This window comes from Clostridium fessum (genome assembly GCF_003024715.1).
Classification (GTDB): domain Bacteria; phylum Bacillota; class Clostridia; order Lachnospirales; family Lachnospiraceae; genus Otoolea; species Otoolea fessa.
Genome location: NZ_PYLO01000007.1, coordinates 115,344 through 158,924 on the forward strand (window position 1 = coordinate 115,344; position 43,581 = coordinate 158,924).

Annotated in this window: 41 protein-coding genes, 2 tRNA genes, 1 rRNA gene, 2 pseudogenes and 1 other annotated feature; of the genes and pseudogenes, 41 read left to right on the forward strand and 5 right to left on the reverse strand. The window is 46.0% G+C overall.

The genetic code is table 11. The annotated features are described in order from the left end of the window. Positions 1 to 38 precede the first annotated feature (38 nt). From C7U56_RS14880 to C7U56_RS14910, 7 genes are all read left to right on the forward strand, one after another. Positions 39 to 2,624 carry a heavy metal translocating P-type ATPase gene (locus C7U56_RS14880; RefSeq protein WP_107001870.1) on the forward strand — a complete coding sequence of 862 codons (2,586 nt, stop codon included), beginning with the start codon at positions 39 to 41 and terminating at the stop codon, positions 2,622 to 2,624. A 16-nt stretch (positions 2,625 to 2,640) separates the two neighbouring features. Next, positions 2,641 to 3,159, forward strand: a complete 519-nt coding sequence (locus C7U56_RS14885; protein WP_107001871.1) for a DUF6921 family protein — start codon at positions 2,641 to 2,643, stop codon at positions 3,157 to 3,159. A 10-nt stretch (positions 3,160 to 3,169) separates the two neighbouring features. Beyond that, entirely contained in the window at positions 3,170 to 3,709 is a 540-nt protein-coding gene (locus tag C7U56_RS14890; protein ID WP_107001872.1) for a pilus assembly protein PilX, read from the forward strand. Beyond that, complete coding sequence (locus tag C7U56_RS14895; protein ID WP_107001873.1) at positions 3,706 to 5,250, forward strand: FAD-binding protein; 1,545 nt, start codon at positions 3,706 to 3,708, stop codon at positions 5,248 to 5,250. The genes C7U56_RS14890 and C7U56_RS14895 overlap by 4 nt, the downstream gene beginning before the upstream one ends. Further along, a complete protein-coding gene (locus C7U56_RS14900) occupies positions 5,247 to 5,957 on the forward strand; it encodes a succinate dehydrogenase/fumarate reductase iron-sulfur subunit (RefSeq protein ID WP_463668916.1) in 711 nt (236 codons plus the stop codon). Before C7U56_RS14895 ends, C7U56_RS14900 begins: the two co-directional genes overlap by 4 nt. Before the next feature lie 135 nt (positions 5,958 to 6,092). Beyond that, positions 6,093 to 6,392, forward strand: a complete 300-nt coding sequence (locus C7U56_RS14905; RefSeq protein WP_005330972.1) for an ArsR/SmtB family transcription factor — start codon at positions 6,093 to 6,095, stop codon at positions 6,390 to 6,392. A gap of 99 nt (positions 6,393 to 6,491) precedes the next feature. Further along, positions 6,492 to 6,851 carry a hypothetical protein gene (locus C7U56_RS14910; protein ID WP_107001875.1) on the forward strand — a complete coding sequence of 120 codons (360 nt, stop codon included), beginning with the start codon at positions 6,492 to 6,494 and terminating at the stop codon, positions 6,849 to 6,851. Positions 6,852 to 7,034: 183 nt separating this feature from the next. Here C7U56_RS14910 and C7U56_RS14915 read toward each other — a convergent pair whose 3' ends face one another. Further along, positions 7,035 to 7,307 carry a DUF6061 family protein gene (locus C7U56_RS14915; RefSeq protein WP_463668917.1) on the reverse strand — a complete coding sequence of 91 codons (273 nt, stop codon included), beginning with the start codon at positions 7,305 to 7,307 and terminating at the stop codon, positions 7,035 to 7,037. Positions 7,308 to 7,583: 276 nt separating this feature from the next. On the opposite strand from C7U56_RS14915, the gene C7U56_RS14920 reads away from it, so the two are divergent. From C7U56_RS14920 to C7U56_RS16085, 3 genes and pseudogenes are all read left to right on the forward strand, one after another. Further along, positions 7,584 to 8,420: a sialate O-acetylesterase gene (locus C7U56_RS14920; RefSeq protein WP_087155189.1), complete on the forward strand. Its 837-nt coding sequence runs from the start codon at positions 7,584 to 7,586 to the stop codon at positions 8,418 to 8,420. A gap of 166 nt (positions 8,421 to 8,586) precedes the next feature. Next, on the forward strand, positions 8,587 to 9,030 hold the full coding sequence (locus C7U56_RS14925) for a GNAT family N-acetyltransferase (protein ID WP_107001877.1): 444 nt from the start codon (positions 8,587 to 8,589) through the stop codon (positions 9,028 to 9,030). A gap of 384 nt (positions 9,031 to 9,414) precedes the next feature. Beyond that, positions 9,415 to 9,609, forward strand: a pseudogene (locus C7U56_RS16085) (VOC family protein); the annotation flags it as partial. 124 nt (positions 9,610 to 9,733) lie between these two features. Here the strand turns inward: C7U56_RS16085 and C7U56_RS14935 are convergent. Continuing rightward, positions 9,734 to 10,087 (reverse strand): cupin domain-containing protein, encoded by a 354-nt coding sequence (locus C7U56_RS14935; protein ID WP_004614173.1) that lies wholly within the window; start codon positions 10,085 to 10,087, stop codon positions 9,734 to 9,736. A gap of 142 nt (positions 10,088 to 10,229) precedes the next feature. Between C7U56_RS14935 and C7U56_RS14940 the strand changes: the two genes are divergently transcribed. The 11 genes and pseudogenes from C7U56_RS14940 (at position 10,230) to C7U56_RS15000 (ending at position 17,840) form a co-directional block, all read left to right on the forward strand. Beyond that, positions 10,230 to 10,562 (forward strand): winged helix-turn-helix transcriptional regulator, encoded by a 333-nt coding sequence (locus tag C7U56_RS14940; RefSeq protein ID WP_008373705.1) that lies wholly within the window; start codon positions 10,230 to 10,232, stop codon positions 10,560 to 10,562. Between the two features lie 96 nt (positions 10,563 to 10,658). Next, on the forward strand, positions 10,659 to 10,982 hold the full coding sequence (locus C7U56_RS14945) for a hypothetical protein (protein ID WP_004613237.1): 324 nt from the start codon (positions 10,659 to 10,661) through the stop codon (positions 10,980 to 10,982). Between the two features lie 70 nt (positions 10,983 to 11,052). Then, on the forward strand, positions 11,053 to 11,814 hold the full coding sequence (locus tag C7U56_RS14950; protein WP_164979758.1) for a class I SAM-dependent methyltransferase: 762 nt from the start codon (positions 11,053 to 11,055) through the stop codon (positions 11,812 to 11,814). Between the two features lie 37 nt (positions 11,815 to 11,851). Next, complete coding sequence (locus tag C7U56_RS14955; RefSeq protein WP_008981870.1) at positions 11,852 to 12,346, forward strand: HD domain-containing protein; 495 nt, start codon at positions 11,852 to 11,854, stop codon at positions 12,344 to 12,346. An 80-nt stretch (positions 12,347 to 12,426) separates the two neighbouring features. Then, positions 12,427 to 12,651 (forward strand): annotated as a pseudogene (locus C7U56_RS14960) (GNAT family N-acetyltransferase); the annotation flags it as partial. A 94-nt stretch (positions 12,652 to 12,745) separates the two neighbouring features. Then, positions 12,746 to 13,183, forward strand: coding sequence for a radical SAM mobile pair system MarR family transcriptional regulator (locus C7U56_RS14965; protein ID WP_009535039.1), 438 nt, complete (start codon positions 12,746 to 12,748; stop codon positions 13,181 to 13,183). After that, positions 13,180 to 13,869 (forward strand): radical SAM mobile pair protein A, encoded by a 690-nt coding sequence (locus C7U56_RS14970; protein ID WP_107001880.1) that lies wholly within the window; start codon positions 13,180 to 13,182, stop codon positions 13,867 to 13,869. Before C7U56_RS14965 ends, C7U56_RS14970 begins: the two co-directional genes overlap by 4 nt. Beyond that, entirely contained in the window at positions 13,857 to 14,765 is a 909-nt protein-coding gene (locus C7U56_RS14975) for a radical SAM mobile pair protein B (protein ID WP_107001881.1), read from the forward strand. The genes C7U56_RS14970 and C7U56_RS14975 overlap by 13 nt, the downstream gene beginning before the upstream one ends. Before the next feature lie 243 nt (positions 14,766 to 15,008). Next, positions 15,009 to 15,554 (forward strand): methylated-DNA--[protein]-cysteine S-methyltransferase, encoded by a 546-nt coding sequence (locus tag C7U56_RS14985; protein WP_107001882.1) that lies wholly within the window; start codon positions 15,009 to 15,011, stop codon positions 15,552 to 15,554. 500 nt (positions 15,555 to 16,054) lie between these two features. Then, positions 16,055 to 16,507, forward strand: coding sequence for a MarR family winged helix-turn-helix transcriptional regulator (locus tag C7U56_RS14995; RefSeq protein ID WP_107001883.1), 453 nt, complete (start codon positions 16,055 to 16,057; stop codon positions 16,505 to 16,507). Then, positions 16,497 to 17,840, forward strand: a complete 1,344-nt coding sequence (locus C7U56_RS15000) for an MATE family efflux transporter (RefSeq protein WP_107001884.1) — start codon at positions 16,497 to 16,499, stop codon at positions 17,838 to 17,840. Before C7U56_RS14995 ends, C7U56_RS15000 begins: the two co-directional genes overlap by 11 nt. 210 nt (positions 17,841 to 18,050) lie before the next feature. Here C7U56_RS15000 and trhA read toward each other — a convergent pair whose 3' ends face one another. Continuing rightward, positions 18,051 to 18,758: a PAQR family membrane homeostasis protein TrhA gene (gene trhA, locus C7U56_RS15005; protein WP_107001885.1), complete on the reverse strand. Its 708-nt coding sequence runs from the start codon at positions 18,756 to 18,758 to the stop codon at positions 18,051 to 18,053. Between the two features lie 314 nt (positions 18,759 to 19,072). On the opposite strand from trhA, the gene C7U56_RS15010 reads away from it, so the two are divergent. The 5 genes from C7U56_RS15010 (at position 19,073) to C7U56_RS15035 (ending at position 26,347) form a co-directional block, all read left to right on the forward strand. Next, a complete protein-coding gene (locus C7U56_RS15010) occupies positions 19,073 to 19,798 on the forward strand; it encodes an RluA family pseudouridine synthase (protein WP_107001886.1) in 726 nt (241 codons plus the stop codon). A 357-nt stretch (positions 19,799 to 20,155) separates the two neighbouring features. Then, positions 20,156 to 21,238 (forward strand): AI-2E family transporter, encoded by a 1,083-nt coding sequence (locus C7U56_RS15020; RefSeq protein ID WP_107001888.1) that lies wholly within the window; start codon positions 20,156 to 20,158, stop codon positions 21,236 to 21,238. A gap of 248 nt (positions 21,239 to 21,486) precedes the next feature. After that, entirely contained in the window at positions 21,487 to 22,968 is a 1,482-nt protein-coding gene (locus C7U56_RS15025) for an alpha/beta fold hydrolase (RefSeq protein WP_107001889.1), read from the forward strand. 164 nt (positions 22,969 to 23,132) lie between these two features. After that, positions 23,133 to 23,352 (forward strand) — a binding site (T-box leader). A gap of 165 nt (positions 23,353 to 23,517) precedes the next feature. Beyond that, positions 23,518 to 24,951 carry a proline--tRNA ligase gene (proS, locus tag C7U56_RS15030; protein WP_022359111.1) on the forward strand — a complete coding sequence of 478 codons (1,434 nt, stop codon included), beginning with the start codon at positions 23,518 to 23,520 and terminating at the stop codon, positions 24,949 to 24,951. A 1-nt stretch (position 24,952) separates the two neighbouring features. Next, the gene (locus C7U56_RS15035) at positions 24,953 to 26,347 is read left to right on the forward strand and encodes a CCA tRNA nucleotidyltransferase (RefSeq protein WP_107001890.1); all 1,395 of its coding nucleotides are present in this window, start codon (positions 24,953 to 24,955) and stop codon (positions 26,345 to 26,347) included. 125 nt (positions 26,348 to 26,472) lie between these two features. Here the strand turns inward: C7U56_RS15035 and C7U56_RS15040 are convergent, their stop codons facing one another. Next, a complete protein-coding gene (locus C7U56_RS15040; protein WP_107001907.1) occupies positions 26,473 to 27,873 on the reverse strand; it encodes an MATE family efflux transporter in 1,401 nt (466 codons plus the stop codon). A gap of 414 nt (positions 27,874 to 28,287) precedes the next feature. Here C7U56_RS15040 and C7U56_RS15050 point away from each other — a divergent pair, with 414 nt between their 5' ends. After that, complete coding sequence (locus C7U56_RS15050) at positions 28,288 to 29,268, forward strand: phosphotransferase (protein ID WP_107001892.1); 981 nt, start codon at positions 28,288 to 28,290, stop codon at positions 29,266 to 29,268. 189 nt (positions 29,269 to 29,457) lie between these two features. Further along, the gene (locus tag C7U56_RS15055; RefSeq protein WP_107001893.1) at positions 29,458 to 31,194 is read left to right on the forward strand and encodes a phospho-sugar mutase; all 1,737 of its coding nucleotides are present in this window, start codon (positions 29,458 to 29,460) and stop codon (positions 31,192 to 31,194) included. 53 nt (positions 31,195 to 31,247) lie between these two features. On the opposite strand, the gene C7U56_RS15060 is transcribed toward C7U56_RS15055, so the two are convergent. After that, complete coding sequence (locus C7U56_RS15060; RefSeq protein ID WP_107001894.1) at positions 31,248 to 32,393, reverse strand: putative ABC transporter permease; 1,146 nt, start codon at positions 32,391 to 32,393, stop codon at positions 31,248 to 31,250. Positions 32,394 to 32,722: 329 nt separating this feature from the next. Between C7U56_RS15060 and C7U56_RS15065 the strand changes: the two genes are divergently transcribed. From C7U56_RS15065 to C7U56_RS15125, 13 genes are all read left to right on the forward strand, one after another. Then, on the forward strand, positions 32,723 to 34,276 hold the full coding sequence (locus tag C7U56_RS15065) for an ABC-F family ATP-binding cassette domain-containing protein (protein WP_107001895.1): 1,554 nt from the start codon (positions 32,723 to 32,725) through the stop codon (positions 34,274 to 34,276). 513 nt (positions 34,277 to 34,789) lie between these two features. Then, on the forward strand, positions 34,790 to 35,791 hold the full coding sequence (mreB, locus tag C7U56_RS15070) for a rod shape-determining protein (RefSeq protein ID WP_022359104.1): 1,002 nt from the start codon (positions 34,790 to 34,792) through the stop codon (positions 35,789 to 35,791). 33 nt (positions 35,792 to 35,824) lie between these two features. Beyond that, positions 35,825 to 38,191 carry an SF1B family DNA helicase RecD2 gene (recD2, locus tag C7U56_RS15075; RefSeq protein WP_107001896.1) on the forward strand — a complete coding sequence of 789 codons (2,367 nt, stop codon included), beginning with the start codon at positions 35,825 to 35,827 and terminating at the stop codon, positions 38,189 to 38,191. Next, positions 38,188 to 38,937 carry a ComF family protein gene (locus C7U56_RS15080; RefSeq protein WP_233430294.1) on the forward strand — a complete coding sequence of 250 codons (750 nt, stop codon included), beginning with the start codon at positions 38,188 to 38,190 and terminating at the stop codon, positions 38,935 to 38,937. The genes recD2 and C7U56_RS15080 overlap by 4 nt, the downstream gene beginning before the upstream one ends. A gap of 186 nt (positions 38,938 to 39,123) precedes the next feature. Continuing rightward, positions 39,124 to 39,966 (forward strand): YcxB family protein, encoded by an 843-nt coding sequence (locus C7U56_RS15085; RefSeq protein WP_107001897.1) that lies wholly within the window; start codon positions 39,124 to 39,126, stop codon positions 39,964 to 39,966. 242 nt (positions 39,967 to 40,208) lie between these two features. Then, positions 40,209 to 40,373 carry a 50S ribosomal protein L33 gene (gene rpmG / locus C7U56_RS15090; RefSeq protein WP_207722866.1) on the forward strand — a complete coding sequence of 55 codons (165 nt, stop codon included), beginning with the start codon at positions 40,209 to 40,211 and terminating at the stop codon, positions 40,371 to 40,373. 58 nt (positions 40,374 to 40,431) lie between these two features. Then, a complete protein-coding gene (secE, locus tag C7U56_RS15095) occupies positions 40,432 to 40,635 on the forward strand; it encodes a preprotein translocase subunit SecE (protein WP_022359100.1) in 204 nt (67 codons plus the stop codon). A 17-nt stretch (positions 40,636 to 40,652) separates the two neighbouring features. Next, positions 40,653 to 41,171: a transcription termination/antitermination protein NusG gene (nusG, locus tag C7U56_RS15100; protein ID WP_022359099.1), complete on the forward strand. Its 519-nt coding sequence runs from the start codon at positions 40,653 to 40,655 to the stop codon at positions 41,169 to 41,171. Between the two features lie 69 nt (positions 41,172 to 41,240). After that, positions 41,241 to 41,666 (forward strand): 50S ribosomal protein L11, encoded by a 426-nt coding sequence (rplK, locus tag C7U56_RS15105; protein WP_022359098.1) that lies wholly within the window; start codon positions 41,241 to 41,243, stop codon positions 41,664 to 41,666. 67 nt (positions 41,667 to 41,733) lie between these two features. Beyond that, complete coding sequence (gene rplA, locus C7U56_RS15110; protein WP_022359097.1) at positions 41,734 to 42,429, forward strand: 50S ribosomal protein L1; 696 nt, start codon at positions 41,734 to 41,736, stop codon at positions 42,427 to 42,429. Between the two features lie 268 nt (positions 42,430 to 42,697). Continuing rightward, a tRNA-Ser gene (locus C7U56_RS15115) sits at positions 42,698 to 42,783 on the forward strand. A 44-nt stretch (positions 42,784 to 42,827) separates the two neighbouring features. Then, positions 42,828 to 42,916, forward strand: a tRNA-Ser gene (locus C7U56_RS15120). Between the two features lie 177 nt (positions 42,917 to 43,093). Then, positions 43,094 to 43,581 (forward strand): 16S ribosomal RNA (locus C7U56_RS15125); the annotation flags it as partial.

Genomic DNA, 43,581 nt, shown 5'->3' on the forward strand with positions numbered 1-43,581 from the left:
AGTAATTGAACAATTAAACAAATTATAAGGAGATTATCATGAAACGCATATTTCTATTAAAAGGGTTGGACTGTCCAAATTGTTCCGCAAAAATTGAAAAAGAAGTCGGAGAGTTGGATGGAGTGCAATCCTCAGTGGTAAATCTGATGAAGCAGACGCTGACAATCAATGTTGCTCCAGCTGCCGCAAATACAATAGCCAGTCAGATTGAAACGATTGTCCACAGCCATGAGCCAGATGTGGAGGTTCAGGAAGAAACAATTATCCCCGTTACAAAGAGTTATTTGTTAAAGGGCTTGGACTGTCCGAACTGCTCCGCAAAAATTGAAAAAGAAGTCGGAGAATTGGATGGAGTACAATCCTCAGTTGTAAATTTGATGAAGCAGACGCTGACAATCAATGTTGCTCCAACTGCCGCAAATACAATAGCCAGTCAGATTGAAACGATTGTCCACAGCCATGAGCCAGATGTGGAGGTTCAGGAAGAAACAATTATCCCCGTTACAAAGAGTTATTTGTTAAAGGGCTTGGACTGTCCGAACTGCTCCGCAAAAATTGAAAAAGAAGTCGGAGAATTGGATGGAGTACAATCTTCAGTTGTAAATTTGATGAAGCAGACGCTGACAATCAATGTTGCTCCAGTTGCCGCAAATACAATAGCCAGTCAGATTGAAACGATTGTCCACAGCCATGAGCCAGATGTAGAAGTTTCCGAAATTGCACAGGAATACTATATACCTGCAAAAAAACAGGATACCAATACATCCTATAACAATGAGGATAAGAAGTTGACAGTTCGTTTAGCGACTGGTGCAGCAATCTATGCCATTGGTATGGCATTGACTGTTTTTGCGAAAGTGCCACTGCCTATCGAATTAGCTTTTCTCATTGTTTCTTATGTTATTCTTGGTGGAGATGTTGTATGGCAGGCTGTGAGGAACATTTCAAAGGGGCGTGTATTTGATGAACATTTTTTGATGAGTGTTTCTACGATTGGGGCTTTTGTCATTGGTGAATATCCAGAAGCAGTTGCTGTTATGCTATTCTATCAGGTAGGTGAATTTTTTCAGTCATTGGCTGTTAAGCGTTCCAGAAAATCTATATCAGACTTAATGGATATACGTCCGGATTGTGCTACAGTCAGAAGGAACGGAGAATTGATTACCATATCTCCTGAAAGTGTTGCCATTGGTGAGATTATTATTGTAAAGCCTGGTGAAAAAATCCCATTAGACGGTGTGGTATTGGATGGAGATTCTATGCTGGATACGAGTGCTTTAACTGGAGAATCGGTTCCGAGAAGCGTTCATAAAGGAGACGAAGCACTTTCCGGTTGTATGAATCAGACGGGTGTTTTAACGATTAAGACAACGAAAGCATTTGGTGAATCTACTGCTTCAAAGATTATTGATCTTGTGGAGAATGCGTCCAGTAGAAAAGCACCAACAGAAAATTTCATTACTACATTTGCACGTTATTACACTCCTGTTGTTGTAATCTTAGCAGCTATTCTGGCAATTCTGCCACCAATCCTTCTTGGTGGAGGTTGGACAGAGTGGATTCGCAGAGGATTTGTTTTCCTTGTGGTATCTTGCCCATGTGCATTGGTCATTTCAATCCCGCTGACTTTCTTCGGAGGTATTGGTGCGGCATCTAAACGAGGTGTTCTTGTAAAAGGAAGTAATTATTTAGAGGCGCTTAATAATGTCAGCATTATTGTGTTCGATAAAACCGGAACACTTACAAAGGGTGTTTTCAATGTGACTGATATTCTGCCTGCAAATGGATTTTCAAAAGAACAGGTTCTGGAGTATGCGGTCCAGGCAGAGAGCTTTTCTAACCATCCTATTGCAAAATCCATTCTCTCTGCTTATGGAAAAGAAATTGACCAATCAGTTATCTCTGATTACAAGGAAATTTCCGGATATGGAATCAGTGCCATGGCAGGAAAGAAGAAAGTTTATGCTGGCAATACGAAACTTATGGATTCAGAGCATGTGGAGTACACAGCCTGTGAAAAAGTTGGTACAAAGGTTTATGTAGCAGTAGATGGTCAATATGCCGGATGTATTTTGATAACAGATGAAGTAAAGCCGGACAGCAAAAAAGCAATTTCTGATTTGAAACATATCGGTGTGGAAAAAACAGTCATGCTTACTGGTGATGATGAAAAAATTGGAAAGGCTGTTGCGGAAGAATTGCAGTTGGATGAATATTATGCACAACTGTTTCCTGATCAAAAAGTGGAAAAGGTTGAGCTTTTAGACAGTAAAAAGAGACAGGGAAGCAAATTAGCTTTTGTTGGTGATGGTATCAATGATGCTCCTGTCCTTGCTCGTGCGGATGTTGGTATCGCAATGGGTGGTCTTGGTTCAGATGCGGCCATTGAAGCTGCGGATGTGGTTCTGATGACAGATGAACCATCTAAGCTGGTGGATGCGATTGATGTGGCAAAAGCGACAAAGCAAATTGTCATGCAGAATATAGTGATTGCCCTTGGAATTAAGAGTGTGTTCCTGATCCTTGGTGCTCTGGGTATAGCTGGAATGTGGGAAGCTGTATTTGGTGATGTAGGCGTTACCATAATTGCCGTCTTGAACGCAATGAGGATTTTGAAAAAATAAGAAACGAGGTGGCAATGTGAAACGGAAATTGATTCTGTTAGCAGTTACAATTGTTTTTCTTGCAGGTTTCGGTGCACTTTTGCACTCACCGCCCTCTATGATTGATGCAGTCACAGGAGCAACACCGAAGTCAAAAAAGGCGGCTCAAGCCTCCGCACAGTTGGAAGGCTCTTATGTTCTCGGTATTAATATGATGTCAGATGGTCTCGACAACGAGAACACCCGGAATAAATTAAAAGAATTGGCACTGGACGATTCGGAAACAAATGAAACAGATCTCATGAAAACGGACATTAGTTTTCGGTTATATGTATCTGAGACGGATTATCCGCTTGTCAGTTATGCTAAGAAACTCTGTGACAGGTTGAAACAGGCCGGTTTCTCCGTAGATCTGAAAGAGTACAGTAACACAATGATGCTATCAAGAGTGGTAAGTGGAAAGTATGATGTATTCCTGGCATCGGATGATTTTATTGACGTTACAACGCTAACACAGATGGACTATATGATCATGGACAGCGAAGAAATGAGGTGAGCGGGAATTTATGAGAAAATGGAATACGATTTTGTCTGTTTTAATGCTTCTCATTTTTATGATTCATGGAATCATGGGCAGCTTTATGCTGAACGGAGTTGGAAGTAGCGCAGGGAAACTTCTTGCATGGATTGGTGTTGGTATTCTTGTTGTGCATACGGTGATTGGTGTCATCCTGACAGTTCAGAGTTTACAGACAGCGAAGCAATCTGAAAAAATGTATCTGAAACAGAACGCCATATTCTGGGCGAGACGAGCCAGTGGGCTGGCAATGCTGATCCTGCTGTTCTTCCATATTGGCTTGTTTGGAAAGGTGCAGAATGGGACATATATTTTGTTCCCTTTTACAACGGTAAAGATGGTAACTCAGCTTTTGTTCGTGGCGGCAATCTTTGTTCATATTTTTATCAATATCCGCCCATTGCTCGTATCGCTGGGAATCATCAGTTATAAAGAACGAAGGGGTGATATTTATTTGATTCTTTCGGTGCTCCTTCTGTTTATAGCGGGCGCAGTTATTTTCTATTATATTGGGTGGCAATATCTATGAGTAAGACAATTATTATTATAGGTGCTGGACTGGCAGGACTTTCAGCGGCTTTGCAGGCAGCGGAAAATGGATGCAATGTAAAACTGGTTTCCTCCCTTCCGTCAGAGCGGGCACAGTCTGTTATGGCGGAGGGCGGTATCAACGCAGCTTTGAATACAAAAGATGAAAACGATAGTCCCGAAGAACATTTTACAGATACAATAAAGGCAGCATGTGGTCTGGCAGATCCAAATGCAGTTTGGGGAATGACACAGGCAGCACCGGAGCTGGTGCACTGGCTGTTAAAACTTGGAGTTCAATTTAACATGAGCGGCTATGATGATGTGGATCTGCGGAATTTTGGCGGGCAGAAAAAGAAAAGGACTGCTTTTGCGCAGAGCGATACCGGGAAGCAGATCATGACAGCTATGATAGACGCTGTTCGCAGGAAAGAAGCATCTGGTATGGTAGAACGGTTCAGCCATCATTCTTTCCTAACACTTCGTCTGTGTGACAATATTTGTTGTGGCTGCGTAATCAGGGATGAATACAGTCAGGAGACTGTGGAATTACCGGGGGATGCGGTTATTGTTGCCACCGGTGGTATGCACGGATTGTTTGGAAATACAACGGGTTCGCTGAGCAATACAGGAGAAGTCACCGCAGAATTGTTCCGGCTTGGTGTTCCTCTGGCAAATGGTGAGATGATCCAGTATCATCCGACAACTGTGAAATGTGGTGGAAAACGCATGCTCATCAGCGAGGCGGCCAGAGGGGAAGGTGGTAGGTTGTTTGCCATGAAAGATGGAAAACAATGGTATTTCATGGAGGAAAAATACCCGGAGCTTGGAAATCTGATGCCACGAGATATTACCGCCAGAGAGATATGGAAGGTCAGCCATGAATCAGAGGTATTTCTTGACATGACGGAAATATCGGACGAGATTATTTCAAATAAGCTATCTGGTCTGGCAGACGATTGTATGACCTATCTGCATAAAGATATACGAAAGGAACCGGTGTCTGTTTTACCGGGAATTCACTATTTTATGGGAGGCATTCTGGTGGATGAGCAGCACAGAACGCCGATTCAGAATCTTTACGCTGCCGGAGAATGCTGTGCCCAATATCATGGTGCCAACCGTCTTGGTGGAAATTCTCTGTTAGGAGCGTTATACGGAGGACGTGTTGCGGCAAAATCAGCATGCGAACAGGCAGATGTAGTAGATCTATCTTGTGCGACACAGATAGATTTTCCACCAGCGTCCCAAATTTCAGAAATAAAGCAATTAAACAAAGTGATGCAGGAGACTATGGGCGTTGTCAGAAATGAGAATACGTTGTTAAATGGGATTCAAACGGTACAAGCGCTGACAGGAAATCTTCCATTGCTTGGCATGGCAGTTCTAAAGAGTGCTCTTGCAAGAAAAGAAAGCCGTGGTGCACACTGGCGGGAGGATTATCCGAAGAGCAATGACGATGATTACCTTAAAACAACGGTAGCCAGATTTGATGGAAAGCAGATACAGATTTCCTTTGTACCTGTTCCAGAAAGGCGGTGATTCACTTGGTATATAAAATAAGAATCAGGCGGCAGGAGAGTCAGAAATCAGACAGTTATTGGCAGGAATTTGAGTATGAAGGAAGCAAAAACAGCTCTGTTGCCACTGTTCTAAAGGAATTGAACAGTAGAACCCCTTTGAAAGATAACTCAGGAAATATAGTTACCCCCATCAGCTGGGAATGTAGCTGTATGGTGCGAAAATGTGGGGCTTGCGCCATGCTGATTAACGAACGTCCGAGGTTGGCATGCTCTACATTTCTACATACGTTAAAAGGTTCTACAATCATCTTGGAACCTTTAAGCAAATTTCCGCTTGTAAGAGATTTGATCGTTGACCGGTCAATTCTGTTTGAAAATTTGAAAAAACTGAACCTTTGGCTTGAAAGTGAAGCTTATATGAATCCGTGGACACATGAACCGAGATACCAGTCGGCACGCTGTCTGATGTGTGGCTGCTGCCTTGAAGTGTGTCCTAACTTCTCTGCAAATGGGACTTTCGCAGGCGCTGTTGCTGCAGTCAACGCATTTCGGATTCTGAATGAAGAACAGGAAAGCACTCATTTGAATGAGATTTCTGCTGAATATAAGAAGAAATATTTTGAGGGATGCGGGAAGTCGTTATCTTGTCATGATATTTGTCCGATTGGTCTGCCTGTGGAAGAACTACTTGTAAGGTCGAATGCAGCGGCTGTTTGGGGCAAATAAAATGGATGATAAAAGCTATAATGAATGTATGAAGAGAATCAAAAACTTGATTCTCTTTTTTAAAATACATACATTGACAAATATCTATGTATATATTATATTGAACATAGACAATGATCAATGTGAGGTGTCAATATGAATGCAATGGATGTGGCTTTGATATGTAAGGCTTTGGGCGATGCGAACCGGCTGGAAATTGTACAGATGCTGTCGGATGGAGAAAAGTGCGGGTGTAAACTTTTGGAAAGATTTGAAATTACCCAGCCAACTTTATCCCATCATATGAAGATATTGGTAGGATGCGGCCTTGTGAATGATCGTAAGGAAGGAAAATGGCATCACTATTCTTTGAATTGTGAGACATTGATGAATTACAAACACTTTATAGAATCCCTTACTTGCCTTGGATGCGGTGACGGGGATTGTTGTAAATAATTAAAGGAGAGCAGATATCATGAAAAAAGAATTAAATTCAGGAATTAGTTTTTTCCAGCGTTACCTGACTGTAACCTGCCAAACATCAATCTGGGGCAGTTGCAGATAATTCTCGCAGCAGCGGGCTTACTTTCTGTATTAGCAACGGTTAGCTATATGTTGTTCCTGTCTGCAAAATGTAAAGACACATTGACAGTTTTGCTGATCTCTATCGTAGTTCTTCTCATGCCGCTTTTTGCTTATGTGGCGATGGGAGCAACATGGCTCTCTACCATACTTCCATCTGCCGGAATTGGTATGCAGAACAATTTCCTTTCTCAGCTTGCAAATTTCAATTATCTGAATATCGGTGGAATGAGTTTCTGGACACCGCATGTTATTTTGATTTCGGCAGGAATTGAATTATTTGTGTTTACATTCTTGGCGATTCATTCCTATTGCAGACATCAGGTAGCATAAAAGAAGTTCAAAATAGAATGAATTGATTATCTGCCGCATGACGGCAAAAGAAAAACCAGACAATTTAGAACGGCGACTTTGATTTTCAGAGCCGCCGTTTCTTTGCGTTTATACAAACCTATGATGAATTTTCCGGAAATATTATAGCTAATAGTTATTTAAACTGTTGTATTTGTTTAAAAATTAAAAAATATCTAATGAGTCTTCCGCATCTACCCACATCTGCAAATTTCCATCAAGATATAATCTTGCATATTCAAGAGGATCATCAATGGCGAGTGCGTTTAATGCACAGTCTGATCCTGATGTGGTTTTTAAGTCCTTTTCAGCTTCCCAACAGTCAATGCGGAGCATATAGCCAACAGAGGTATAAACATCAATACTGTTGCGCTTGGGATTGTATTCTGCAAATATTGTTCTCATCGTATCAAATCTCCTTATCGTTAAATCAATCATTTGTTGCAAAAATCAGAAGCATTTCAATCAGTTCACCATGTCACTTTTATTTTGTGTTATACTGTTTTATAGGATTTTTTTGCCCTTGTATTTGCCCTTATCAGAGTTCGTAAACACTGGTGGGACAATATAACACAAGGGAAACAATAAGGGAAAGTTCACCAGTGATAAATTCAGTGTTTTCAAGGGTTTGCGGAGAATTTAATAACAAAATATAACAGTTATTAAATCTCTTAAAACAGGTGAAATCTCAATCGGAATTTGTGGAGGTGTTGAATGAAAAGTGTATTAATGATTGGACAGTCCAACATGGCTGGACGTGGATTCATAAATGAAGTACCGATGATTTGTAATGAGAGAATCCAGATGTTAAGAAATGGAAAATGGCAAATGATGACAGAACCAATTAACTACGATCGTCCTATATCAGGAGTAAGTCTTGCGGGTTCATTTGCTGCAATGTGGTGCATGGAAAACAAAGAAGAACAAATCGGCTTGATTCCATGTGCGGAAGGTGGCAGTTCCATTGATGACTGGTCTATAGAGAAAATATTATTTAAAAATGCAATTATTCAGGCAAAATTTGCAATGCAAAATAGTAATTTGATTGCTATTCTATGGCATCAAGGAGAAAATGATAGCTATAATGGTAACTACAAAACGTATTATGAAAAATTACATACAATTTTTGAGGCTTTAAAAAATGAACTTAATTTAGACGATGTACCGTTTATTATTGGAGGACTTGGTGACTATTTAGGAAAGATAGGCTTTGGTTTTAATTGTACAGAGTATGACTTGGTGAATAAAGAATTATTACGATATGCCAATGATCATAATCATGTATATTTTGTAACTGCCCAGGGGTTGTCAGCAAATCCAGATGGCATACATTTAAATGCTGTCTCTCAAAGAAAATTTGGGGTTCGTTATTACTATGCCTACAAAAACAAAAAGAATGTGATAACACCTTTGAAAAACGAAGAAAAATTATTAGAGTCATGTATTAATATTCCATATACTCAGAATGAAATGAAATATTTAGCCATGATGGATTTGACAATGGGAAAATGTAGTTATGAAGAGTTCATAACAAAAATGAAAAATCTCTAACTTTCAATCTGACTAATGGAAATAAAATAAAGAAAAGAATTAGAATTTTACAAAGAAGTGTAATTGTATGAATAAAGCGATTGTTGTAATGAGGATTGCTATTCTTACTTCTTTGGAAAAAGATAAGTAATTGACTGGCAAATTCCAATTTGACGGAGTAATATATATGAAAATCCGAGAAGTAAATGAGAATAAAAAGCAGTTTATATCATTATTGTTATTAGCTGATGAACAGGAGAGCATGGTTGATCGCTATCTTGAAAAAGGAACTATGTATGTGCTTGAAGACAATGATGTAAAAGCTGAATGTGTTGTCACCGATGAAGGTAACGAAATACTTGAAATCAAGAATATCGCAGTCGATCCGGAAAATCAGGGAAAGGGCTATGGCAAAGCACTAATTGATTTTCTTGCCAGTAAATATGCAGATGAATATTCTGTTTTGCAAGTTGGAACAGGTGACAGTCCATTGACGATATCATTTTATGAAAAATGTGGGTTTGTTCGTTCTCACAAGATTCCTAATTTCTTTACTGACAATTATGACCACCCAATTTATGAGGGCGGTGTACAACTAATAGATATGGTATATTTGCAAAGACATATATAACTTCAAGCTTTTCGAATGTATGTTTGTGCCTGAGGAATTGGAGAGTGGATAATGAAAAAACCACCTTTATACACTGCGAAGACCACCTTTGTACACTTTTTTAAAATGTGGATAACTTCTTAAAAACCACCTTTATACATTCTTGTAAAATTGGGAAAAAGCTCAAAAAACCACCTTTATACAGTTCTATGAAATGTGAATAATCACCAAAAATAACTTTTATTATTAAAAGACCACCTTTGTACAGTTTCTTAGATAAAAGATAAAGGAATCCAGAAAAACCACCTTTGTACAGTTAAAAACCACCTTTGTACACCTTTCGTACAAGATAGGTAATTGGCTTAAAAACCACCTTTATACACTAAAAAATTACCATCTTGCAAAATGCCTGATTTACCTAAAGAACTTGCTCGCACGGGATATGCACATATCGCATTTAGTGTAGGAAGTAAAGAAAAGGTTGATGCCTTGACCGTAGAGTTGAAAACTGCTGGTTATGAAGTAATCAGCGGTCCCCGGACAACAGGAGATGGCTATTACGAAAGCTGTATTGTTGCAATTGAAGGGAATCAAATTTAGGTTACAGTTTGAACCCGACAATTTCAAGTTCGAAAAATTGAGAAATCGTAAAATTGAAGAAAAAAGGAATGCACAGTTCTTAGCATATCGGGAACTGTGCATTTCTGTAAATAAATACTTTTAATTAGCCGATTACGGCATCTTCTGCTGTAAAATGTTCCAGAGAATTTTCTTTTACCTGAATGCAGATATAAGTAATTCCGGAAATATCGGATGCAAAAAACTGACGCTTTGCAGCAGGAGCGATTTTTAGCCAGTCTCCAGTTGAAAGGCTAATTTCTTCTCCATCAATTATGGCTTTGCCGTTACCTGAAAGAATTCCATAGATTTCTTCATTTTCTTTATGAGAATGAACAAATGGGACATTTGCTCCTGCAGGTAGTTCGTTTAAACTGATTTCTGCACCTGTTAAAGACAACTTTTCATGCAGCTCAATTCGGTTTTCCTTTCCAATAGTTGTTTTTGTGTAATTTGCCATAATAATACCTCCATAGTTAATTTGTAGTTTCTGGTTGATTGGTATTAGTATAGTGTGAGACACATACAAAAACAAGTACGCACCTTTTTGTAACTGTACACTCAAAATTGAATGTGTTACAATAGACTCGGAGGTGAGAATTATGCGAGCAAAAGAAGAATTACCGGAATGCCCAGTTGCAACAGCAGTATCTCTCATCGGAGGAAAATGGAAACTGCTGATTTTGCGTAACTTGAAAGAGCGTCCATGGAGATTCAATGAGCTACAACGAAGTATAGATGGTATTTCACAAAAGGTTTTGACAGATAGTTTAAGACAAATGATGAGTGATGGACTGGCATATCGCCACGATTACCATGAGCAGCCACCGAGAGTTGAATACGGCTTAACTGAACTCGGAACAAAAATGCTTCCAATTGTTAATTCACTTGCTGACTTTGGTAACTACTATAAATCAATTATTGAACAGAATTAAGGACGTTAGTATTTGAAAAGATCGAACAATTCCAGTTTGTATAACAGGAATTTATCAGAAAATGAGGAATAGTTGAAATGGAGGCGCTATAATAACATGAAGATTGAAGGGAACCAGAAAGAACTGGATGCAATGGTAGAATTTCATAAGGGAAACCGTGTCGAGGGACTGAGACTGCAAGAAGAATTTGCAGCGGAATTTCGTAAGGAGTATAAAGACAAAGATCACTGTCCTTGCCTGAAAGCCTGTCGTTATCACGGAAACTGTAAGGAATGTGTAGCAATCCACAGAGCGCATCAGGAACATGTTCCTAATTGTATGCGACCATTGATTAATAAAAAATTGAAATTGATGTCAGAATTAACAGAGCATACCTTGGCAAATGAAATAGAAGCTCCACATGAGATTTTAAGAAAATAGGCAAGTCAAATTCCCGTTTATTGGGAAGTCGCAGAGAACGAAAAATCGGAAGTTTACAGCGAGGTGAAAGATGTTGAATTATGTAGAATATGGAAAAGAAAACAAATATGATGATGATATATTTTTTCAAAAATACAGTCAAATGAGTCGCTCACAGCAGGGACTAGCCGGTGCAGGAGAATGGGAAACATTGAGAAAGCTGCTGCCGGATTTTAAAGATAAGCGTGTGCTTGATTTAGGATGCGGCTATGGATGGCACTGTATTTATGCGATGGAACACGGAGCGTCTTCTGTTGTAGGTGTTGATATTTCTCATAAAATGCTCGAGGTAGCCAAAGAAAAAACACATTTTCCACAGGTTGAATATAAATGCTGTGCTATAGAAGATGTGGAATTCCCAGAGGAGAGTTTTGATGTAATATTAAGTTCACTTGCGTTTCACTATGTAGCAGATTATGAGATTTTAGTAAAAAAGATATATAGAATACTGAAGTCTGGTGGTAAGCTAGTTTTTACGGTTGAACATCCTGTTTTTACTGCCTATGGAACACAAGACTGGTATTATAACGAAAAAGGAGAAATACTGCATTTTCCGGTGGATAATTATTATTATGAGGGCAAACGAACAGCTGTGTTTTTAGGAGAAAAGGTTACAAAATTTCATAGAACACTGACCACATATCTAAATACACTGCTTTCAAATGGTTTTATAATAAATCATATTGTGGAGCCGCAGCCGCCGGAATACATGATGGATATTCCGGGGATGCAGGATGAAATGCGCCGTCCCATGATGCTGATTGTATCGGCGAACAAAAAAGTGGATAGATAGAACTAAAACACCTATAAGGTATAAATGGAGGTAATTTATGTTTAAAGAAAAAATTATTATAGAGATGAAAGAAGTATTCAAAGAAATTCCTTTTGGCATAGAGCATACTCTCAAAGTTTTGAAAAATGCAGAAGATATAATGAAAGGAGAAAATATCGGAGAGGAAGAAAAAGAATTCATCAGTATTATTGCTATACTACATGATATTGGTGCGGTTGAAGCACAAAAAAAATACGGTTCTATTGATGGTGTCTATCAAGAAAAGGAAGGACCAGAAGTAGCGAAAGAAATATTAAAAAAGGTAGGCTATAACAAAAATATTGATAGAATATGCTTTATAATAGGCAACCATCATACTCCATCTAAAATTGATGGACTTGATTTTCAAATACAATGGGAAGCTGATTTGCTTGAAAATTTAACGGTTATGGATAAAGAAAAAGAACAGGAAAAGATAAAAAAGTGTATAGATGAAAACTTTAAAACAAACACAGGAAAAAGGATAGCTTATAATCGCTTTATTTTAGATTAGTAGTAGATTATTACAGTTATGTATTTTATATCGCAAAGAAAAAATAGTAGTTAAGTTTAAGCCTAGGGTTAAATGATGAATATGTTGAGGGCATTTTTGTTTCTGGTGAAATGCAATCGCAGGGTATAGGTAAAATTCTGCTGAATTATGCAAAGGACAAAAGGAGTAAGTTGTACTTGAACGTATACCAAAAGAATGCACGGGCAATATCTTTTTATAAGAGAGAAGGATTTGAGATTCAGCATAGTGGCTTAGATGAGGCTACCGGAGAAAAAGATTATGTAATGACATGGCAACACAAATAGAAATTCCAGTTTACCTCTATTCAAACATACAAGCTCTTGACAATAAAGCTCCTATATAGTATGATTTTATAAACTACTATATAGGAGCTTTTGTATGAAAACAAATGGCGGATTTCTTGTCACCAAAATAAAACAGCTTGGTGACCGGATTTTTGAGAAGATTCTCAGCGAAAAAAATATCGATGCGTTTAATGGAGCCCAGGGACGTATTCTTTATGTGCTGTGGCAGGAGGATGGAATCTCGATCAGGTCACTCTCGGTCAAATGCGGATTAGCGATAACATCTCTTACGACGATGCTGGAAAGAATGGAAAATCAAGGACTGATAAGCCGTGTTCAGTCTGAAACGGACAAAAGGAAAACACTCCTGTTTCTGACTGAGAAAGCACATGCCTTAAAGGGCGAGTACGATTCTGTATCTGATGAGATGGGCAGCATTTACTACAAGGGTTTTTCAGAGGAAGAAATTACCCGGTTTGAGGAATGCCTCGACCGCATCAGAAAGAATCTTGAGGAGTGGCAGAAGTCATGAGTATTTGTATCAAAGATCAGATTCAGAACATGAATCTCGTCATCGGCTGCACAGTGGGGTGTACATATTGCTATGCCCGCAACAACGTGAAACGCTGGCATATGATTGATGACTTCGCTGACTCTGAATTCTTTCCGAGTAAGCTCAAGATGATGGAAAAGAAACGTCCGCAGAACTTTCTTCTTACCGGAATGAGCGATCTCTCCGGATGGAAGCCGGAATGGAGAGACGAGGTATTTGCAAAGATCCGTGAAAATCCACAGCATCAGTTCCTGTTCCTTACCAAGCAACCTGATTTGCTGGATTTTGATACCGATCTGGAAAACGCATGGTTTGGCGTTACGGTGACGAGGAAAGCAGAACTGTGGCGTATCGACGCCCTTCGGAAAAACGTCAGAGCAAAACATTACCATGTTACCTTTGAGCCGTTATTCGACGATCCCGGCACAGTTGACCTTTCCGGAATCAATTGGATCGTTGTCGGCACCATGACCGGAGCTCAGAGCAGGAAGATTCATACGGAGCCGGAATGGGCATGGTCTCTGGCGGACCAGGCACATAAGCTCGGCATTCCGGTGTTTATGAAGGAAGACCTTGTCCCTATCATAGGGGATGAAAATATGATTCAGGAAATGCCGGAAGAATTTAATAAAGTGTTAGAGGTACAGAAATCATGGAAGAAGTAATAAATGGAATCCTCATTCGTGAGGTGGAAACAAAGAACATCATGACTAAGTCTAGTCTGCCGGTAGGCGGTTACTCGGTCAATCCCTATGTGGGCTGTACACATGCCTGCAAGTATTGCTATGCTTCTTTTATGAAGCGCTTTACCGGGCACAAGGAGGAATGGGGCACTTTCCTTGATGTGAAGCATTGGCTGGAAATTAAAAATCCGAAGAAATATGCCGGACAGCGGGTGGTCATCGGTTCTGTGACAGATGGCTACAATCCACAGGAGGAGCAATTCGGGAATACCAGAAAACTTCTGGAGCAGCTGATCGGCAGTGACGCAGATATTCTGATCTGCACAAAGTCGGATCTTGTGGTACGGGATATTGATCTGCTGAAGAAGCTTGGACGTGTAACCGTTTCATGGTCGATCAACACACTAGATGAAAATTTCAAGAACGATATGGACTCTGCTTCGAGCATTGAGCGCCGTATCTCTGCTATGAAGCAGGTATATGAAGCCGGTATCCGTACAGTCTGTTTCGTATCCCCGGTATTCCCCGGTATCACGGATTTTGAAGCAATCTTTGAGCGGGTAAAGGATCAGTGCGATCTGTTCTGGCTTGAAAATCTCAATCTTCGAGGCGGTTTCAAAAAGACAATTATGGATTATATCGCCGGAAAATATCCTGATCTTGTACCACTTTACGACGAGATCTATAACAAGCATAACCGCAGCTACTTTGAAGCACTTGAAGTAAAAGCTGAGAAAATGGCTAAGAAGTATGATTGTGCCTTTGTGGATAATGAAATGCCTTATGGCAGAGTCCCGCAGGGACATCCGGTGATCGTAGATTATTTCTATCATGAGGAAATCCGTGGGACAGAGAATACCGGAAAAAGAAATCGCTAACTTCCAGCTTGGTTATAAGATCGGATTTATCAATGATGCTGAGATATGGTTACTCATGTTAAAATAACGCAATACCTCTGTTATATATATAATGAGGATGAAATAGACGAGTTGATTCTGCTGATACGCGATAGCTTTATTCTGGCTTTTACGGTTCTTAAAGATACACTTGTGAAGAAGCTGGAGGAAGCAGAAAGAGATTGGATGTAAAAAAGCAGTCGATAACCTTGGGGGGAGTCCGCGGTGAAGGATAAAACAGTATATACATGTACATATAAATCAAAGTTAGGCGATATTCTGCTGGCGGCAGACGCGATCGGACTCACGGGTCTGTGGTTTGAGGGGCAGAAGTATTTTGCAAATACACTTCCAGACGGAGCTATTTCACAGGAATCCCCGATTTTAACCGAGGCAAAGAGATGGCTGGATATTTATTTTTCTGGCAAAGAACCGGACTTTATTCCGCCGCTGCATCCGACTGGCTCCGCATTTCGACAGGCGGTGTGGCAGATTTTATTGCAAATTCCGTATGGACAGACGACTACCTATGGGGAGATTGCAAAAAAGCTGGCGAAGATGCAGAATGCGTCCCATATGTCCGCGCAGGCGGTAGGCGGTGCAGTGGGGCATAATGAGATCTCCATCATCATTCCATGTCACCGCGTAGTAGGAACGAATGGAAGCCTGACCGGGTATGCGGGTGGAATTGATAAGAAAGTGGAACTGCTTACGCTGGAACATACCGATATGAGTCGTTTTTTTGCGCCGAAGAAAGGAACGGCGCTTTAGTCATTTAGGTGTAATTTTGACTGTGATATTAATTTTCATTTAATTATATCCGTGTAGTTTCTCATCTTTCGTAAGTTTGTAAAGTATCTCCTGCTTTTTCATATACGTAACAAATAGATTTATAAGTACTGTGTTCATAATATTACCCCCTGCATTATGTTTCCATGGAAACAAGTATACCATCGCCTTGTTTCCTTGTTAACAAATTTGATAATAACGATATAGGATATTTTCATCAGAATATTTTTCTTATTTCAAAGATTGCGAAGTTTCACAGGCAGGCGGGGATGTTATTTACAGAAATCCAGATGGAATACAAATGCCAGGACCGCTCCTGGAAGACGATGATTGTGCGTGCCTATTAGTTAAAAAACCATGGAAATCACTATTCGTACATTGTAACATATCGGTTTGATATCGCGGAGCGAGTAAAGATTGACAATTTCAAAATCCTGTCGTATACTTCTTTCAGTCCCAAATGGGATTGAATGGGGAAGGTTATGGAATATAAAATACAAAAACTTTACGATCAGGTCAACCAGGCGATCATCCGCTGCCGTGGTGTATACTCGATGTGGGCAAAGAATAACAATGTGAGCTATAACCGGATGCTGGTGCTTTACACCATCCGCGAATTCGGATTCTGTACGCAAAAGCAGATCTGTGATTCGTATCTGCTTCCGCGGCAGACGGTGAACCATGTGATTTCAGAGATGAAAAAGGACGGGATTCTTGTAGCGGATCTGGAAAAGAGCACCGGGAAGGAAAAGGCGCTTGTTTTGACGCCGGAGGGCGAACGGTATTCGGAAAAATTATTATATTCGTTAAGCCGGATGGAAGAACGGGCGGCGAAACGTCTGGGAGAGGACAAGATCCGCAGAATGACGGAACTGTTTATGGAGTATGACCAGATTCTGGAAGAGGCACTGGAGGAGACGGACGATGAAGAGTAAGGCGGGAACGGATACAGAATTTTTCCGGACGGAGAAAATTCCGAAGATATTGCTGCAAATCGCACCTCCGGTTATGCTGGCGCAGCTGATTCAGGCGATGTATAACATTGTGGACAGTTTTTTTGTGGGAAAATATTCCGAATCGGCGCTGACGGCGCTTTCGGTCATTTATCCGTTGCAGCTCATCATCATTGCGCTGGCGGTGGGAACCGGCGTGGGCGTGAATACCTACATGGCGCGCCTGTATGCACAGAAAATGCCGGGACAGGCGGAAGAAACAGCGGGAACAGGCACGCTTCTGGCGCTTGGAACCTGGCTTATATTTGCCATTTTCTCGATCTTCTGTATGCGTCCGTATGTCCTGACAAGTGCGAATACCCCGGAAGCGATCGAGAGTGCTGTTATCTACGGACAGATCGTCTGTATCGGCAGCATCGGGGCATTTCTGGAAGGAAACTGGACGAAGGTCCATCAGTCGCGGGGCAATATGCACCGTCCGATGGTCGCCCAGACCGTGGGGGCGCTGACGAATATCGTGCTTGACCCGATCCTGATTTTCGGACTCGGTCCGGTGCCGGAGCTGGGAGTCGCGGGTGCTGCCTATGCGACTGTCTGCGGACAGGTGGCGGCTGCGGTCATCACATCGTTTGGCGGGGTTGGCAGATTGCCAGAGCGCACAAAAATGCCGCTCTATATCAAGCAGATCTACTGGTTTGGCTACGCGTCGATTATTATGCAGGCATTATTTACAGTTTATATCGTGATCTTAAATGCGATCCTTGCCGGATTTTCAGATTCGGCAGTGACGGTGCTGGGGCTTTATTATAAAATGCAGACGTTTTTCTTTATCCCACTGATGGGCTTGCAGACGTGTATCGTTCCGGTGCTCAGCTTTAACTATGCAACCAAGAGCTATGCGAGATGCCGGGAAATTATGCGGGACAGCTATGGATTTTCCTGTGTGTTTATGCTGGTCGGTGTGATCTGCTTCGTTTTCTTTCCGGTGCAGCTGCTCCAGGTTTTTTCAAAGAGCAGTGAGGTCATCGCGATCGGAAAAAATGCATTCCCTATCATCGGGGCAAGTTTTATTCCGGCGGTATTTTCACTGATGACCCCGGTCTTCTTCCAGGCGATCGGAAATGGAAAGATCAGCCTCTTTTTGTCCGTGATGCGCCAGATCTGCTGCCTGATTCCGATTTTCTGGCTGCTGTCGCTGATTGACCTGCGCTTTACCTGGTTTGCATTTCCGATCTCGGAAGTGCTGGTCGGTGTCACGGGAATCGTGCTTTATTACAAGGAAATCAAAAGAGACTTTGATAAAGGAGCAGCATGAGAAAGCACGTAAAAACATAGAAAATAGTTTCGTAGAAAATTTTTAAACGCTTTTAATGAATTGAAAAGGAACCGCCTGGGTCAGTCTATCAGCTGCATCAGGACGGTTCCTTTTTTGAAAGGAGAATGAATGTGACATAAAAAATTGAATGTATGCATTTCGTGTACGTATGAGGCATAATGCCTGTCAGACGAAATGGGTATTTCACCCTTATGCTACAAATGCGTACATCATCACATAATGGCACAGGCTTCCTCCCATGACAAACAGATGGAAAATCTCATGCGAACCGAAATTTTTATGCGTTGCATTGAAAATCGGCAGTTTTAATGCGTAGATAATGCCTCCAGCCGTATAGATGAGTCCGCCGGTCAGCAGCCAGAGAAATGCGCTTTTCGGAAGTGCCAGTACGATCTGACGGAACGCCAGCACGCAGATCCAGCCCATTGCGATGTAAACTAGCGAGGAGAACCACTTCGGGCAGTTGATCCAGAGCGCGTTGACGAGAATCCCGGCAATCGCGATACCCCAGACGAGCGTCAGAAGCCGGTAACCGGCGTTATTTCCAAGAACGATCAGGCAAACCGGTGTGTAAGTTCCGGCAATCAGGATGAAAATCATCATGTGGTCGATCTTACGCAGGATTTTATTAACGTGCTCGGAAATATTAAAGGTGTGGTAGGTCGTGCTGGCGGCATAGAGCAGAATCATGCTGACGATAAACACAGCCAACGCCGCAAGATGGCGCGAATCTGCTTCTCCAGCCGCTTTGTGAAGCAGCGGAACTGCCGCGATCAGCGCGCCGATCATCGCGATAAAATGCGTCAGCGCGCTTCCGGGATCCTTTACGTGGAATTTATGATGCTTTGTTTCAACGAGTTCCGTTGTGTCAGATGTATGTTTTTGACTAGAAATCATAGGATAACCTCCTTTGTCGTAATCTCAATAAAGTAATTGTGAATATGATATGTAGTATTTAAAACTACATAGGATGTTTTTATATACTATACAACTTTTCTGAAAAATATGCAAGAGGGGAATGGGATATGTTATAATATAATGTATGAATAGTAACGAAAGGTTTTCACGTTTCATGTGAGTTGGCAATAAATATATGCAATGGTTTGCATATGAAAATTTTAAAGTTAGAAGAGAAAGAAAAAAGGCTCATAGATGATTTGAGAAGTTAAAATGCTCGGGAATTCATGGATGAAGTAGAGAGGAAATCGGTTATGTTAGATATATTATACGAAGATAAAGATATTTTAGTTGTGGTCAAACCAGCTGGAGTTGAGTCGCAGACATCGAGACGCCTGGAGCCGGATATGGTCAGCGAGATAAAAAATTATCTCCACCGGAAGGTGCAGGAGACGAAAAAGTTATCCACAGGATTATCCCCAAAAGCGTCCACAGCCCCGGTGGATCCGTATGTTGGAATTATCCACCGACTGGACAAGCCGGTGCGCGGTGTGATGGTATATGCCAAGAACCTGAAAGCGGCAGCGCACTTAAGCCGTCAGGTACAGGAGGGAAAACTGGAGAAAATCTATCAGGCACTCGTATGTGGAAAACCTGTGGATAATGTGGGTAAGTACGTGGATTATCTGTTGAAAGACGGGAAAACGAACACCAGCCGGATTGTGGATAAGTCGGTCGCCGGTGCGAAACGGGCAGAGCTGGAATATCAGATATTAGAAAAAAAAGAACAGGAAGACGGCACCGTGCGTTCACTGGTGGAAATTCATCTTCACACAGGACGCCACCATCAGATACGCGTACAGTTTGCCGCGCATGGGACACCGCTCATGGGAGATACCAAGTATGGCGCACCAGCGGCTGCTTCCGTGGGACGTGCCCGTCGGGAACCGCTGGCGCTGTGCGCGGTCCGTTTATCGTTCCTTCACCCGGTGACGGGAAAAAGAATGGAGTTTTCCACCAAACCGCAATTTGTTCTGTGAGCGAACTTTTCTATAAGTCAAGAAAATAAAAGGTCAAGGGTGAATAGAAGGTAAGACGTGTATATTTTTATCCGACCTGACCATACTAGAGTGTGTACAAAGGAAGTACGAATCATAAATGGGCAAAGTCCATGGGTAAGCCCCGGAGCGACTAAAGAGGGCTTACAAAAGAGACCGCAGGAGCCGGGAGAAGCGGGAGCTGACACCGGTTTCCTGTGGTTTTTCGTTGCCATACATCCGGAAAAAAGGGCGTGTAGGTTTAAGGAAAAGACGTTTGTTTGAATGGATGGCTGTAGAAATCATAGAACCATAACGGTGTATGGCATAAAGAAAAAATCGGGAAGGTGGAGCAGACAGATGGCACTCAGCAGAAAACAGAAAAAAGCATTTCTCACAGCAGTAGTCACGGCGGGCGTGTATTTGAGTTTCCGTTACCTGCTGCCGCTTATATTCCCATTTCTGGCAGCGTATCTGATGGCGCTGCTTCTCCAGCCATCGGCAGCATTTCTCGAAAAACGGCTGCGAATCTCCTTCCGCGGGCGCATGATCGGCGTTCCCATCGGTATGATCGGGGGCGTGGAGCTGATTTTGCTGAGCATTTTTCTGGTCGGTCTGCTGGCAGCAGGGGGACGGCGTTTCACGGAGGAGCTGGAACACTTTTTAGAAGAGCTTCCAGGACGGATGGAGGAATTGTCACTGCTCGGACAGCAATTTGAACAGTCGATCGAGCGAGTCCTTCATCTGCCTGCCGGTAAAATCGGGCAGCTCTTTCGCGGAACAGGCTTGCAGGGCGGTGGACAGGTCAAGGAGATCCTGCTGCCGCAGCTCCTTCAGAAATCAGTTCCTGCTGCGGCGGGGATTGTGCGCGCGGTTATTGTGGTTGTTTTATTTTTCATTGCCTCGATTTTGAGTTTACAGGAGATGGACGAACTGCGCCGGAGGCGGTTTGATTCGATGTTTCACCGCGAATTTTTCCTGCTCGGCAGGCGGCTTGCGGTAACAGGAAGCGCATGGCTGAAAACCCAGTCGGTCATTTTCCTGATGACTTCGGCACTTTCGATGACGGGGCTTTTGCTGATTGGAAATCCATATTATATTCTGGGCGGAATCGGAATCGGGGTTCTGGATGCCCTGCCGATCTTCGGCACAGGGACGGCGCTGGTGCCGTGGAGTCTTTTTCTTCTATTCAAGCGGGAGTGGGGACACGCGCTGATTCTCTTCGGGCTGTATCTGCTCTGTTATTTTCTGCGTGAGTTCACGGAGGCGCACCTGATGGGAAAGAAAATGGGGCTGTCGCCGCTTGAAACGCTGGCGGCGATCTATGTGGGCTTGCAGCTGTTCGGTCTGTTTGGATTTCTGCTGGGTCCGATTGGTCTGTTGATTATTAAGGATTTTGTGGAGGAGTATGGGGAAGAGAACGAAGGAGCGGATGCTCATTAAGTAGGCGCTTTTAGAGGAGAAAAGTGGAGTATTGGTGGATGGACGATCTGAAATTGCTTTTGAATGTGGAAATTTAAGGAGATGAAAGGATTTTTTAGAATTGCCGCGAGACAAAAGGATCATATATAATAGATAAGGAATTAAAAACGCATAAAAGTTCTGGAAAACAGCAGAGAAAGAGTTGCTGGAAGATAGCTGGATGTTAAGCTGAAATAAATATGCATATCATTTAATATGGAGGAACAGACGTGAATTTATATACAAAAGAGTCAGGCTCCGGACAGCCGATGGTGCTGCTTCACGGAAATGGAGAGGACAGCTCCTATTTTGTGAACCAGCTATCCTTTTTTGAATCAAAATATCTCGTGATTGCGGTGGACACCCGTGGACATGGCAGATCTCCGCGTGGTTGTGGGACATTTACCTTGGAACGGTTTGCTGATGATTTGAAAGGATTTCTTGACCGCCGGGGACTTAGGCGGATCATTTTGCTGGGGTTCAGCGACGGCGGCAATATTGCGCTGATTTTTGCACTGAAATATCCGGGATATGTCGATCGGCTGATTTTAAATGGAGCGAACTTAAACCCGTTTGGCATGAAGCCGTCCGTGCTGGCGGATGTGGCGCGGGAGTATGTGGGAGTTGTGGGGAAGCTCTGGCTGCAGAAAAGCGGCATCGGGCAGATACGGGGAAAAATGCAGATGGCAGCAGGAAAAATGCGGACAGAAAAGCAATTTTCAAAAGAAAACGAAAAACAGAATGGACAGGAAAGACTGAATAAACAACAGAGAAGAAGCTGTCAGAAAGAAAAAATTCCTGAAAATAAGGAAAATGATCGGAAGGCAAATATACACAAAAAAGAGCTTCTATCCTTAATGTTGTATGAACCCTGGATCCGCCCTGAACTTCTCCACCGCCTGAAAATGCCCGTCCTTGTGGTAGCAGGGAGCGACGACATGATTCGCGAATGTCACACGCGCCAAATCGCACGTTCTCTGCCAAACGCAAGGCTTCGGCTTTTAGAGGGCACCCATTTTATTGCAGCAGAGAACCCGGACGCATTTAACCAATGTGTTGCATCATTCTTGGAACAGACACAGGGCGGCGAGCTGGCGCAGATGAGCCGAGTCTGGGGCAGCCGGAGAGCCGGAAGACTGGAGAAGGAGAAGATCCGTCGGGCGGCGGTGCTGGTACCTTTGATTCAGAAAGGCGGGGAGTACCACGTGGTGTTTGAGGTGCGCGCGGGAAGCTTAAAAACTCAGCCGGGCGAAATCTGTTTTCCGGGCGGTGCCGTTGAGCGGGACGAGACACCGAAGCAGGCGGCGATCCGTGAGGCGATGGAAGAACTCTTAATCAGTCGCCGCCAGATTCGCGTTATCGCGCCGTTGGATGTGCTGGAAGCACCCGGAGCGATGGAGATTTCTCCATTTTTAGGTGCGCTGCAGGGCTACCGCTGGTCATATTCCGAGGCGGAGGTCGATCATACCTTTTCTGTCCCGCTCCGCTGGTTCGCGGAACATGAACCGGAGCGATATGAAACAGAACTTGTGACCGTGCCGGAAGAGACATTCCCGTTTGAAGATGTTCCGGGCGGACGCGATTACCGCTGGCGGCGCGGACATTACGATGTCTACTTCTACCGCCGTGAGGAAGGAATCATCTGGGGGATGACGGCGAAGATTCTGCGGTCACTGGCGGAGATGTACCGGGAGGACATTTTATTAAAATAGGATTCGTAAGATAGGGATAAAAACATTATTTTTTGTTCGGACGCAACCGAGTCAGTGACGACCGAGTAAAAAATGCGAGGCATCGTCAAGACTTGTACAAGGGCGAGTTCCAGCCTTGACAAACCCGACCGATTGGCGTAAAATCATAATACTGTCAAAAAACAAAACAGGCGAAGAGAGGAATCAGTAAACTTTGACACACGTCCAGAGAGAAAGCCGTATGGTGCGAGGCTTTTGTGTCCCTGAAAGTTGAACCGACCCTGGAGCTGTGCATGAAAATGCAACGTATTTCCGGCGTTAACGGAAGTTAAGTGAGCCAGAATCGGAACGAAATTCTGGTTAAGCAGGGTGGTACCGCCGAAGTTAAGCCATTCGGTCCCTTTGATCGCAGCGATCAGCAGGGATCGGATGGCTTTTTTATTTCTACGAAATAAAAAACAACAATGCACACTCGGCGCAGGGGAATATGGCTGCGATGGCAGCCGCGCCTTGGCGCCAAAATCCGGCAAGCCGGATTTCAATAAAATGTTTTTAACAAGGAGAAATGACATGGCAAAGGAAAAGAAAATGGTAGAAGCCATCACATCGATGGATGAAGATTTCGCCCAGTGGTATACGGACATCGTAAAGAAAGCAGAGCTTTCTGATTACTCCAGTGTAAAGGGCTGCATGATTATCAAACCGGCCGGATATGCGATCTGGGAGAATATCCGCAATGAACTGGACAAGCGCTTTAAGGCAACCGGCGTAGAGAACGTATATCTGCCTATGTTTATTCCGGAAAGTCTTCTGGAAAAAGAGAAAGATCACGTAGAAGGTTTCGCACCGGAAGTAGCGTGGGTGACACAGGGCGGTTTAGAGCCGTTACAGGAGAGAATGTGTGTACGTCCGACTTCCGAGACTCTGTTCTGCGATTTTTATGCACATGACGTACATTCTTACCGCGATCTGCCGAGAAACTACAACCAGTGGGCTTCGGTTGTACGTTGGGAAAAGACCACCCGTCCGTTCCTGCGTTCCAGAGAGTTCTTATGGCAGGAAGGTCATACCGCTCATGCAACCGCTGAGGAAGCACAGGAGCGTACCGAGATGATGTTAAATGTATACGCGGATCTGTGCGAGGACTTCCTGGCAATTCCGGTTATCCGCGGACGCAAGACCGATAAGGAGAAATTTGCCGGTGCAGAGGCAACCTACACGATCGAGTCCCTGATGCACGATGGCAAGGCACTGCAGTCCGGCACCAGCCACAACTTCGGCGATGGATTTGCAAAGGCATTTAACATCCAGTATCTGGATAAGGATAATAAATTAAAATACGTTCATCAGACTTCCTGGGGTATGACAACCCGTATGGTAGGCGCGATCATCATGGTTCATGGTGACAATAATGGTCTGGTTCTGCCGCCGAAGGTAGCTCCGACCCAGGTTATGATCGTTCCGATTCAGCAGGCAAAAGAGGGGGTTCTGGACAAGGCATTTGAGGTAAAAGAGGTTCTGTCCAACTTCCGTGTCAAAGTGGATGATTCCGACAAATCTCCGGGATGGAAGTTCAGCGAGTCCGAGATGCGCGGTATTCCGGTACGTGTCGAGATCGGACCGAGAGATATTGCTGAAAATCAGGCAGTTCTGGTTCGCCGTGATACGCATGAGAAGATTACGGTATCTCTGGATGAGATCGCAGCAAAGGTTGGCGAGCTTCTGGAGACGATTCACCACGATATGTTTGAGCGTGCAAAAGCGCACAGAGATTCCCATACTTATGTAGCGACAACACTGGATGAGATGAAGGAGATCGCAGAAAATAAGCCAGGCTTCATCAAGGCAATGTGGTGCGGCAATCAGGAGTGCGAGGATAAACTGAAAGAAGTAGTCGGCGTAACCTCCCGCTGCATCCCGTTCAATCAGGAACATCTGGCTGACACCTGCGTATGCTGCGGCAAGCCGGCAACGAAGATGGTTTACTGGGGTAAGGCATATTAATATGATTCCAAAACGGATAGAAATGCCGGTCCAGGTCGAGGAAATCCTGGGAAAGCTGCGAGAACATGGTTACGAGGCATTTGCAGTCGGCGGCTGTGTCCGCGATGCGATCCTGGGGCGGATTCCCGGTGACTGGGATATCACGACCTCGGCGCACCCGGAGGAGGTGAAGCAGGTGTTCGGTCACACGATCGACACCGGGCTTCAGCACGGTACGGTCACGGTCATGCGTGATCATATCGGATATGAAATAACTACCTACCGGATTGACGGTGAATATGAGGATGGACGCCACCCGAAGGAAGTCGTATTTACTGCCGAACTGCGTGAGGACTTGAGACGGCGTGATTTCACGATCAATGCGATGGCATACAGCCACGAAACGGGAATTGTCGATATTTTCGGCGGGGCGGAGGATCTGGCAGCGCGCCGGATCCGCTGCGTCGGGGATGCGGGAGAACGATTTACGGAAGATGCGCTCCGGATCCTGCGTGCCGTCCGCTTTTCGGCCCAGCTGGGATTTTCGATAGAGAAAAAGACCTGGCAGGCGCTCTGTGAGCTGGCGCCCTCCCTTGTCCATGTGAGCAAGGAACGGGTGCAGGTGGAGTTGACAAAAACACTCCTGTCCGACCGCCCGGAATTTATCTGGAAAACGGAGGCGGCAGGACTGGCACCGTACATTTCAAAGACATTTCCGGAGGTATTTGCGGCGTGGAAAAAGCAGAAAAGCTGTGCAAAGCAGAGTTTGGAAGAGAAAATATGTTCGAAGGATGTGCCAGCTGCTGACAAGGATGCGATCAAAACGGAAACGGCAGCGCAGCAGGGGCACATGTTCGTGAAACATGAATGTGAGACAGACATGGCGGGGGAAATTTCTGCTGCTGCGGCACATCTGCCAGCAGAAAAAGCCTTGCGCTGGTCGTATTTTCTTGCCCCGGCGGGCGAGGAAACTTGTGTCCGGGTTCTGAGAGAACTTAAGATGGACAACGACACGATCGATAAGGCGAAGATTCTGAGCCGTTTTGCATTCACGCAGATGGAACCGGAGGAAAGCGCTGTCCGCCACGCGATGAGTGCGATGGAAGATACGGTCTTTGACTGGCTGCTTCTCCTTCAGGAAGTTCTGATGCCGGAGCGCATGGATGCGGTGGAAATGGTTCGCTCACTTGCAAGGCAGATCCGGGAGCGCGGTGACTGTATCCGTCTTAAAACTCTGGCGGTAACCGGAAAAGACCTGATTCAGGCAGGCATCCAGCCGGGACCGGCGCTTGGAAAAACGCTGCATCTTCTCTTTGAAAAGGTGCTGGAGAATCCGGCTTGGAACGAGAAAGAGCGGCTTCTGGCTGAGGTGGAAGTGTTGAAACAATCGCAGAATGCGGGAACCAGTAAAGCATAAGAAGATTAATAAATAAAAAGAGAAAAGAGGCAAAATCGTTTGGAACCGGCAGGACAAACGATTTTGTCTCTTTTCCTTTTGCTTTTTTAACAACAATATTTTCAATCAGAGGATGATTAAAAGAGTTATCCCAATTTCTTATACTCCCTGAAAAACAGCGCCGCCGTCGTCGCCACCGCAATCGTGTCTGCCACCGGTTCTGCCACGAACACGCCGAATACCGGATTTGAAACGAAATGCGGCAGGATAAAGATCAGCGGAATCAAAAGCAGCACTTTCCGGAGCAATGCCAGAAAGACGGATGTTTTCGCATTTCCAAGGGCAATAAAAGTCTGCTGGCAGGCGAGCTGGACGGCAAAGAGCAGGGAAGCTGCCATATAGATCCGGAGCGCCCAGATGGTATAGCTGGCAAGGTCTGCGTCGCTGGTAAAGATGGAAATAAAAATCTGTGGAACCAGCATACATAAGAGCCAGAGCAAGGTGGAATAGCAGACTGCCGAGCGCAGAAGCAGGTGAAACGCTTTTTTCACACGGTCGATATTTTTTGCTCCATAGTTAAAGCTGATGATCGGCTGCGCGCCCTGTGTGAGCCCCTGCAGCGGCAGCATGGAAAACTGCATGACGCTGGAAAGAATCGTCATCGCGCCGACCGCGGTATCGCCGCCATAGTTCAACAGGCTGGTGTTAAAGCTGATGGACAGTGCACTTTCTGTAAACTGCATGATAAACGGCGCCAGTCCGAGCGCCAGGCATGGCAGGATAAATTTCTTCTGCGGGCGCAGGTTGCGGAGCCGTATCCGCAGGGTACTATGCGTTCCGGTCAGAAAACGCAGAATCCAGATACAGGAAATACCCTGTGAAAGGATGGTTGCAAGTGCTGCGCCGCGCACATCCAGATGCAGTCCGAAGATAAAGATCGGATCGAGGATGATGTTGCAGAGAGCGCCGATGGCAACGGTAATCATGCCGGTTTTGGCATAACCCTGTGCGTTAATAAAGGCATTGAGTCCGAGCGCCATCTGGACGAAGAAAGTGCCGCAGACGTAGATTTTCATGTAGTTCCAGGCGTAGAGAATCGTCTTCTCACTGGCGCCGAACATCAGGAGGATCGGGCGCCCAAAGCCAAGAAACAGGGCGGTCAGGACGAGCGAAATGACGGTCAGCATGAAGGTACAGTTGCCGAGTACCTTTTCAGCGGAATCCTTGTCGCCTTTTCCCATCAGGATCGACGCCTGCGGGGCACCGCCCATGGCGGCGAGCGCGGCAAAAGCGGAAATGCACATGATAATCGGCATTGTGACGCCGACGCCGGTCAGGGCGCTGGGACCGATGTCCGGGATATGGCCGATGTACATGCGGTCAACCATGTTATAGAGAACGTTGATGATCTGTGCGGCAATTGCCGGGAGCGCCAGTTTAAAAAGAAGTGACCCGATCGGCGCACTGCCGAGCTCAGCTTCACGGGATGATGCTGCGCCTGAATGCGGGCGCGTATTTTCATCGTTGGAACGATGAGCGGATTGTATGGACAAAGAGAGCCCTCCTTTTCATTTACAGTCAAATATATTATTTGATTTTTTGCCTGATTGTTGGGACAAATAGCCAGACCGCTTTTTTATCCCAATGTGAATCATTGTAACATACTGTCAAAATGATGGCAATGAACAGAATTTCGTAATCACTCCACATTGGCGATTGTGTATGATAGTTTGTGCGCTGTGTTTCAAATCTGCGATATTTATGCATAAGCATATTTGTAAGCCCCCTCTCATAGGTTAGGAGTAGCAGGCTGGGTGTCTGATGTGCATATTTGCATAATCGTGTGAATGTTGCAATTAACATAGCTGTCAGCAGCTGTGGCCCGGCGTGAAAATGTGCTGTCCACATTCTTTTGGGAAATGGAAAGGCGGGCAGCCGGATAGAGGCAGGAGGGGGAAGCTGTGAACGAGAGAACAACCGAGGTGCTGGAACAGTATGAACTGGAAGTGCAGTCGAAGCGCCGTGGAAGAGGCGCGTGGATCTGCGAGACGAGTCAGGGGTTAAAACTCCTCCGGGAATATAAGGGGACCGTCAAACGTCTTGAATTTGAAGAACAAATCATGAATGTTCTGCAAAATCAGAAAACATGCCGGACCGATCAGTATATGCGGAACCGGGAGGGCGAGCTTTTGTCGGTGGCGGAGGATGGAACGCGGTGTGTTGTGAAGGAATGGTTTTCCGGGCGCGAGTGCAGTGTGCAGAGCGAGGCGGAGGTAGTCCGGGCGGTCGGGCAGATCGCGAAGCTGCACCGGACATTGCGCGGCATTGCGATCGATGAGTCGTGGAATCTGGGGTCAATTCTCACGCGTCCGGCGGTGGCGGAGATGGAGCGCCACAACCGGGAACTTGTCCGTACGCGGAATTATATCCGGAAAAAACGGCGTAAATCGGATTTTGAGAGGGCAGTCAGCGGAAGCTTTGCCATCTTTTATGAGCAGGCGCAGGAAGCAGCAGGCGGGCTGAAAGCGCAGATCGAGCAGGATGGCGAGCCGGAAAACTATTTGTGTCACGGGGATCTGAACCAGCATCATATTTTATTGGTAGAAGAAAATGAGATGGCGGTGATTGAATTTAACCGGATGCACCGGGGCGTCCAGGTCGAAGACCTGTATCATTTTACGCGCAAAATATTGGAAAAGCATGGCTGGGATTTGCGTCTGGGGATGCGGCTGCTGGAGACGTATGATCGTATTCTGCCGTTGAATGCACAGGAGCGGACATACCTCTATTACCTGTTTTTATATCCGGAAAAATACTGGAAACAGTTAAATTTTTATTATAATGCAGGCAAGGCGTGGATTCCAGTCCGCAGCATTGAAAAACTGCAGAAGCTGGAAGAACAGCAGACGGCGCGGAACCTCTTTCTTGAGGCAATCCGATAAGAAATGTTGATTTACATATGCATATAAATTCTTTGGTTAAGCGTATTCGATATATCATGGAGAAACTTTGAAAAACGAAAAAATAAAGACAAAGAATAGTAACCGAAATTCTCTTTATTTTTCAGAATAATTATACTATAATGGAGAAAAAGAAAGTCATCCTAGAAGAAAGCAGGGGGTAAGTGAATCATGAAGGATTACATGACGATTTACAAAGAATGGCTGGAAAATCCATACTTTGACGAGGCAACGAAAGAGGAATTACGCGCCATTGAGGGCGATGAAAATGAGATTAAAGAGCGTTTCTATATGGATTTGGAGTTTGGTACGGCAGGACTGCGCGGCATCATCGGTGCAGGTATTAACCGGATGAATATCTACACCGTCCGCCGTGCGACCCAGGGACTGGCAAATTACATCATCAAGCAGGGCGGCGCGGCAAAAGGCGTGGCGATCGCATTTGACTCCCGTCATATGTCCCCGGAATTTGCCGAGGAAGCAGCGCTGACACTGGCGGCAAATGGCATCAAGGCGTACCGGTTCGAGACGCTGCGCCCGACGCCGGAGCTTTCCTTTGCCGTCCGCGAGCTTGGCTGCATCGCCGGCATCAACATCACCGCCAGCCACAACCCGCCGGAGTACAACGGCTACAAGGTTTACTGGGAGGACGGCGCACAGTTTACACCGCCGCATGACAAGGGCGTGACTGAGGAAGTTATGGCGATCACCGATCTTTCCACCGTTAAGACGATGGGAGCACAAGAGGCAAAGGCAAAAGGACTCTACGAGATCATCGGTGCAGCGATCGACGACAAATATATTGCACAGGTCAAGGCACAGGTAGTCAATCAGGGCGCGATTGACCGCATGCAGGATCAGATCACGATCGTGTATACACCGCTTCACGGCACGGGCAATATCCCGGCACGCCGTGTGATGAAAGAGCTTGGATTTACCCATGTATATGTGGTTCCGCAGCAGGAGCTTCCAGACGGCGATTTCCCGACCGTCAGCTATCCGAACCCGGAGGCAAAGAAAGCATTTGAATTGGGACTGGCTCTGGCAAAAGAGAAAAATGCAGACCTCGTTCTGGCAACCGATCCGGATGCCGATCGTCTGGGCGTGTATGTCAAAGATACCAAGTCCGGCGAATACATTCCGCTGACCGGCAATATGTCTGGCTCCCTGCTCTGCGAGTATGTGCTCAGCCAGAAACAGGCAAACGGCAAGATTCCGGCAGATGGACAGGTTGTTAAATCCATCGTTACGACGAATCTGGTAGATGCAGTTGCGAAGAATTACGGCGCAGAGCTCATCGAGGTTCTGACCGGATTTAAGTGGATCGGCAAACAGGTTCTCAAAAATGAGCAGGAAGGCAAAGGAACCTATCTGTTTGGCATGGAAGAGAGCTATGGCTGCCTGATCGGTACATACGCACGCGATAAAGATGCCATTTCCGCGACTGCAGCACTCTGCGAGGCGGCTGCCTATTACAAGGAAAAAGGCATGACGCTGTGGGATGCGATGGTCGAGATGTACGAGAAATACGGCTATTATAAAGATGAAGTGAAGTCCATCGGCTTAAAGGGCATTGAGGGACTGGCAAAGATTCAGGAGATCATGGAATATTTCCGCGCCCACACACCGTCCGATTTTGCTGGACATAAAGTGCTGGCTGTCCGCGATTACAAGGCAGATACCGTCAAGGATCTGGCAACCGGCGAGGTAAAACCGACCGGACTTCCATCCTCCAATGTTCTCTACTACGAACTGGAAGACAACGCATGGCTCTGCGTCCGCCCGTCTGGAACCGAGCCGAAGATCAAGTTCTACTACGGCGTGAAAGGTACCTCCCTGGAAGACGCGGCAGCGAAATCAGAGAAGGTAGGCGAGTCTGTGATGACGATTGTCAATGGACTGCTGTAGAAAAATAAAAAGAAGATATGAAATAAGTTCCTAAAAGAAATAGGACCATTCGTTCATGCGAAAGGTCCTATTTTTGTGCTATTTTGTTCTTTTAATTCTTTCAACGCCGCTGCAAATTTCGACGAAACCGCAGTAGGATTTCCTCTTAGCAGCCCGCGGCGGTAGAAGGCATGGAGCTTTTTAGCCGGGCGCAGGGACTGGCGGCGGTGTTTGAGTTCTTCTAACCGGGTGCTCAGGCGGGTGAGGCGGTTGTCGAAGGCGATGCGGGCATCGACTTCGGTGCGGACTTCGGCAATGCGCTCGTTGACGCGCTGTTTGGCAGCTTCGATGCGTTCTGCGTTTCCTGCTTTGGCAGCTTCGATGCGGGAGGTGGTTTCTTCTCGAACATCGGACAGGCGTTTTTCGGCGAGTGCCTTGGTCTCAGCCAGGCGCTCTTTGTGTTCGGTGGCAGCCGCCTGCAGTTGTCTGGCAGTCTCGGCGCGTGCGGTTGCCAGGCGTTCTTCGGCGTCACTGCGGATGGCGGCAAGTCTGCGGGCGGCTTCTGCCTGGGCGGCTGCCAGTTTTTCGGCTGTTTCTTCACGGGTCAGAGCGCCGCGCTCAATGGCTTCCTCACGCAGCAGCTCGATCTTGGACTGTAGCTCTTCGATATCGGCTTTGAGCTTCGTCATAGCTTCCAGCGTATGACCCAGAGCCAGGGCTGCCTTGATGGATTCGTAAGCATCGGCGGTGAAAAGAACGCTGATGACGAAATCGCAGATGAGCAGGATAACCGGAGGAACCGCAAGCACAGTGCGGGCGATCGGATCATGGATGACATCGGTCATAAGGATCGTCAGAAATCCCCATGCGATCGAGGAACTCAGGCAGATATAGCCGTGCAGCTGGAACGGCTGGCTGCTGTAATCCCAGTAGCGGACCTTGAATAGGCGTTCCATGACGGCGCCGGTGACATATTCAAGCGCCGTGGCGGCGATAAAACCGGAAATATAGACGAGGGGCAGGCTGTCCCGCACCGGCAGGGACACCCAGAGCATCATCACCGCGCCGGAACCGTAGAGCGGCAGCATCGGAAGCCTCAGAAATCCGCGGTTGACGAGCCGTTTCTGTTTCAGGGAAACATAAGTCGATTCGAAAATCCACCCTAAAAAGCAGTATACATAGAAAAAAGCTAGCCATTGGTACCAGGTATAGGTATACATAAAACCTCCTTTAGAAAATCAAGTCATTTTCTCATTGGTTGAAAAACGTATCTAAAATGAAGTTGTTTCTTATCTTACTATATAAATCTAGAAAAGTTCAAGGCATCTGGGTGAAAAAAGATAATTCCAAAATCTCCGCTTGCCACAAAAGCATGCTTCGTGTACAATAAATCGAAGTCGGCTTTGCCACAGACAGCAGGCAGACGTACAGAAAGCAAATCTTATATGGAGTGGAGTTGTTTTCCAGGATAAAATTTGCAGAAAAACAAAGAACAATTCAACAAATACAAACAATTTACAATAAAAAGAAAAATAGGAGAGGTACACACGTGAGTATACTGAATGTAGAACATTTAAGCCACGGTTTTGGTGACCGGGCGATTTTTCAGGATGTTTCGTTCCGCCTGTTAAAGGGTGAGCACATCGGTCTGATCGGTGCGAATGGCGAGGGTAAATCGACGTTTATGAATATTATTACCGGGCATATGCAGCCGGACGAGGGAAAAGTAGAGTGGTCAAAGCGGGTGCGCGTCGGCTATCTGGATCAGCACACGGTGCTGGAAAAAGGCATGACGATCCGCGAGGTTTTGAAGAGCGCATTTTCCTTCCTGTTTGAGCTGGAAGTGCAGATGAATGAAATCTGCGACCATCTGGGCGAGGCATCGGAGGATGAGATGAACGTGATGATGGAAGAGCTGGGAACGATCCAGGATCTTCTGATGAACCACGATTTTTATTCCATCGATGCGAAGGTGGAGGAAGTCGGACGTGCGCTGGGGCTGACCGATATCGGTCTGGACCGCGATGTAACGGATTTGAGCGGCGGACAGAGAACGAAGGTACTGCTCGGGAAATTGCTTCTGGAAAAGCCAGATATCTTGTTGTTGGACGAGCCGACGAACTATCTGGATGTGCAGCACATCGAGTGGCTGAAACGGTATTTGCAGGAATATGAAAATGCGTTCATCCTGATTTCACACGATGTTCCGTTCTTAAATAGCGTAGTAAATATCATTTATCATATGGAAAATCAGCGGCTTGACCGCTATGTGGGCGATTACGACAAGTTTCTCGAGGTGCACGAGGCGAAGAAAGCGCAGCTCGAGGCAGCGTATAAGCGTCAGCAGCAGGAGATCGCGCAGCTGCAGGATTTTGTGGCACGCAATAAAGCGCGTGTTTCCACGCGAAATATGGCGATGTCCCGCCAGAAAAAGCTGGATAAAATGGATGTGATCGAACTGGCGAAGGAAAAACCGAAGCCAGAGTTCAACTTCCTGGAGGCGAGAGCCTCCGGAAAATGTATTTTTGAGACGGAGGATCTGGTGATCGGTTACGACGAGCCCCTGTCCCGTCCGCTGAACCTCTATATGGAGCGCGGCGAGAAGATTGCGATGGTCGGTGCCAACGGAATTGGAAAGACGACGCTTTTAAAGAGTATTTTAGGTTTGATTCCAGCAGTGTCCGGCAAGGTGACGCTGGGCGATTATCTCTCCATCGGCTATTTCGAACAGGAGATGGCGCCGGGCAATACGACGACCTGCATCGATGAGATCTGGAAAGAATTTCCGTCCTACACCCAGTACCAGGTGCGTTCCGCACTGGCAAAATGCGGTCTGACGACCCAGCACATCGAGAGCCAGGTGCGCGTGCTCAGCGGTGGCGAGCAGGCAAAAGTGCGCCTGTGTAAGCTGATCAACCGCGAGACGAACCTTCTGCTTCTCGACGAGCCGACGAACCATCTGGACGTTGAGGCGAAGGAGGAGTTAAAGCGTGCGCTGGCGGCGTACAAAGGAAATATCCTTCTGATCTGCCATGAACCGGATTTCTATGAGGGATTCGCAACGAATGTCTGGGACTGCAGTGAGTGGAGTCTGAAAATATAAGAAAAAATGTTTTTGAGCGTACCCCAACATTCAGTATAGAGCCCTTTTTTTAGGTGTCTGGCGCTGACAAAAAACAGGAACGCCATCGGCTGAGAGTCCGACGGCGTTCCTGTTTTTCTTAAATTGGGAATGGTAGGTATATATAAAAAAGAAATTGGCTTAGGGGGGCCGGACGATTTGTATCGTCCGGTATGAGTATGAAAAAGCTTTTTTATTTCAAGTAACACTTGAAACAAAGGCCTGTTACCCTTTCGGATAACATACTTGTATTATAGGAGAAACTTGTGACTAAAATATGTCCCTTTCATAAAAAAAATATAAAGTCCATAAAAAAATAAAAACCTCTTTCAAAAGAATCGAAAGTTGTATATAATAGTAAGTGGTATAGTCCGCTCTAAAACAATGCGCGGGCTGGATGCAGCGAAAAAAGCTGAAATAAAGAAGATAAAATACAATGAAACTCATAGATTTATGTACTCAAGAGTGCATATTCAGAGCAGGAGGAAAACAACTATGTTGATGTCCAATGATATTGGTATCGATCTGGGTACAGCCAGCATCCTTGTATATATCAAGGGAAAAGGCGTCGTACTGAAAGAGCCGTCCGTAGTGGCGATCGATCGGGATACGAATAAGATCATGGCGATCGGCGAGGAAGCCCGCCTGATGATCGGCAGAACCCCTGGCAATATCGTAGCGGTCCGTCCGTTGCGCCAGGGGGTTATTTCAGATTATACAGTGACAGAGAAGATGATGAAATATTTCATCAACAAGGCAGTCGGCAAGAAGACACTCCGCAAGCCGCGTATCAGCGTCTGCATCCCGAGCGGTGCGACCGAGGTAGAGCGCAAGGCGGTTGAGGATGCGACTTACCAGGCTGGCGCACGCGAGGTTTCGATCATCGAGGAGCCGGTAGCAGCTGCGATCGGCGCTGGTATCGATATTTCCAAGGCGTGCGGCAACATGATCGTAGATATTGGTGGTGGTACGGCAGATATCGCCGTTATTTCTCTGGGCGGTACCGTAGTCAGCACTTCTATTAAAGTGGCTGGTGATGACTTCGACGAGGCACTGGTCCGTTACATGAGAAAGAAACACAATCTTTTGATCGGTGAGAGAACCGCTGAGGAGATCAAGATAAATATCGGTGCGGCATACCGCCGTCCGGAGGTAATCACGATGGAAGTGCGCGGACGAAATCTGGTTACCGGACTTCCGAAGACGATCGTTGTCACATCCGACGAGACGCTGGAAGCGCTGCGCGAGCCGGCACTCCAGATCGTAGATGCCGTTCACAACGTACTCGAGCGGACGCCGCCGGAATTGGCAGCCGACATTTTTGACCGTGGTATCGTACTGACAGGCGGCGGCGCACTGTTAAGCGGTCTGGATGCCCTGATCGAGGAGAAAACTGGCATTTCCACGATGATCGCAGAGGATCCGCTGACCGCAGTTGCGATCGGAACTGGTAAGTTTATCGAGTTCGCACACGGTGAGAAGAAAAACTACGATTAAAGAGAACCGCCGGAAGGCGGATAGCATAAAAATATGGCAGCAGTTAAAGGATATATTGAAAAAATAAAATACCGCAATGAGGACAATGGCTATACGGTTCTCTCTATCAGCGGCTTGGACGACGGGGAGGAATATGTGCTGGTTGGCACTTTTTCCTACATCGCAGAGGGCGAGATGATCGAGGCGAGCGGGCGTATGACCGAGCATCCGATTTACGGGGAACAGATGGCGGTGGAAAGCTATGAGCTGAAAGCGCCTGAGGATACTGTTTCCATGGAACGATATTTAGGCTCCGGCGCCATCAAAGGCGTCGGGGCTGCTTTAGCTTCCAGGATTGTTAAAAAATTTAAGGCGGATACATTCCGCATCATGGAAGAAGAGCCGGAACGCCTCGCGGAGGTCAAGGGAATCAGTGAAAAAATGGCGATGTCCATCGGTGAACAGGTCGAGGAAAAGCGCGATATGCGCCAGGCGATGATGTTTCTGCAAAATTATGGCATTTCCATCAATCTGGCGGTTAAAATCTACCAGGAATACGGTCCGGCAATGTACACGATTCTCCAGAACAATCCGTATAAGCTGGCGGACGATATTCCGGGCGTCGGTTTTAAGATGGCAGACGAGATCGCGGCGAAGATAGGAATCGTGGCAGATTCGGATTTCCGCATCAAGAGCGGCATCCTGTATACACTCTATCAGGCGACGGCGAACGGGCACACATACCTGCCGGAGGACGAGCTGGCGGATCGGGCGGCAAAGCTTCTACAGGTTGAGATTTCCGAGATTGACAAGCATCTGATGGATATGCAGATGGATAAACGGCTGGTGATCCGGGAGAGGAAAAAGCAGAAAACAGCAGAAATGGATGTTTTTGTTCAGGCGGAATCGGCAGTGTCGGGGCAGATGCAGCCGCAGCCAGATGTTTTGGGTGAACCGAATGCATCAAATGTATCAAATATAGCAAACGCCCCGGAACGCGCCGTTTATGCATCACACTACTATTATACCGAGCTAAACACCGCCCGCATGCTGCACGACTTAAACATCACTGGTTCCGAATCGGAAGAACAGATTCGGAAAAGTCTGGCAGTCATCCAGAAAGAGGAACAGATCGAGCTGGATGAACTGCAGATCCGCGCGGTGATTGAGGCGGTCAACTGCGGACTTTTGGTAATCACGGGCGGTCCGGGTACCGGAAAAACGACGACGATCAACACGATCATCCGGTATTTTGAAAAGGGCGACATGGATATCCTGCTGGCAGCCCCGACCGGACGCGCAGCAAAAAGGATGACCGAGGCGACAGGCTATGAGGCGAAGACGATTCACCGCCTGTTAGAGCTGACGGGAATGCCAGAGGAGGATGAGAAGAGCCGGACGACTTCGATGCATTTTGAGCGGAACGAGGACAATCCGCTGGAAGCTGATGTCATCATTATCGATGAAATGTCGATGGTGGATATCAATCTGATGCATTCGCTGCTCCGGGCGGTCAATGTCGGCACACGTCTGATTCTGGTGGGTGATGTGGATCAGCTTCCGAGCGTCGGACCGGGCAATGTCCTGCGTGATATCATCGAGTCAGAGTGTTTCCATGTGGTAAAGCTAACCCGGATTTTCCGGCAGGCGGCGCAGAGCGATATTATCGTCAACGCCCACCGCATCAATGCCGGAGAGCGCATTCCGATTGGAAAGTCAAGCAGGGATTTCCTCTTTATAAAGCGTGATGATCCGAATGCGATCATCAATGCAATGATCACGCTGGTACGTGAAAAACTGCCGAATTACGTCCATGCCGATTTGTTTGAGGTACAGGTCATGACGCCGATGCGGAAGGGAGTGCTGGGATCGATACGGTTAAATTCCATTTTGCAGGAATTTTTAAATCCGCCATCGGCAGAAAAGGCGGAAAAAGAGTATGGCGAGACGACGTTTCGTGTGGGCGACAAGGTCATGCAGATCAAGAACAATTACCAGATTGAGTGGACTTCCTACAACCGCAGCGGCATCCCGGTGGACAAGGGAGCCGGCGTGTTCAACGGGGATCTTGGGCGCATTCGCGAGATCAATACCTTTGCGGAGCTGGTAATCGTGGAGTATGATGAGGGAAAACGTGTCGAGTACAGCTTCAAGCAGCTGGAGGAGCTGGAATTGGCATATGCGATCACGATCCACAAGTCGCAGGGAAGCGAGTATCCGGCGGTCGTGATTCCGGTCTGGAGCGGACCGCAGATGCTGATGACGCGGAATCTGATTTACACGGCGGTTACAAGGGCAAGAGCCTGTGTCTGCCTGGTCGGTGTCCCGTATGTGTTTCAGCAGATGGTGGACAATGCGATGGAACAGAAGCGCTATTCGGGACTGCGCGACCGCATTGAAGAAATTATGGAGACATTGTGATAAAAAATATAAAATGGAATCAATTCCCCCGCGCCACTCTGGATGCGCTATGTCCAAGGCGCTGCCCGGTCTGCGGGGAGATCGTGACGCCGAAGGGCGGGCTTATCTGTCCTTCGTGTCTTTTGAGGCTTTCGCCTGTCAAATCGCCGGTTTGTCAGAAATGTGGAAAAGAAGTTTGGAGTGAAGAAATCGAATATTGTCCAGACTGTGTGAAACACCGCCGATCATTTGCGCGTGGGATGGCACTCTTTAACTATACGGAGGAAGCTGCGCGCTCGATGGCAGCGGTTAAATATAAAAATAAGAGGGAATATCTCGATTTTTATGCCGAAGCTGCAGCGGAAAAGCTGAGGCAGTATGAAAATCGGGAGGAGTGGCAGTTTGACGGTCTGGTTCCCGTTCCGGTCCACCCGGCGCGGAAACGGAAACGCGGTTTCAATCAGGCGGAGGTTCTGGCAAAGCGGATGGGCGAGCGGCTGGAAATGCCGGTGTACCCGGAATTTCTATATCGGATACGAAATACAGAACCCCTGAAAGAGCTGAATCCAGATGAACGGCTCCGGAATTTACAGCAGGCGTTTCAGGCAGATGCGGAGGCAATCCGGGCAAGTGGTGTGCAAAACGTGCTTCTCGTGGATGATATTTATACGACCGGAAGCACGGCGGAAGCGTGTACCCGGGCGCTTCTGTCTGCGGGGATCGAAAAAGTCTGTTTTTTTGCCGTTTGTATTGGACAAGGACGCTAAAGTGGGATATGATAGAGAAGATAGGCAGAGGGAAGCCTTATAAGTGGAAATACTCCGGCATTTCTGGATGAAAAGAATAGTAGAAATCATTTGAATCTAAAAGTTTGCGGGAGAGGCAAAAAGAGGTTCAGGAGACGGAAGGAATGCGGGGGAGATTTCAAGTAAGAAAGAAAAGGAGTAAAAAGAATGCAGGAATTTGAATATCGCCTGGAAAAGGAAGATTATAAAAACTGGATTCACTGGAACGTGCTTAAGCATGAGTCCAAGAAAATGAAGATGGTGTCGGCACTCTTATATGTCGCATTTTTAGCTCTCTTTCTGGGAAAAAATGTGATGCAGGCAAAGGGCAATCTGGTTCTTCTTGTACCGTCCATCGTGATAGCGGTGCTGGTCGGCATCGGCATGTTTTACATGATTTCAAACCAGAACCAGGAGCGGATGATCTGGAAACGGAGCGGACTTAAAAATTTGGAAAAGACGGGCAATTTCCCAGTCGTACATCTGACGCTGGATGAGAAGACATTGACCATGACGGTTGCGGCACAGGAGATGACCAAGACTTACAGCTACAGCGACATTGAGCAGATGGTTGAGATTGAGCGGATGTATCTGCTTGAGACGAACGAGAAAACCTGGCAGTTTATCGCCAAGTCGGCCTTTTCCAGCGAGGAAGAGCAAAAGCAGTTTGAGACATTCATGAATGAAAAACTTGCGGATGCCAAGGAAAACCCGGAAGAATATCCATCCGTGACAAAAAAACCGAAAAATGCGGAGAACCAGGAGGGCGGCGCCCTGCATCAGAACGCCGCGCTTGAGGATGATGTTGTGGAAGCTGATGAGCCGGAGATCACCCGCGTGGATACAAGCCATATGGGTAAGATTGGAAAAATGGCGCATTTTATCGGAAACCAGGCGGCAGATGAGAAAGAAACCGATGAGCCTGAAAAGGCGGAGCCGGATACCACAGACAGTCATGAAAATGTGGAAGAAAAGACAGATGCTGTAAACGAGGAGAAAATGGACGAGTAAACCTTTCTGATTGTTTTATAGCATCTGAAATACGAGGCGCGGGCAGAATCTGGTTCCAGCCTGCACTAAGTGAAAACGATATCTATAATATAAAAGAGGCGGCGAATGTCGGCAAGTTATTGCTTGACGTGCCGCTTCTTTTATGATATAGTAGACGGGCGAATGGAAGAACATAGGTCTTTTTTTTATGCTCAAAAACCAGATTTCCGGTTGGAGAGTGGAAAGATCGCATACTAAGAAAAATGGAGGTGGAAGTTGTGCGTACAAGAATTACACTGGCATGCACAGAATGCAAGCAGCGCAATTACAACATGACCAAGGATAAGAAAACTCATCCGGACAGAATGGAAACCAAAAAGTACTGCAGATTCTGTAAGACACACACGTTACACAAAGAGACGAAGTAAGAGTAACTGGTTGGTTCTGCGCGATCGGGCATCTGCCTGAGCGCTTTGGAGGACAAAAATGGGTGATACAGAAAATACCAAAAAAGCTCCTAAAAAGAGTTTCTGGAAAGGTCTAAAAGCTGAGTACAAAAGGATCATCTGGCCTGACAAAGAGACAGTTACGAAGCAGACTGGAGCGGTCATCGCCGTTTCCGTTGCGCTGGGACTTATCATTGCGGCTCTTGACACGGCAATCGTGTTTGGACTGCACTTCGTTATGTAAAGGCAAAGGTGAGAAATATGGCAGAAGCAAATTGGTATGTAGTGCATACTTATTCCGGCTATGAAAACAAAGTAAAGGTTGACATCGAAAAGACGATCGAGAACCGGAACCTTCAGGATCAGATCTTAGAGGTTTCCGTGCCGATGCAGGAAGTTATCGAAGTCAAGAATGGAGCCAATAAACAGGTTGCCAAGAAGATGTTTCCCGGATACGTACTGATCAACATGGTTATGAATGATGATACCTGGTACGTAGTACGCAACACCCGCGGAGTGACCGGGTTTGTTGGTCCGGGCTCCAAACCGGTTCCTTTGACGGAAGAGGAGATGGCCGGTCTCGGATTTAAGGAAACCGGCGTTGTCGTTGACTTTGAGGTCGGCGACACGGTTGTTGTAACGACAGGGGCATGGAAAGATACCGTTGGTGTTATCGAGTCCATCAACGAGGAAAGACAGACCCTGACGATTCGTGTAGAACTGTTTGGCCGTGAGACACCGGTTGAACTGAACTTCACAGAGATCAAGAAGATGATGTAAAGAGGTTCATTTATGAGCCTGTGGGAGGGAAATCCCCGCAATTACCACAATTTATAGGAGGTGCCAACAATGGCAAAGAAAGTTACAGGATATATTAAATTACAGATTCCTGCTGGAAAGGCTACACCAGCTCCGCCAGTAGGTCCGGCTCTTGGACAGCACGGTGTAAACATCGTACAGTTCACGAAAGAGTTCAACGCTAAGACAGCAGACCAGGGCGATATGATCATCCCGGTTGTTATTACTGTATATGCTGACAGAAGCTTCAGCTTCATCACAAAGACTCCGCCGGCTGCCGTTTTGTTAAAGAAAGCTTGCAAGATTAAATCCGGTTCCGCTACACCGAACAAGACTAAGGTAGCTAGCATCTCGAAAGAGGATCTGCAGAAGATCGCAGAATTAAAGATGCCTGACTTAAATGCAGCAAGCCTTGAAGCTGCTATGAGTATGATCGCTGGTACAGCAAGAAGTATGGGTATCACAGTTGCCGAGTAATTTTCGGGATGTTTATCAGTAACGTGGGAGGGAATTCCCCGACAATACCACTAGGAGGTTTTTTATAATGAAAAGAGGAAAAAGATACGTAGAGGCTGCTAAATTAGTAGATCGCGCAAGCCTTTATGAAGCTGCAGATGCCATCTCCATCGTGAAGAAGGCTGCAGGTGCTAAATTCGATGAAACCGTAGAACTTCATATCAGAACTGGTTGTGACGGCCGTCATGCTGATCAGCAGATCCGTGGTGCAGTTGTACTGCCGCACGGAACTGGTAAGACCGTTCGTATCCTTGTATTTGCTAAGGGACCGAAGGCAGAAGAGGCTCAGGCTGCAGGCGCAGATTTCGTAGGCGCTGAGGAGCTGATCCCGAAGATCCAGAACGAGGGATGGTTAGACTTCGACGTAGTAGTAGCTACTCCGGACATGATGGGCGTTGTAGGACGTCTTGGTCGTGTACTTGGACCGAAGGGCTTAATGCCGAACCCGAAGGCTGGTACTGTTACTATGGATGTAACCAAAGCTATCAATGATATCAAAGCCGGTAAGATCGAGTACAGACTTGATAAGACTAACATTATCCACGTGCCAGTAGGTAAAGCTTCCTTCACAGAGGAGCAGTTAGCGGACAACTTCCAGACGCTTATTGACGCTATCCTGAAGGCAAAACCAGCTACCTTAAAGGGCGCTTACTTAAAGAGCGTAACCATGACTTCTACCATGGGCCCGGGCGTTAAGCTGAACGTAGGTAAGCTGATTGGCTAATCAGAAGACGTTATAGAATCAAGAGGATGAGGGACTTTTGGGTCTTTCGTCCTCTTTTTTTCGATTGTCGAAAAAATATAAATAAAGTCAAAAAAACAGTTGACTTTATACTTTAGTAGTGATAAAATATGTTCTGTTGCCGCTGAGAAAGCGGAAACAAAAATTAAAGAGTCAAGACGCACAGGTGATTGTGAAAACTTTCAAAAAGAAAGTGAAAAAGTCCTTGACAAAAATGAATATCCATTATATAATGGTTAAGCACATTTTTGGAGAGATATCGAAGCGGTCATAACGAGGCGGTCTTGAAAACCGTTTGTCCGAAAGGGCGCGTGGGTTCGAATCCCACTCTCTCCGTTTCAAGAGCGGTTATTAATTTTATAAGATATGAAAATCAACCTGCAGAAGTACCCAAGAGGTTGAAGGGGCTCCCCTGGAAAGGGAGTAGGTCGTTAGTAGCGGCGCGAGGGTTCAAATCCCTCCTTCTGCGTTCGATGCGAAAGCATCAGGAACCTTGAAAACTGAACAGTATGTAAAACCCTGAAAATTCTAAGAACAAAGGCTTTTGGTTAAGCCTTGAAGTTCAAGAGAACATTCAGAACAAAACCAAAACAACAGTAATAACGGTTAAAATTAGCCAAGCGAATTTTGACTGGAATCAAAACTTTAACATGAGAGTTTGATCCTGGCTCAGGATGAACGCTGGCGGCGTGCTTAACACATGCAAGTCGAACGAAGCAATTTAGCGGAAGTTTTCGGATGGAAGCTAGATTGACTGAGTGGCGGACGGGTGAGTAACGCGTGGGTAACCTGCCTCACACTGGGGGACAACAGTTAGAAATGACTGCTAATACCGCATAAGCGCACAGGATCGCATGGTTCGGTGTGAAAAACTCCGGTGGTGTGAGATGGACCCGCGTTTGATTAGCTAGTTGGTGGGGTAACGGCCTACCAAGGCGACGATCAATAGCCGACCTGAGAGGGTGACCGGCCACATTGGGACTGAGACACGGCCCAAACTCCTACGGGAGGCAGCAGTGGGGAATATTGCACAATGGGGGAAACCCTGATGCAGCGACGCCGCGTGAGTGAAGAAGTATTTCGGTATGTAAAGCTCTATCAGCAGGGAAGAAAATGACGGTACCTGACTAAGAA

What these genes read in the sequence shown, in the direction of transcription:
- C7U56_RS14915 (WP_463668917.1), bottom strand. Translation starts at nt 7,307, where the DNA reads ATGATTGATTTAACGATAAGGAGATTTGATACGATGAGAACAATATTT.
- C7U56_RS15035 (WP_107001890.1), top strand. Translation starts at nt 24,953, where the DNA reads ATGATTCCAAAACGGATAGAAATGCCGGTCCAGGTCGAGGAAATCCTG.
- rplA (WP_022359097.1), top strand. Translation starts at nt 41,734, where the DNA reads ATGAAAAGAGGAAAAAGATACGTAGAGGCTGCTAAATTAGTAGATCGC.
- C7U56_RS14925 (WP_107001877.1), top strand. Translation starts at nt 8,587, where the DNA reads ATGAAAATCCGAGAAGTAAATGAGAATAAAAAGCAGTTTATATCATTA.
- C7U56_RS15085 (WP_107001897.1), top strand. Translation starts at nt 39,124, where the DNA reads ATGCAGGAATTTGAATATCGCCTGGAAAAGGAAGATTATAAAAACTGG.
- C7U56_RS14945 (WP_004613237.1), top strand. Translation starts at nt 10,659, where the DNA reads ATGAAGATTGAAGGGAACCAGAAAGAACTGGATGCAATGGTAGAATTT.
- C7U56_RS14890 (WP_107001872.1), top strand. Translation starts at nt 3,170, where the DNA reads ATGAGAAAATGGAATACGATTTTGTCTGTTTTAATGCTTCTCATTTTT.
- C7U56_RS14920 (WP_087155189.1), top strand. Translation starts at nt 7,584, where the DNA reads ATGAAAAGTGTATTAATGATTGGACAGTCCAACATGGCTGGACGTGGA.
- proS (WP_022359111.1), top strand. Translation starts at nt 23,518, where the DNA reads ATGGCAAAGGAAAAGAAAATGGTAGAAGCCATCACATCGATGGATGAA.
- C7U56_RS14975 (WP_107001881.1), top strand. Translation starts at nt 13,857, where the DNA reads ATGGAAGAAGTAATAAATGGAATCCTCATTCGTGAGGTGGAAACAAAG.
- C7U56_RS15055 (WP_107001893.1), top strand. Translation starts at nt 29,458, where the DNA reads ATGAAGGATTACATGACGATTTACAAAGAATGGCTGGAAAATCCATAC.
- C7U56_RS14995 (WP_107001883.1), top strand. Translation starts at nt 16,055, where the DNA reads ATGGAATATAAAATACAAAAACTTTACGATCAGGTCAACCAGGCGATC.
- secE (WP_022359100.1), top strand. Translation starts at nt 40,432, where the DNA reads ATGGGTGATACAGAAAATACCAAAAAAGCTCCTAAAAAGAGTTTCTGG.
- C7U56_RS14895 (WP_107001873.1), top strand. Translation starts at nt 3,706, where the DNA reads ATGAGTAAGACAATTATTATTATAGGTGCTGGACTGGCAGGACTTTCA.
- C7U56_RS15060 (WP_107001894.1), bottom strand. Translation starts at nt 32,393, where the DNA reads ATGTATACCTATACCTGGTACCAATGGCTAGCTTTTTTCTATGTATAC.
- C7U56_RS14940 (WP_008373705.1), top strand. Translation starts at nt 10,230, where the DNA reads ATGCGAGCAAAAGAAGAATTACCGGAATGCCCAGTTGCAACAGCAGTA.
- recD2 (WP_107001896.1), top strand. Translation starts at nt 35,825, where the DNA reads ATGGCAGCAGTTAAAGGATATATTGAAAAAATAAAATACCGCAATGAG.
- C7U56_RS14965 (WP_009535039.1), top strand. Translation starts at nt 12,746, where the DNA reads ATGAAAACAAATGGCGGATTTCTTGTCACCAAAATAAAACAGCTTGGT.
- C7U56_RS14970 (WP_107001880.1), top strand. Translation starts at nt 13,180, where the DNA reads ATGAGTATTTGTATCAAAGATCAGATTCAGAACATGAATCTCGTCATC.
- nusG (WP_022359099.1), top strand. Translation starts at nt 40,653, where the DNA reads ATGGCAGAAGCAAATTGGTATGTAGTGCATACTTATTCCGGCTATGAA.
- rpmG (WP_207722866.1), top strand. Translation starts at nt 40,209, where the DNA reads ATGGAGGTGGAAGTTGTGCGTACAAGAATTACACTGGCATGCACAGAA.
- C7U56_RS14950 (WP_164979758.1), top strand. Translation starts at nt 11,053, where the DNA reads ATGTTGAATTATGTAGAATATGGAAAAGAAAACAAATATGATGATGAT.
- C7U56_RS14880 (WP_107001870.1), top strand. Translation starts at nt 39, where the DNA reads ATGAAACGCATATTTCTATTAAAAGGGTTGGACTGTCCAAATTGTTCC.
- C7U56_RS14935 (WP_004614173.1), bottom strand. Translation starts at nt 10,087, where the DNA reads ATGGCAAATTACACAAAAACAACTATTGGAAAGGAAAACCGAATTGAG.
- mreB (WP_022359104.1), top strand. Translation starts at nt 34,790, where the DNA reads ATGTTGATGTCCAATGATATTGGTATCGATCTGGGTACAGCCAGCATC.
- rplK (WP_022359098.1), top strand. Translation starts at nt 41,241, where the DNA reads ATGGCAAAGAAAGTTACAGGATATATTAAATTACAGATTCCTGCTGGA.
- C7U56_RS15010 (WP_107001886.1), top strand. Translation starts at nt 19,073, where the DNA reads ATGTTAGATATATTATACGAAGATAAAGATATTTTAGTTGTGGTCAAA.
- C7U56_RS15000 (WP_107001884.1), top strand. Translation starts at nt 16,497, where the DNA reads ATGAAGAGTAAGGCGGGAACGGATACAGAATTTTTCCGGACGGAGAAA.
- C7U56_RS14955 (WP_008981870.1), top strand. Translation starts at nt 11,852, where the DNA reads ATGTTTAAAGAAAAAATTATTATAGAGATGAAAGAAGTATTCAAAGAA.
- C7U56_RS14905 (WP_005330972.1), top strand. Translation starts at nt 6,093, where the DNA reads ATGAATGCAATGGATGTGGCTTTGATATGTAAGGCTTTGGGCGATGCG.
- C7U56_RS15020 (WP_107001888.1), top strand. Translation starts at nt 20,156, where the DNA reads ATGGCACTCAGCAGAAAACAGAAAAAAGCATTTCTCACAGCAGTAGTC.
- trhA (WP_107001885.1), bottom strand. Translation starts at nt 18,758, where the DNA reads ATGATTTCTAGTCAAAAACATACATCTGACACAACGGAACTCGTTGAA.